The organism is Arthrobacter sp. 01L42 (assembly GCF_056400005.1).
Genome location: NZ_JBFTSL010000006.1, coordinates 112770 through 170072, shown reverse-complemented (window position 1 = coordinate 170072; position 57303 = coordinate 112770). Strand labels below are relative to the sequence as shown.

Annotated in this window: 48 protein-coding genes, 1 pseudogene and 2 riboswitches (2 of these 51 running past the window's edge); of the genes and pseudogenes, 18 read left to right on the top strand and 31 right to left on the bottom strand. The window is 66.8% G+C overall.

Annotation, left to right across the window (positions count from 1 at the left end; translation table 11 throughout):
• Nucleotides 1–551, top strand: the final stretch of a protein-coding gene (gene clpB / locus AC1DN2_RS07180; protein WP_476849779.1) for an ATP-dependent chaperone ClpB. 2107 nt of this gene lie to the left of the window's left edge; only the last 551 of its 2658 coding nucleotides appear in the window; its start codon lies off the left edge, out of view; it ends in the stop codon at nt 549–551.
• A gap of 123 nt (nt 552–674) precedes the next feature.
• Here the strand turns inward: clpB and AC1DN2_RS07175 are convergent, their stop codons facing one another.
• Nucleotides 675–1445 carry a septum formation family protein gene (locus AC1DN2_RS07175; protein WP_476849778.1) on the bottom strand — a complete coding sequence of 257 codons (771 nt, stop codon included), beginning with the start codon at nt 1443–1445 and terminating at the stop codon, nt 675–677.
• A gap of 293 nt (nt 1446–1738) precedes the next feature.
• On the opposite strand from AC1DN2_RS07175, the gene AC1DN2_RS07170 reads away from it, so the two are divergent.
• The gene (locus tag AC1DN2_RS07170; protein ID WP_018774150.1) at nt 1739–1972 is read left to right on the top strand and encodes a DUF3073 domain-containing protein; all 234 of its coding nucleotides are present in this window, start codon (nt 1739–1741) and stop codon (nt 1970–1972) included.
• Between the two features lie 263 nt (nt 1973–2235).
• Nucleotides 2236–3018, top strand: coding sequence for a VOC family protein (locus AC1DN2_RS07165; protein ID WP_476849777.1), 783 nt, complete (start codon nt 2236–2238; stop codon nt 3016–3018).
• Between the two features lie 144 nt (nt 3019–3162).
• Here the strand turns inward: AC1DN2_RS07165 and purM are convergent, their stop codons facing one another.
• The 3 genes from purM to AC1DN2_RS07150 all read right to left on the bottom strand — a co-directional run bounded on the left by purM (nt 3163) and on the right by AC1DN2_RS07150 (nt 6456).
• Nucleotides 3163–4335 carry a phosphoribosylformylglycinamidine cyclo-ligase gene (gene purM / locus AC1DN2_RS07160; protein WP_476849776.1) on the bottom strand — a complete coding sequence of 391 codons (1173 nt, stop codon included), beginning with the start codon at nt 4333–4335 and terminating at the stop codon, nt 3163–3165.
• Nucleotides 4332–6008 carry an amidophosphoribosyltransferase gene (gene purF, locus AC1DN2_RS07155; protein ID WP_476849775.1) on the bottom strand — a complete coding sequence of 559 codons (1677 nt, stop codon included), beginning with the start codon at nt 6006–6008 and terminating at the stop codon, nt 4332–4334. Before purF ends, purM begins: the two co-directional genes overlap by 4 nt.
• 64 nt (nt 6009–6072) lie before the next feature.
• Nucleotides 6073–6456, bottom strand: a complete 384-nt coding sequence (locus tag AC1DN2_RS07150; protein ID WP_476849774.1) for a hypothetical protein — start codon at nt 6454–6456, stop codon at nt 6073–6075.
• Nucleotides 6457–6545: 89 nt separating this feature from the next.
• Here AC1DN2_RS07150 and AC1DN2_RS07145 point away from each other — a divergent pair, with 89 nt between their 5' ends.
• Entirely contained in the window at nt 6546–7394 is an 849-nt protein-coding gene (locus AC1DN2_RS07145; protein ID WP_476849773.1) for a class I SAM-dependent methyltransferase, read from the top strand.
• Between the two features lie 126 nt (nt 7395–7520).
• Here AC1DN2_RS07145 and AC1DN2_RS07140 read toward each other — a convergent pair whose 3' ends face one another.
• On the bottom strand, nt 7521–8471 hold the full coding sequence (locus AC1DN2_RS07140; protein WP_476849772.1) for a hypothetical protein: 951 nt from the start codon (nt 8469–8471) through the stop codon (nt 7521–7523).
• A gap of 189 nt (nt 8472–8660) precedes the next feature.
• Nucleotides 8661–9140, bottom strand: a complete 480-nt coding sequence (gene bcp / locus AC1DN2_RS07135; protein ID WP_028275479.1) for a thioredoxin-dependent thiol peroxidase — start codon at nt 9138–9140, stop codon at nt 8661–8663.
• 172 nt (nt 9141–9312) lie between these two features.
• On the opposite strand from bcp, the gene AC1DN2_RS07130 reads away from it, so the two are divergent.
• Nucleotides 9313–10299, top strand: a complete 987-nt coding sequence (locus AC1DN2_RS07130) for a serine hydrolase (RefSeq protein ID WP_476849771.1) — start codon at nt 9313–9315, stop codon at nt 10297–10299.
• A 117-nt stretch (nt 10300–10416) separates the two neighbouring features.
• Here the strand turns inward: AC1DN2_RS07130 and allB are convergent, their stop codons facing one another.
• The 7 genes from allB to pucL form a co-directional block, all read right to left on the bottom strand.
• Nucleotides 10417–11757: an allantoinase AllB gene (gene allB / locus AC1DN2_RS07125; protein WP_476849770.1), complete on the bottom strand. Its 1341-nt coding sequence runs from the start codon at nt 11755–11757 to the stop codon at nt 10417–10419.
• Nucleotides 11750–12538 (bottom strand): hydroxypyruvate isomerase family protein, encoded by a 789-nt coding sequence (locus tag AC1DN2_RS07120; protein ID WP_223913424.1) that lies wholly within the window; start codon nt 12536–12538, stop codon nt 11750–11752. The genes allB and AC1DN2_RS07120 overlap by 8 nt, the downstream gene beginning before the upstream one ends.
• Before the next feature lie 79 nt (nt 12539–12617).
• The gene (locus tag AC1DN2_RS07115) at nt 12618–12779 is read right to left on the bottom strand and encodes a glycine zipper domain-containing protein (protein WP_179129057.1); all 162 of its coding nucleotides are present in this window, start codon (nt 12777–12779) and stop codon (nt 12618–12620) included.
• 52 nt (nt 12780–12831) lie between these two features.
• Nucleotides 12832–13644 carry a bifunctional allantoicase/(S)-ureidoglycine aminohydrolase gene (locus AC1DN2_RS07110; protein ID WP_476849769.1) on the bottom strand — a complete coding sequence of 271 codons (813 nt, stop codon included), beginning with the start codon at nt 13642–13644 and terminating at the stop codon, nt 12832–12834.
• Nucleotides 13641–14927: a DUF6986 family protein gene (locus AC1DN2_RS07105; RefSeq protein WP_476849768.1), complete on the bottom strand. Its 1287-nt coding sequence runs from the start codon at nt 14925–14927 to the stop codon at nt 13641–13643. Before AC1DN2_RS07105 ends, AC1DN2_RS07110 begins: the two co-directional genes overlap by 4 nt.
• Nucleotides 14928–15054: 127 nt before the next feature.
• Nucleotides 15055–16653, bottom strand: coding sequence for a malate synthase A (gene aceB, locus AC1DN2_RS07100; protein WP_476849767.1), 1599 nt, complete (start codon nt 16651–16653; stop codon nt 15055–15057).
• Nucleotides 16654–16747: 94 nt separating this feature from the next.
• Complete coding sequence (gene pucL / locus AC1DN2_RS07095) at nt 16748–17656, bottom strand: factor-independent urate hydroxylase (RefSeq protein WP_476849766.1); 909 nt, start codon at nt 17654–17656, stop codon at nt 16748–16750.
• Nucleotides 17657–18176: 520 nt separating this feature from the next.
• Between pucL and AC1DN2_RS07090 the strand changes: the two genes are divergently transcribed.
• From AC1DN2_RS07090 to AC1DN2_RS07070, 5 genes are read left to right on the top strand one after another with little or no spacing between them, the layout of a single operon-like run.
• The gene (locus tag AC1DN2_RS07090; RefSeq protein WP_476849765.1) at nt 18177–18671 is read left to right on the top strand and encodes a nucleoside deaminase; all 495 of its coding nucleotides are present in this window, start codon (nt 18177–18179) and stop codon (nt 18669–18671) included.
• A gap of 30 nt (nt 18672–18701) precedes the next feature.
• Nucleotides 18702–19670, top strand: coding sequence for an FAD binding domain-containing protein (locus tag AC1DN2_RS07085; protein WP_476849764.1), 969 nt, complete (start codon nt 18702–18704; stop codon nt 19668–19670).
• The gene (locus AC1DN2_RS07080) at nt 19667–22516 is read left to right on the top strand and encodes a molybdopterin-dependent oxidoreductase (protein WP_476849763.1); all 2850 of its coding nucleotides are present in this window, start codon (nt 19667–19669) and stop codon (nt 22514–22516) included. Before AC1DN2_RS07085 ends, AC1DN2_RS07080 begins: the two co-directional genes overlap by 4 nt.
• 26 nt (nt 22517–22542) lie before the next feature.
• Complete coding sequence (locus AC1DN2_RS07075) at nt 22543–23526, top strand: aldo/keto reductase (protein WP_476849762.1); 984 nt, start codon at nt 22543–22545, stop codon at nt 23524–23526.
• Nucleotides 23527–23563: 37 nt separating this feature from the next.
• Complete coding sequence (locus tag AC1DN2_RS07070) at nt 23564–24208, top strand: uracil-DNA glycosylase (RefSeq protein WP_476849761.1); 645 nt, start codon at nt 23564–23566, stop codon at nt 24206–24208.
• A 69-nt stretch (nt 24209–24277) separates the two neighbouring features.
• Here the strand turns inward: AC1DN2_RS07070 and nboR are convergent, their stop codons facing one another.
• The 14 genes from nboR to AC1DN2_RS07000 all read right to left on the bottom strand — a co-directional run bounded on the left by nboR (nt 24278) and on the right by AC1DN2_RS07000 (nt 39746).
• Complete coding sequence (nboR, locus tag AC1DN2_RS07065) at nt 24278–24886, bottom strand: nicotine blue oxidoreductase (RefSeq protein WP_476849760.1); 609 nt, start codon at nt 24884–24886, stop codon at nt 24278–24280.
• Nucleotides 24887–24892: 6 nt separating this feature from the next.
• The gene (gene uraH / locus AC1DN2_RS07060; protein WP_223913434.1) at nt 24893–25234 is read right to left on the bottom strand and encodes a hydroxyisourate hydrolase; all 342 of its coding nucleotides are present in this window, start codon (nt 25232–25234) and stop codon (nt 24893–24895) included.
• Complete coding sequence (gene uraD, locus AC1DN2_RS07055) at nt 25231–25728, bottom strand: 2-oxo-4-hydroxy-4-carboxy-5-ureidoimidazoline decarboxylase (RefSeq protein ID WP_476849759.1); 498 nt, start codon at nt 25726–25728, stop codon at nt 25231–25233. Before uraD ends, uraH begins: the two co-directional genes overlap by 4 nt.
• Nucleotides 25729–25756: 28 nt before the next feature.
• On the bottom strand, nt 25757–26593 hold the full coding sequence (locus AC1DN2_RS07050) for an alpha/beta fold hydrolase (RefSeq protein ID WP_476849758.1): 837 nt from the start codon (nt 26591–26593) through the stop codon (nt 25757–25759).
• Between the two features lie 93 nt (nt 26594–26686).
• Entirely contained in the window at nt 26687–27814 is a 1128-nt protein-coding gene (locus tag AC1DN2_RS07045; RefSeq protein WP_476849757.1) for a phosphotransferase, read from the bottom strand.
• Between the two features lie 5 nt (nt 27815–27819).
• The gene (locus AC1DN2_RS07040) at nt 27820–28950 is read right to left on the bottom strand and encodes a phosphotransferase (RefSeq protein ID WP_476849756.1); all 1131 of its coding nucleotides are present in this window, start codon (nt 28948–28950) and stop codon (nt 27820–27822) included.
• The gene (locus tag AC1DN2_RS07035; protein WP_476849755.1) at nt 28947–30293 is read right to left on the bottom strand and encodes a phosphotransferase family protein; all 1347 of its coding nucleotides are present in this window, start codon (nt 30291–30293) and stop codon (nt 28947–28949) included. The genes AC1DN2_RS07040 and AC1DN2_RS07035 overlap by 4 nt, the downstream gene beginning before the upstream one ends.
• The gene (locus tag AC1DN2_RS07030; protein ID WP_476849754.1) at nt 30290–32011 is read right to left on the bottom strand and encodes an ABC transporter ATP-binding protein; all 1722 of its coding nucleotides are present in this window, start codon (nt 32009–32011) and stop codon (nt 30290–30292) included. The genes AC1DN2_RS07035 and AC1DN2_RS07030 overlap by 4 nt, the downstream gene beginning before the upstream one ends.
• Nucleotides 32012–32172: 161 nt before the next feature.
• Nucleotides 32173–33348 carry a glycosyltransferase gene (locus AC1DN2_RS07025; RefSeq protein WP_476849753.1) on the bottom strand — a complete coding sequence of 392 codons (1176 nt, stop codon included), beginning with the start codon at nt 33346–33348 and terminating at the stop codon, nt 32173–32175.
• Nucleotides 33345–34565, bottom strand: coding sequence for a glycosyltransferase (locus AC1DN2_RS07020; protein ID WP_476849752.1), 1221 nt, complete (start codon nt 34563–34565; stop codon nt 33345–33347). The genes AC1DN2_RS07025 and AC1DN2_RS07020 overlap by 4 nt, the downstream gene beginning before the upstream one ends.
• On the bottom strand, nt 34552–35784 hold the full coding sequence (locus AC1DN2_RS07015; RefSeq protein ID WP_476849751.1) for a glycosyltransferase family protein: 1233 nt from the start codon (nt 35782–35784) through the stop codon (nt 34552–34554). Before AC1DN2_RS07015 ends, AC1DN2_RS07020 begins: the two co-directional genes overlap by 14 nt.
• Before the next feature lie 300 nt (nt 35785–36084).
• Nucleotides 36085–37617, bottom strand: a complete 1533-nt coding sequence (locus AC1DN2_RS07010; protein WP_476849750.1) for a sensor histidine kinase — start codon at nt 37615–37617, stop codon at nt 36085–36087.
• Between the two features lie 44 nt (nt 37618–37661).
• Nucleotides 37662–38327, bottom strand: coding sequence for a response regulator transcription factor (locus AC1DN2_RS07005; protein ID WP_223913445.1), 666 nt, complete (start codon nt 38325–38327; stop codon nt 37662–37664).
• Between the two features lie 483 nt (nt 38328–38810).
• Complete coding sequence (locus AC1DN2_RS07000; protein ID WP_476849749.1) at nt 38811–39746, bottom strand: serine hydrolase; 936 nt, start codon at nt 39744–39746, stop codon at nt 38811–38813.
• Between the two features lie 136 nt (nt 39747–39882).
• Here AC1DN2_RS07000 and AC1DN2_RS06995 point away from each other — a divergent pair, with 136 nt between their 5' ends.
• A complete protein-coding gene (locus AC1DN2_RS06995) occupies nt 39883–40803 on the top strand; it encodes a 2-hydroxyacid dehydrogenase (RefSeq protein ID WP_476849748.1) in 921 nt (306 codons plus the stop codon).
• A gap of 32 nt (nt 40804–40835) precedes the next feature.
• On the opposite strand, the gene AC1DN2_RS06990 is transcribed toward AC1DN2_RS06995, so the two are convergent.
• Nucleotides 40836–41459, bottom strand: a complete 624-nt coding sequence (locus AC1DN2_RS06990; protein WP_476849747.1) for a dihydrofolate reductase family protein — start codon at nt 41457–41459, stop codon at nt 40836–40838.
• Between the two features lie 88 nt (nt 41460–41547).
• Nucleotides 41548–41910: a VOC family protein gene (locus tag AC1DN2_RS06985; RefSeq protein ID WP_476849746.1), complete on the bottom strand. Its 363-nt coding sequence runs from the start codon at nt 41908–41910 to the stop codon at nt 41548–41550.
• Nucleotides 41911–42124: 214 nt separating this feature from the next.
• On the opposite strand from AC1DN2_RS06985, the gene AC1DN2_RS06980 reads away from it, so the two are divergent.
• The 5 genes from AC1DN2_RS06980 (at nt 42125) to AC1DN2_RS06960 (ending at nt 52938) form a co-directional block, all read left to right on the top strand.
• Nucleotides 42125–43867, top strand: a complete 1743-nt coding sequence (locus AC1DN2_RS06980) for an ABC transporter ATP-binding protein (RefSeq protein WP_476849745.1) — start codon at nt 42125–42127, stop codon at nt 43865–43867.
• Nucleotides 43864–45894 (top strand): ABC transporter ATP-binding protein, encoded by a 2031-nt coding sequence (locus tag AC1DN2_RS06975; protein ID WP_476849744.1) that lies wholly within the window; start codon nt 43864–43866, stop codon nt 45892–45894. Before AC1DN2_RS06980 ends, AC1DN2_RS06975 begins: the two co-directional genes overlap by 4 nt.
• A gap of 257 nt (nt 45895–46151) precedes the next feature.
• The gene (drt3a, locus tag AC1DN2_RS06970) at nt 46152–47516 is read left to right on the top strand and encodes an antiviral reverse transcriptase Drt3a (protein WP_476849743.1); all 1365 of its coding nucleotides are present in this window, start codon (nt 46152–46154) and stop codon (nt 47514–47516) included.
• Entirely contained in the window at nt 47509–49587 is a 2079-nt protein-coding gene (gene drt3b, locus AC1DN2_RS06965) for an antiviral reverse transcriptase Drt3b (RefSeq protein WP_476849742.1), read from the top strand. The genes drt3a and drt3b overlap by 8 nt, the downstream gene beginning before the upstream one ends.
• Before the next feature lie 1800 nt (nt 49588–51387).
• On the top strand, nt 51388–52938 hold the full coding sequence (locus AC1DN2_RS06960) for a hypothetical protein (RefSeq protein WP_476849741.1): 1551 nt from the start codon (nt 51388–51390) through the stop codon (nt 52936–52938).
• A 163-nt stretch (nt 52939–53101) separates the two neighbouring features.
• Here the strand turns inward: AC1DN2_RS06960 and AC1DN2_RS06955 are convergent, their stop codons facing one another.
• Nucleotides 53102–53458, bottom strand: a complete 357-nt coding sequence (locus AC1DN2_RS06955) for a hypothetical protein (protein ID WP_476849740.1) — start codon at nt 53456–53458, stop codon at nt 53102–53104.
• Nucleotides 53459–53482: 24 nt separating this feature from the next.
• On the opposite strand from AC1DN2_RS06955, the pseudogene AC1DN2_RS06950 reads away from it, so the two are divergent.
• Nucleotides 53483–54013 (top strand): annotated as a pseudogene (locus AC1DN2_RS06950) (SDR family oxidoreductase); the annotation flags it as partial.
• Between the two features lie 134 nt (nt 54014–54147).
• On the opposite strand, the gene AC1DN2_RS06945 reads toward AC1DN2_RS06950, so the two are convergent.
• Nucleotides 54148–54915: a hypothetical protein gene (locus AC1DN2_RS06945; protein ID WP_476849739.1), complete on the bottom strand. Its 768-nt coding sequence runs from the start codon at nt 54913–54915 to the stop codon at nt 54148–54150.
• Nucleotides 54916–55410: 495 nt separating this feature from the next.
• Nucleotides 55411–55508: riboswitch (glycine riboswitch) on the top strand.
• Between the two features lies 1 nt (nt 55509).
• A riboswitch (glycine riboswitch) is annotated at nt 55510–55617 on the top strand.
• A gap of 52 nt (nt 55618–55669) precedes the next feature.
• Here AC1DN2_RS06945 and gcvP point away from each other — a divergent pair.
• Nucleotides 55670–57303 carry the 5' portion of an aminomethyl-transferring glycine dehydrogenase gene (gene gcvP, locus AC1DN2_RS06940; protein WP_476849738.1) on the top strand. 1213 nt of this gene lie beyond the right edge of the window, so 1634 of the gene's 2847 nt are visible here — the first part of the coding sequence; its start codon is at nt 55670–55672; the stop codon falls past the right edge of the window.

Genomic DNA, 57303 nt, shown 5'->3' with positions numbered 1-57303 from the left:
GGCTCACCGACGGGCAGGGCCGCACCGTGGACTTCCGCAACGTGATCCTGGTGCTCACCTCGAACCTGGGCAGCCAGTTCCTCGTGGACCCCAACCTCGACGCCGCGGCCAAGAAGAACGCCGTCATGGCCACGGTGAACGCCTCCTTCAAGCCGGAGTTCCTTAACCGGCTCGATGAAGTGGTGCTGTTCGATCCGCTGAGCGTGGAGGAGCTCTCCCGGATCGTGGAACTGCAGGTCAAGGAGCTGGGCGAGCGGCTCAAGGGCCGCCGGCTGAACCTCGAAGTTACCGAGGGTGCCCGCGCCTGGCTGGCCGTGTCCGGCTTCGATCCCGCGTACGGCGCGCGGCCGCTGCGCCGCCTGGTGCAGCGCGAGATCGGCGACCGGCTGGCAAAGGCCATCCTGGCCGGCGAAATCGCCGACGGCGACACCGTCCTGGTGGACACCGCGCCGGACCTGATGGAACTCACCATGGGGGGCCCGGCGGCCGCGGACCGGCCCGACGGCGGCGCGTCCACGGGCAGCGGACTCTCGGTCCGGCGCAAGGAGTAGCCCCCGGCCCGGGTGCGCTCGGTGCCGCTGGCGGCCCGGTCCCGTCCCGGCCGCCAGTGGCGCTCAGCACCCTGCCGGTGGGCCAACACCGTGCGCCTTGCCAGCGCACTTGGCCGGGCAAGCCTAGGGCAGCAGGGACTCCTTGATGACGTTTCCGGCGTTCGTCGCGGCGTAGCAGTCGACCCGCCGGTCGCCCATCTCCCAGCTGCGCGGGCTCGGGTAGGCCAGCTTGTAGCTCAGGTCGTAGTCGCCGGCCTTTGCCGTGAGCGGAGCCGCCTTGCAGGCATCGCGTGCCTTCTGCTTGAGCTGGTCCCGGCCGGGGTACGAGTCATCTGGCCCGTATTTTTCCACGGCGACCAGCTGCGCCGAGTGGCCGGTGGCGCAGTCCACGACGGTGGACTGTTGCGCATCCGGGTCGAAGTCCTTGAAGCAGTCCCGCAGCTGGAAGTCCAGGGGGCTGACGCCCTCCAGCGGCAACGCCCCGCGGCTGGCGGGGGCGGACGCCGACGAAGCGGCGGGGGCCGGGCTGTCGTTTTCTGCGGAGGCCTGGTCGCTGCCGGCAAATGCGGCCACAGCCCACCAGACCAGAAGCGCAAGCACCACGAGGACGGCCGCGGCCGCGCCGAGCCGCTTTGGCCCCTGCCGGCGGATCCGGCGGACCAGGGGGCGTGCCCGCCGTGAGAGAGCCTTCTTGGTGCGTGAGAGCGCTTTCCTGGCGCCGGCGAAAGCGGTGCCGGCAAGGGCCGGGCGCGCGGGTTTCGCCGCTGCGGGTGCCGCCGCAGGATTCGTGGGCCGCGCACGGTCGGCTGTAATGACGGGCAGGGCGGACGTCGGCGGCCTCGAGGGCGGCGGCGGGATGGCCCCGGCGTCGTTCCTTGGATTCTCTTCGGTCACTGAGAAATTCACCACTTCCGTGCGTCTTTGCCGGGGCTGGAGGCCCGGCGTAGCGGCCCTTTTCTGGGCGCACATCACGAAACTCTATCGAAGATGCGCGGCACCGCGCATGCGCCGGTGGCTGCGGCCACCGTTGCGGGAGGCGCCACACTGTCCACAGGGGGCGGGCCGGCGAGCAGTTGGCGCCGAAAGCATGTAATCTAGGTGTACGACAAATTGACCAAACATTCCGGGGCCTCACCTATCGCCAAAAGGTGACCACCTCCGGTCCAAGTACAAAAGGGGGTCACGCCATGGGGCGCGGCCGTCAAAAGGCAAAAGCTACCAAGCAGGCTCGGGACATCAAGTACTACTCCCCGAACACTGACTATTCGGCCCTTCAGCGCGAGCTCACGGGCCCGGGAAGTCGTGCCACGAGCCACTTCGCGGATGACCCGGTTGAACCGGATTATTCAGCGTATGTGGATAAGTACGCGGACGATGTGGAAGACGACGACGACGAGGTTGATTCCCGTCGCATAGGTTAGTCGACGCTTCCTTCCGGCAGTTTTCTCCGGGGGATCCATCCGGCACCGCGGTGCCAGCCAAAGATTTTCGGGCCGCCGGCCACACCTGTAACAGGCGTGGCCGGCGGCCTTTCTTGTGCCCGCAGCCTTCCGTATCCGGGCCGGCCGGCTGGCCCGCGCTGCGCCGCGGATGAGCCGGCGCAGTTGTCACCGGCGGGGCACCGGGCTACGTTGTTCGTGCCGGATTTTCCCGGACGCCACACCGATGCCCCGGAAGGACTGCCATGACCATGCGCAAAGGATTCGCCGAGGGCGAGCTCTGCTGGACGGACCTCCAGACCCCCGACGTGGAGACGGCGAAGGTCTTTTACAGGGAGGTTTTCGGCTGGCGGTACGAAGACCTGCCCACTCCCGACGGACGCAGCTACGCGAAAGCCTTCCTGGGCGACGACCTGGTTACCGTGCTCGCTCCGCAGAACGCCCGGCAGGAAGCCGCGGCCGAACCGGGCCGGTGGAACGTGTATTTCGCGGTCGACGACGCCCGGGACCTGGCCGCCGAACTGGCGCATTCCCCCGGGCACCTTGAATTCGGCCCCGAGGAGATCGGTGACACCGGCGTCATGGTCTTCTTCGCCCCGCCCGGCGGCGGAACCACCGGGGCCTGGCAGGCCGGCAGCCACATCGGAGCCGGCCGGAGCCAGGAGACGGGCACCTTGGCCTGGGCTGAACTGCTCACGCCGGAACCGCAGGCCGCCGTCGGCTTCTTCCAACAGCTCTTCGGGCACGACGTCACCGAATACCCCCAGGACGACGGCGGCACCTACACCACGCTCATGGTGGGCGGCGCCGAGGTGGCCGGCATCGCCCGGGTCCCCGGCGACGCGCAGGACACCCTCGAGCCGGGGTGGCAGGTCTACTTCGGCGTCTCCGACGTCGCAGCGGCGGTGCAGGCTGCGGTGGCCGCCGGCGGCGTCGTGCTGATCGAACCGGACGAGGTCGAGGAAGCCGGAACCATCGCCACCCTCAAGGATCCGCAGGGCGGCGTCTTCAGCCTGCTGGAGGTTTAGGACCGCGGCTTAAACGGATCGAGTGCTCCCCACCGGCTCCCTCGCCTCGCAAACTCGGCCAGGGAACCCTGCCGGCGTTGGCCCGGCTGCCGTTTTGAGACCTCAAAACGGCAGCTGGGAGCACGCGACGTGGGTCGGGCCCGTTTAGGCGTAGGCGTTGACCAGCCGGACGGCGCCGCCGTCGACGCCCTTGGCGCCCTGGACGTAGTCCGGGCCGGTCTTGAGGACCGCATCCGAGTTCTGCTCGACGGTGCCCATGATCCAGGACGGCAGGCCGCGGTCGTTGAGCCGGTTCACGGCCGCGTCGGCCGCTTCCGGCGAAACAATGGCGACCATGCCCACGCCCAGGTTCAGGGTGCGCTCGAGGTCGGCCAGCGGGACGTTGCCGAGCTCGGAAACCAGCTTGAAGATGGCCGGGAGCTCCCAGGTGGAGCGGTCGACGGTGGCCAGCAGGCCCTGCGGGAGGACGCGGGCGAGGTTGGCTGCGAGGCCGCCGCCGGTCACGTGGCTGAAGCCGTGGACGGCTTTGCCGCCCGCGGAGCCGTTCACCGGGAAGGTGCGGGCGAGGTCCAGGCAGTCCGCGGCGTAGACGCGGGTGGGCTCGAGGAGCTCCTCGCCCAGGGTGCGGCCTAGCTCGGAGACCTGGCGGTCCAGGGCCCAGCCGGCGTGGTTGATGACGCGGCGGACCAGTGAGTAGCCGTTGGAGTGCAGGCCGGAGGAGGCCATGCCGATCACCACGTCGCCGGCGCGGACGCGGTCCGGGCCGAGCAGCTGGTCGGCCTCGACAACGCCGGTGGCGGCACCGGCGACGTCGTACTCGTGTTCCCCGAGCAGGCCGGGGTGTTCGGCGGTTTCGCCGCCCACCAGGGCGGTACCGGCGACCGAGCAGGCGGCCGCGATGCCGCGGACGATGTCGGCGATGCGCTCCGGGACCACCTTGCCGCAGGCGATGTAGTCGGTCATGTACAGCGGCTCGGCGCCCACGACGACGATGTCGTCCACCACCATGCCGACGAGGTCGTAGCCGATGGTGTCGTGGATGTCCATGGCCTGGGCGATTGCCACTTTGGTGCCGACACCGTCGGTGGAGGTGGCCAGCAGCGGGCGCCTGTAGGTCAGCAGCCGGGAGACGTCGTAGAGGCCAGCGAACCCGCCGACGCCGCCGATCACCGAGGCGTTGTGGGTGGCCTTGACGGCGTCCTTCATGAGTTCGACGGCGCGGTCTCCCGCTTCGACGTCGACGCCGGCGGAGGCGTAGGTGATGCCGGCGTTCTGGGCGGCGTTCATGTCAGCGGCGGCCGGGGAGGCGGAAGTCATACTGGCTCTTTCTTGTCGGCTGTGGTGACGCGGTCGGCATCGGTGAGCAGTTCTTCGAATTCGGAGTCCGGCCCCGGATCGCAACCGGTGGCGCCGGCCTTCTCGGCCGGATCGTCGGCGATGGAGGTGCCGGGTTCGGCGTCGGACGCGGCACCGGAGGGCGCCGCGGCGGAATCAGCCGCGCCGGCGGCGGTCGAGAGGCCGCCGAGGTCGGTGCGCTCGAGCAGGTTCTTGCCGAGCTTGTCAGCGCCGGGCAGCTCAATCGGGTACTTGCCGGTGAAGCAGGCGGTGCAGAGACGCTCGCGCGGCTGGCGGGTGGCGTCGATCATGCCGTCTTCGGAAATGTAGGCGAGCGAGTCGGCGCCGATGGCCTGGGTGATCTCGTCGATGGTGGCGCCGTTGGCGATCAGTTCCGCCCGGGAGGCGAAGTCGATGCCGTAGAAGCAGGGCCACTTGACCGGCGGGGAGGAAATCTTGATGTGGACGCTTGCGGCGCCCGCCTCCCGGAGCATCCGCACGATGGCGCGCTGGGTGTTGCCGCGGACGATCGAGTCGTCCACCACCACGACACGCTTGCCGCGGATCACGGATTCGAGGGCGTTGAGCTTGAGCCGGATGCCGAGCTGGCGCAGCGTCTGCGAGGGCTGGATGAACGTGCGGCCCACGTAGGAGTTCTTGACGAAGCCGTGCGCGAAGGGGATGCCGGATTCTTCGGCGTAGCCCACCGCCGCGGGGGTGCCGGATTCGGGCACGGGAATGACGATGTCCGCTTCCTGGGTGTTTTCGCGGGCCAGCTGGCGGCCCATTTCGACGCGGGATTCGTACACCGAGCGGCCCGCAATGGAGGCGTCCGGGCGGGCGAGGTAGACGTATTCGAAAACGCAGCCGGCCGGCGTCGCCTCGGCGAAGCGCTGCGAGCGGACGCCGTCCTCGTCGATCGCGATGAATTCGCCGGGTTCGATTTCGCGGATGAAGCTGGCACCGACGGTGGCGAGGGCGGACTGCTCGGAGGCAACCACCCAGCCGCGTTCAAGCCGGCCCAGGCACAGCGGGCGGATCCCGTAGGTGTCGCGGGCCGCGTAGAGGGTGCCCTCATCCATGAAGACGAAGCAGAAACCGCCCTTGATCATGGGCAGCAGCTCCATGGCCGTCTGCTCCAGGGACTTGCCCTCTTCGCCCTCCAGGAGCGCGGTCACCAGCGCGGTGTCCGAGGTGTTGCCCTGCTTCATCTCGCCGCTGAGGTTTCCGCCGTTGCGGTCCTCGATCATCGCCTTGAGCTCGGCGGTGTTGGTCAGGTTGCCGTTGTGGGCCAGGGCCACGGTGCCCGTGGACGTCGCGCCCAGGGTGGGCTGGGCGTTGGCCCAGTGGCTCGCACCGGTAGTGGAATAGCGGCAGTGGCCGACGGCCAGGTGCCCGGTCAGGGTGTTCAGCGTGGTCTCGTCGAAGACCTGGGAAACGAGGCCCATGTCCTTGTAGACGTTGATCCGCTTGCCGTCGCTGGTTGCTATTCCAGCCGACTCCTGACCGCGGTGCTGCAGTGCATACAGCCCGTAGTAGGTGAGTTTTGCTACTTCTTCACCGGGTGCCCAGACCCCAAAGACGCCGCATGCGTCCTGAGGGCCTTTTTCGCCTGGGAGAAGATCATGAGAAAGTTTTCCATCGCCGCGTGCCACTGGTCGATTATCTCACGATGTGCGCTAAGACTTTTCCGGCGGCCGGTTTATGACCTGACGCCTTTCAGCGGAGGTTCCCGTCGCGGCCCTCGTCGTCGTCGGCGTCCGGTGCGGATTCGACGACGGCGTGCTCGGCGCGGCGGACGCTCCGCCGGTCCAGGACCAGGGCGATCGCGGCACCCACGATGACGCCGCCGGCCGCGCAGAGGACCATGAAGAAGCCGAAGACCGAGGAACGGTCGAAGCTCGGGTCACCGGGCAGGGCGAAGGCGATGATGGCCGCGACGGCCACGCCCAGGAGCCCGCCCAGGACCAGGAAGGGCACATATTTCGGGGCCCGGCGGACGGTGACCTCGCGGCGCTCCGGAACGCCGCCCTGAACGTTGCCCTGTGCCGGTTCCCGCTGGGGGTCGTTGCCTGCTGTGCCGGGGGTTTCGTGGGGAGACATGCCGTTAAGCCTACTGCCCTTCGACTCATTGCCGCGGACCGCATCCCAGAGCAGACTAGGGCTAGGTACAGACGAGCTAAGGATCCGCCATGTTAGCCTCAGCCGACCGTGTTCGTGAGGAGCAGCGCTTGCTCTGGGATGAGTTCTCGGCGGGCTGGAAGAAATGGGACGCGGAACTGCTCGGCTGGCAGGCCCCGTTTGGCGACGCCCTCCGCCAGGAGCTCCGGCTCCGCCCCGACTCAGTCGTGCTGGACGTCGCGGCAGGCACGGGGGAGCCCGGCCTTAACGTGGCCGCCCAGGTGCCGGAAGGCCGTGTGGTCCTGACTGACATTTCGGCCGGAATGCTTCGGGTGGCCGAAGAGAAGGCATTGGCCCGGCGCCTGAACAACCTGGACTTTCAAGTGTGCGATTCGGCCGCCCTGCCGTTCCGCAACAACACGTTCGACGCCGTGTACAGCCACTTCGGTTTGATGTTCTTCCCGGTGATGTCCGCGGCCATGGCAGAGATGGCGCGCACCGCGAGGCCGGGCGCCCGGGTGGGCGCCGTCGTCTGGGGACGCGCGGCCGCAAACCCCTGGGCCAGCCTGATCCTGGGCACAATTGCCCGGCACCGGGAACTGCCCATTCCGCCCGCCGAGACTCCCGGGCTGTTCCGCTGCGCACCCGCTGGGTTCATGACCCGGATGTTCAAGGAGGCCGGGCTCGCCGAGGTGGCCGAGCACCAGGTCAGCACCGACCTGGTGCACGAATCCCCGGAGAGCTACTGGGAGTTCATGACCGACATCGCGACCACCGTGGCGATGGGCCTGGCCAAGGCGGACGCGGAGTCGCGGGCCCTGATCCGCTCGGATGTGTTCGCTCTGCTGGGCCGCTACGAGCACGACGGCGCGATCCGGCTCCGGTCCACCGCCACCGTGGTGGCGGGGACCAAGGTGTAGCCGGCTGGCGTCCCGGGCCCGTTTTCGCGGCGTTTTCGGACAGGGGCTGCGGTTTCGGACGGGCGCGCCGGGGATCCGCGCTGCACGGGTCCGATTTCGTAGCGAATTCCCGGGAACGTGGCGGGATCAGCGCCGGCAGGACGGGAGCGGCCGCCGGGGAACGCCAGCCGCCGCCAGAAATGTGCCGAATGTTCCGGGATTGGCCAGCTCCGACCATGTCCAACGGATCACCCGCCGGCCCGTGGCACGAATCCGGTCCTCCCGGCGTTTCTCGTCGGTGAGGGCCTCTGCTGGCGTCCGGCCCTGGAGATACTCCGCCTTGCGGTACTTCACGAGGCCGTCGAACTCTCCGCAAAGCTGATCATCGGGCCAGTCAAAGTCAGTGAACGCCACTAGCCCCCGGGCATCACGAATTTCGACCTGAAGGAGGGGGACCCGGAAGCCGAGCCGATGCATCAGGGCGCGGCTCACCGATTCTCCAGGGGAGCCGGACGCAGGATCAGCAAACTGCAGGGCGGTCCGGATCCGCCGGGCCGCGGCTGCCGTGTAGTTGCCGCCAATGCCGGCGTCGAGTTCCCCGCGGCTGAGCGGTGCCAGGTTGCCAGGCCGCGGCCCCAGGACATGGTCGAATACTGCGACGCCCTGCTCAAACGATTCGAAGGCGGCCAGGTCCAGTGCTGTCCGGACACGGTCTGTGACCAGGAGCCCGTGACGTTCCTCGATCTGCACCGAGCCCAAATCGACCAGATGCCGGCGGACCCCGGCGCGCGAGCGCCCGCCGCCGCCGTCGGACGTGCAGGCATGCACCAGATGGCTGTGGCCCAGAACCGGCATGTCCCACAGCACCGCGGAGGACTGGCGGCAGAAGACGGTCCGGCTCCGCAATGTGGAAGCAGCCGCCCGGATGAGGACCCGATTCCTGTCCCACGGCGGCAGCGCCTCCCACTCGTGGGCCCGGACGTACACGCCCTGCCTGATGCGCCGGAGCTGCCCGGCTTTCGCCTGCCGTGCAAGGCCCCGTGCGTCCTGGCCGAGGCGCGCGAGGTCGCTGCTGAGAATCAGTCGGGGTAGGTCCATGCCCCGATGCTGGCCCGCGCTGCGGGGCCGGACAACCACCGGCGGGGCGGATGTGGAAAACTACTCCGCTGCGGCTTCGGACCGGCGCGCAGCTATGGGAACCGCGCGCCGCGGATCCGCGCTGCATCTGTCCGATTCCGCCGCGGTGGTCCGAATCCGCCGCGAGAACGCCGCGGGGCGGTGCAAGCGTTAGACGCCCAGTGCTTCCTTCAGCGACGCCACGTGGCCCTGGGCCTTGACCTGGTACTGCGCCAGTTTGACCTTGCCCTCGGGGTCCAGCACCACGGTGGAGCGGACGATGCCCTCCGTGACCTCGCCGTGGACCAGCTTCTCGCCCCACGCGCCGTAGGCGAGGGCCACGGCGTGGTCCTCGTCGGCCAGGAGCGGGAAGGTCAGGGCGAAGTCGCCGGTGAAATGGGCCAGGGCCTCGGGGGCATCGGGGGAGATGCCCAGGACCTCGTAGCCGGAGCCCTGCAGGGACGCGAGGTTGTCGCGGAAGTCGCAGGCCTCGGTGGTGCAGCCGGGGGTTGCCGCCTGCGGGTAGAAGTACACAATGACGTTCTTGCCGCGGTAGTCGGCCAGGGCAACCGGCTTGCCTTCGGCGTCAGGCAGGGTAAAATCCGGGGCCGGGGTGCCTGGCTGAAGCTTGACGGTCATGTTTGCGCTCATGATGATCCTTCGGGGGTGGACAACGGGTCTGTGATGCACAACATCGTGGACCGAGGCTGTATTCCGCCGCCTGGGCCTGGCCGGGACCCGTCCGGGGCGGCTTTGGGGACCCGCCGGCCTGACAGCTATTTCATAGCTCGGGCATAGCTGCCGTGGCTAGCTTGGAGCCATTATGGAACAGCAGACTCCACGGCAGCGACGATTCGGATCCCGGCGCACGGCCACGGGACGGCAGCCGACGCCTGGCCGGGTCCGGGCCATGGCCCTGGCGGCCGGTGCCGCTGCGCTGGCGGTCGTGCTGGCCGCCGGCATCTATTCCTCCGCGGAAGCCCGTTCGACGGCGGTGAATCCCACGACGGCGTCTGCCACGCTGTCTGCCGCGCCGACGGCGGAGGCCAGCGCGTCGCCGTCGGCCAGCCCCGATGCGGTGGCCCAGGCATCCGGACCGGCTCCGGGAACGGTGGACGAGGCCCTGGATGCGCGCATCAAGGCCATTCTCGATGCCAACAGCCAGTTCCAGATCGGCGTGGCGCTGGTCGACCTCTCCAAGGACCCCGGCGCCGCGGACGTCCACGAATACGGGGTCCGGGAGGAGTTCGTGGCGGCGAGCACCGCCAAAGTGCTGGCCGCGGCGGCTTACTACCACCTGGTCGAAACCGGGGCGGCCAGCCTCGATGACCCTTTGGGGAGCTACACCGCCGGCTTCCAGCTCCGGGAGATGATCCAGCAGAGCGACAACGACTCGTGGTCGCTGATCATGGATGCCGTGGGCCACGAGGAGCTGACGGAGTACGCGGCATCGCTGGGCGTGAGCTATGACCCGGAAACCAACACGCTGACACCGGCGGAAATGGCGACGATCCTGGCGGGGGTCTATTCCGGGACGCTTCTGACGGCAGACCACACCGCCCAGCTGTTGTCCTATATGCAGGACACCAACTACGAAACGCTCATTCCCGCCGCCGTTCCGGAAGGGATCACGGTCTTCCACAAGTACGGGCTCCTGGACGACGAACTGCACGACGCCGCCGTCCTCGCGCAAGGCAACACCGCATACGCGCTGGTCATCTACACCAAGGGCCAGGACTTGAGCGACGTCCCGGAACGCACCGGGGTGATCCATCAGCTGACGCAGGCCGTGGCAGGCGCTCTCTTCTAGCGAGGCGTTATCGGAAGACTGCAGCGGAACCGGACCACCGCACCGCGGATCCGCGGCGCCTTCGTCCCGAAGCGGGGCAGAAAACCGAATGCGGCGCGGACCCGACGCGGATTTGGCTTAGCCGCCGCGGCGGATCAGCCTGCCGGTCGGAGTCCGGCCGTCGACCAGGGTGCCGCGGAGGTAGGTCTGCCGGACGACGCCGGAAAGGGCCTTCCCGTCGTAGGGGGTGATGGGGTTCTTGTGCCTGAGCCTGGAGGCGTCCACGACGTACCCCTCGTCCGGGGCAAACACGCAGAGATCGGCGTCGTACCCGAGCGCCAGCTGGCCCTTGTTGCGCAGGCCGGCGAACCGGGCCGGCTTGGCCGCCATCCACGAGAGAACGTGCTCCAGCGCGATGCCGCGGTGCCGGGCTTCGGTCCAGACCAGCGACAGGCCCAGCTGCAACGAGGACACGCCGCCCCAGGCCACGGCGAAGTCGCCGTTCGCCAGGTCCTTCAAATCCAGGGTGGACGGGGAGTGGTCCGAGACGATGCAGTCGATGGTGCCGTCCTGCAGGCCGGCCCACAGCAGTTCGCGGTTGGAGGCTTCGCGGATCGGCGGGCAGCACTTGTAGGCCGTGGCGCCGTCCGGGATTTCCTCGGCCGTCAGCGTCAGGTAGTGCGGGCACGTCTCGACGGTGAGGCGGACGCCATCGCGCTTGGCGGTGGCGATCATGGGGAGCGCATCGGAGGAGGACAGATGCACGATGTGGGCGCGGGCGCCGGTCCGGCGGGCCCGCTCGATGACCTCGGCGACGGCCGTGTTCTCGGCCGCGCGCGGGCGGGACGCCAGGAATGTGGCGTAGCGGCCGCCGCCCGGGCGGGGCGCGTGATCGATCGTGTGGGAGTCCTCGGCGTGGACGATCATGAGCGAGTCGAAGGACTTGAGAGCGGCCATGTCCTCTTCCATCTCGTCCGCTGCCAGATGCGGGAACTCTTCCACACCGGAGTGCAGCAGGAAGCATTTGAAGCCGAAGACGCCCTCGTCGTGCAGCGGCCGCAGCTCCTGCCTGTTGCCCGGGACGGCTCCGCCCCAGAACCCGACGTCCACGAACACCTGGCCCCCGGCCGCCTCGCGCTTGAGTTTAAGGCCGGCCACGGAGGTGGTGGGCGGGATGCTGTTCAACGGCATGTCGATGATGGTGGTGACGCCGCCGGCCGCCGCCGCCCGGGTGGCGGACGCGAAGCCCTCCCACTCGGTGCGGCCGGGCTCGTTGACGTGCACGTGGGTGTCCACGAGGCCCGGCAGGAGGATTTCGTCGCCGGCGAGTTCAATGACTTCACGGCCGGATAGGCCGGTGCCCAGCGGCTCGATCGCGGCAATCACGCCGTCGCGGATGCCGACTTCCCGCGCGGCGATGCCAGCGGTGGTCAGCACCTGCCGGCCGCGGAAGACGACGTCGTAGGTGTCTTCAGGCACGGAGGGCCCAGCTGAACGCCGTTTCCGCCGGTTCCTTGTATTCCAGGCCGATGTAGCCCTGGTAGCCGAGGGCGCGGCTGCGGGCGACCCATTCGCCGAGCGGAAGCTGCCCGGTTCCGGGAGCCCCGCGGCCGGGGTTGTCGGCGATCTGGATGTGGCCGAAGCCGCTGGCGTGTTTTTCGATGACGGCGGCGACGTCGTCACCGTTCACGGCCAGGTGGTAGAAGTCGGCGAGAAGCTTGATGTTCTCCGCACCGGATTCCCGCTTGACCCGGGCGATGACGTCGAGGGCGTCCTGGGCCTTGAGCAGCGGGTAGCGTGGTGCGCCGCTGACCGGTTCCAGGAGCACAGTGCCGCCGATGCCCGCGACGCCGGCAGCCGCCGTCGCGAGGTTCTCGGCGCCAATGGCGTCCTGCCTCTGCGCGGATGCGCCGTCAATGCGGTTGCCGTAGAGGGCGTTGAAGGCCTTGCAACCGAGGCGCTCACCGATGCCGGCGACAACGTCGATGTTGTCCTGGAACTCGGTGGAGCGTGCCGGCCAGGAGAGGAGGCCGCGGTCGCCGCCGGGCATGTCGCCCGCGTTGAAGTTCAGGCCCGTGAGCTGCACGCCGGCGTCGGCGATGGCGTTCTCAAACCGGGAAACCTCGGCGTCGGTGGGGACGGAGGTCCCGAAGGGCCACCAGAATTCGACGGCGTCAAAACCGGCGGCCTTCGCCGCGGCCGGGCGTTCCAGAAGGGGGAGCTCCGTCAGGAGGATGGAGCAGTTCACGGTGTACGTCATTGCGGGTTCTTCCGGTGAGGGTGGCAGGTCGTTGGACAGCCGCGGGGCGGGGCTGCGGGGCTCCCGGCGGCGGGCATCCCTACCGTTTCCTGGGGTCCTTCCGGGCCGCCAGGCCCACGAGGGCGCCGAGCGCCACGCCGATCAGCAAGCCCGTGAACGGCTTGTCGACGGTGGTGACCCCGATGGCGAAGCCGAGGGCCGCGCCAAGGAGCATTCCGATCCACAGGGATTCGTACCTCACAGCATCAGGCTAGCAAGGATCGCCCGTGCCACAAGTGCTCCCGGCTCCGGTCTCACGTCAGGCGGATCTGGCGGTTGACGTCCTTGTACAGCAGGTACCGGAAGTCGCCCGGACCGCCGGCGTAGCACGCCTGGGGGCAGAAGGCACGCAGCCACATGAAGTCGCCGGCCTCCACTTCCACCCAGTCGTCATTGAGCCGGTAGACGGCTTTGCCTTCCAGCACGAAGAGGCCGTGCTCCATGACGTGGGTTTCCGCGAAGGGGATGGAGGCGCCGGGCTTGAGGGTGACGATGTTGACGTGCATGTCGTGGGCGAGGTCCTCCGGGTCCACGAAACGCGTGGTGGCCCAGGCCCCGTCGGTGTCCGGCATCGCCCGCGGTGCGACGTCCTGGTCGCGGGTTACAAAGGATTTCGCCGTGTAGCCGTCCAGCGGCTCGTAGGCCTTCCGGATCCACTGGAAACTGGCGATCTCCCCGGACTCGTTCGCCACGGACCACCGGGCCCCCGCGGCGAGGTATGCGTAGCCGCCCTCTCCGAGTTTGTGGATTTCCCCCTCGAGGGTCAGTGCCAGGGCGCCCTTGGTCAGGAAGATGACGCCTTCGACGCCGGCCTCCGGCTCCGGCTTTTCCGCGCCGCCGCCCGGTCCCACCTCGACAATCAGCTGCGCGAACGTCGTAGCGAAACCGGCGATGGGCCGGGCAATGATCCAGGAGCGGGTGTTGGTCCAGCCGGGCAGCTTGCTCGTGACGATGTCCCGGAGGGCGCCCTTCGGGATGACCGTGTAGGCCTCCTTGACCACGGCCCGGTCGGTGAGGAGCTGGGTCTGCGGTGGAAGCCCGCCCTCAGGGTAAAAATAGTTGCTCATGGGTGCGTTCCTTCTGCTGAGGAGGCGGCGGTTGCGGCCAGCCGGGGATGGGCCAGCACGGTGAGTTGGGGGAGCCCGACGCCGGCCAGCGCCAGGACTTCGTCGGCGCCGACGGCGCCGCACTGGACGCCGCGGAGCACGAAGGCCGCCAGGGCGCGGGCGGTGGCGGGTTCATCCAGGACGCCGCGGGCGGTTTGTTCCACGTAATGGCGGAGCCGGGCAGCGGCGGCGGGGAGCCCTTGCCGGTAAAAGGCGTAGGTCGCGGCGAACCGGCTGGGCAGCTGCGCCGGGTGGAGGTCCCAGCCCTGGTAGTAGCCGCGTTCCAGCGAGCGGCGGACCAGCCGGCCGTGGAGCTGCCAGGCCTGCTCCACGTTCCCGCCCACCGGGATGATGTTGGTGGAGCCGTCGGAGAGCCGGATCCCGGTGCCTGCCGCGGCAAGCTGCATGACTTCTTTGGCGAAGTCCGCCACGGGATGTTCCATGGACTGGTATTCGGCGGAGATCTGCAGCGATGCCGAGTAGTCGTAGGTGCCGTAGTGCAGCCCGCTGATCCTGCCCGGCACTGCGTGCGGCAGGCGCGCCACCGGGGAGGTTCCGTCCGGGCCCAGGATCAGCTGCGGCGTTTCCACCTGCACCTCAAAGCGGAGCCGGCCCGGAGTGAGCGCGTGGACTTCCTCGAGGCGGGACACGGCGAAGGCCATGGCCTCCACCTGGGCCACCGTGGTGACCTTGGGCAGGGTGAGGATGAGCCCGTCCGGGAGTTCGCCGGCCGCGGCCAGCTGCGACACGAAAAGATCCAGGGTCCGCAGACCCCGCGCACGGGTGGCGGCCTCGAAGCACTTGAAGCGGATCCCGATGAACGGCGGCGCGGTACCGGCGGCGACGGCGGCGGCCACGGCGGACGCCGCGGCAACGGCAGCGGCGTCCTCGGCGTCGTCGCCCCGGTCCCCGAAGCCGTCCTCAAAGTCCAGCCGGAGGTCCTCGATCGGCTCACGTGTGAGCTTTTCCCGGACCCGCGCTGCGACGGCGGCGGCCAGTTCGGGGTCCTGGCCGAGCAGGGTGCCGAGCCGTTCCAGTCCGCCCCGGGCCTCGACCGCGGCCAACGCCTGGGCGCCCCAGTCCGCGGTGAAGTCCGGGCCGAAACGGTCGGCCGGAACGTAGACGGTGTGCACCGGCTGACGGGAGCCGTCGTCGCCCGGATAGCCACGCTCCAGCAGCCGGTCGGTGGCCGCGAGCCGCTCATCGATCCGGGCGAGGTCCGCCGCCGAGAGCGCCGGCCTCACCGGACCCTGGCTTGGTGAACGGCTCTTTGGTTGGTTCGATGAACGGCCAGGTGAATGGCCGGTTGAATGCCCCGAAGAACGGCTCCGTGGATGCTGCCCGGCGCTGGCCGAGGAGGCTGCCATGATTTCAGCCCACCAGCTCGTACGCCGGCGTGGTGAGGAAATCGGTGTAGTCCTCGGACAGGCAGAGTCCGCCGATGAGCTTGCTGGCGGGCAGGTAGTGCTTGGCGAACGCGTCCTCGCCCACTTCGGCCCGGAGTTTCCCGGTTTCCTCGGCCAGGAGGGCGGACACCAGCTCGCGGGTGACGGTCCGGCCGGTGTCGGCAAGCACCGAACGGTTGCGGATCTGCTGCCAGACCTGGGACCGCGAGATTTCCGCCGTCGCGGCGTCCTCCATCAGGTTGTGGATGGCCACGGCGCCGTTGCCGGAGATCCAGACGGCGGTGTATGCCACGGCGACGTAGAGGTTCAAACGCAGGCCGGCCTCAGTCACCTGGCCCTGGGCGGAACGGATGTCCAGGAGCTGTTCCGCGGTGACGCTGACCTCCGGGCGCTGTCGGTCCAGCTGGTTGGGCCGACCGCCCAGGACGGCGTCGAACACCTCGCGGCAGACCGGCACCAGGTCCGGGTGCGCCACCCAGGAGCCGTCAAAGCCGTCGTTCGCCTCGCGGGTCTTGTCCGCGCGTACCTTCTCGAACGCCTGGGCTGTCACGTCGGGTTCGCGCCGGTTGGGGATCACCGCTGCCATGCCGCCCATCGCGAAGGCGCCGCGCCGGTGGCAGGTCTTGACCAGGAGCTCGGTATAGGCCCGCATGAACGGCGCGGTCATGGCAATGGTGGCGCGGTCGGGCAGCACAAAGTCCGCACCGGCGTCGCGGAAGTACTTGATGATGCTGAACAGGTAGTCCCAGCGGCCGGCGTTCAGGCCGGAGGCGTGGTCGCGGAGTTCGAAGAGGATCTCGTCCATCTCGAACGCTGCCGGGATAGTCTCGATCAGGACGGTGGCGCGGACGGTGCCCCGCGGAATGCCGACGTAGTCCTGGGCGAAGACGAAGATCTTGTTCCACAGCCGGGCCTCGAGGTGGCTCTCCATCTTGGGCAGGTAGTAGTAGGGTCCGTGACCGTTTGCCACGAGCCGCTTGGCGGTGTGGAAGAAGTGCAGGCCGAAGTCCACCAGGGCGCCGATGGTGTGTTCCCCGCCGATCAGCAGGTGCCGTTCGCCCATGTGCCAGCCGCGTGGCCGGGTGACCACCACCGCGAGCGGGGCGTCGGTGCGCAGCGCGTATTCCTTACCTTCGGGCGAGGTGTATTTCAGGGTGCCGTCGGCGGCGTCCCGGAGATTGAGGATCGATTCGACCACGTTGGCCCAGGTGGGCGTGCTGGCGTCCTCGAGGTCGGCGAGCCACACCTTGGCGCCGGAGTTCAGCGCATTGATGGCCATTTTGGCCGGGGCGGCCGGCCCGGTCATTTCGACCCGGCGGTCCTGCAGGGCCGCGGGCGCTGCAGCCACGCTCCAGTCGGCGTCGCGGATCTCTGCGGTCTCCGGCAGGAAGTCCAGGCGGCCGGTCAGGGCCACGTGTTCCCTCTTGCGGGCGCGGGCCTTGAGTAGCTCGGCGCGGGTCCCGGCAAAGCGGACGTGGAGTTCTTCGACGAAGGCGAGAGCCTCCGGGGTCAGGATTTCTCCGGCCCGGTCGACGGGGTGGGGATCGGTGACGACGAGAGTCATATTCTGGTCCTTCCTGGGCCGCTCACACTTCTCTTTGGCCGCTCACACTACTCCTAGGCACCGCCAGCGGCGGCGGTCCCGGCGATCCGTGGCGTCAGCAGAAGCCGGCGATCCCGTGCCAGGCGATTTCGGCGGGGCTGGTGTCTTCACGCTGGACCGTTGCCTCAATCAGGCCGTAGGGGCGGTCGGCGGCAAAGAAGACCTCGTTGGGGTTGTCGAGGCCGAAGGGCGAGAGGTCAACGAGGAAGTGGTGCTTGTTGGGCATGGAGAATTTGATCTCGTCGATCTCGGGGTGCGCTGCCAGGACCTTGGCGCCCATGTCGAAGAGGGTCTGCTGCAGGGCGTGGGAGTACTTCTCGCTGAAAGCCTCCAGCAGCAGGGCCTTGACGTCCTCGTAGCTTTTGTTGAAGTCGAACGTGCCGAAGTCGGTGCCGGTCCTGAAGCGCCAGCGGGCCGAGACGTCCGTGGCGAGGATGCGGTCCGCCGTTTCCGGGAGGGTGGTGTATTTGTCCCGCGGGAAGCCGCTGAACCCGGACTGGGTCGACTTCAGCACGGTGAGGTCCTTCAGCCCGGCGATGAGGTGCTCTGCCCCGCCGTCGCGGACCAGGACCGCGGTGCGGACCTCCTGGCCGCTGCGGACGAAGGAGTGGTGGTGCCCGGAGCCGTGGGCCTGGATCCGGTCCCACTTGTAGGACTCGGCCGCCCAGCGGCCGCCTGTGACCCAGTCGAAGTTCGAGGTGAAGTGCTTGCCGAGCCGCAGTAGGAAGGTTTCCGGGGCGCCGATGCCGTCCCGGGCGAACGCGTAGATCGTGTTCTTTTGGGTGTCCGTGGCCACCACGTGGCTGTTGTCGCCGTCGAGGTGTGCCGCCGCGAAGTCCCCGCGCAGCTGCGAGGTGACGTTCAGGTCTTCGATCTCATGGCGGCGGGTATCCCGGGTGATCTTGACGACCCGGACTTCGGCTTTTCCGTACTGGTTCTGGCCGAGGACGATCTTGTTGCTCATGGTCTGATTCCCAACTTCAGGTATGCGGCACCACAGTCCCACATAGAAATTAAGCGCCGTTTCCCGCGCGTTTCTTGTTCCGTCCGTTCTTGTTCCGTCCGTCCACAAAAAAGAGCCGACATCAATTGATGCCAGCTCATTACGACCCTGCCTGCTGCTCCCAGGTTACGTGGCCGGGGCTCCGACTCCCGGGCCACGAAGTGGGCTCAAGCGTAGCCGGGCCCCGGCTTGGTGTACATCACTTTTCGGAAAAATCGAGTGTGGCCAGGATGGCCCGGGATTGGCGTGAAGACCCGGATAAGGAGATTTCACATAACTGAACCCGGGCTTCCACGAAATAGGCCGCGCTGTGCGCGGGCCCCGGTGCTACTCTCAATCTTGCCAACGGCGGGCAGCCCGGACCCGGGAAGCTATCTACCAGGCGCAACCTTCAAGGCACATGCTGAAGACTGTCACCGTCGCATCCGTCCGTTGCATTCCCGCTACGGTGTACCGGCTTCCGCAGGCAGGGAGTGGCAGCATGACGACGACCGATACGGCCCAGAAGTTCCTGGCGAGATCCATCGAGTTGGCCATGGCCAACGTCCTGAACGGCGGCGGCCCGTTCGGCGCAGTGGTGGTTACCGCCGACGGGCAGGTGTTCGAAGGCGCCAACCGCGTCACCGCCGCCAACGATCCCACGGCGCACGCCGAGGTCACGGCCATCCGGCGGGCGTGCAGCGAACTGGGCACGTTCGAGCTCAGCGGGGCGACGCTCTACTGCAGCTGCGAGCCGTGCCCCATGTGCCTGGCGTCCGCGCTGTGGGCGCGGGTGTCGCGCGTGGTGTTCGCCGCGGACAGGCACGATGCCGCGTCCGCGGGGTTCGATGACGCCGTCTTCTACGAATACTTCGAAAACGATCAGCGAGACGCGCTCATGCCGGTGGGCAGGCTGGAACTGACCGGCCCGCAAGCCCCCGCGGCCCTGGATCCCTTCACCGCCTGGAACTCGCTCGAGTCCCGGACCGAGTATTAGCGCCGGCATGTTGCAACCCCAGGAGGCCGCATGGACCTGAACACCGTCGAGGCCGTGGTCCGCACCGCGGATCCGGCGCAGTGGCGCGAGGGTGACGCCTGGCTCGCGGGCGGCACCGTGATCTTCTCCTCAGGGAGCCCCGGCAACGGACCGGAACCGCTCCGGCGTCTGCTGGACCTCGGCTCCACGGACTGGACACCCCTGGCCGTCTCGGCGGCCGGCATCGAGCTGGCGGCAACCTGCACCATCGCGCAGCTGGCTGCGTTCTCTGAATCGTTCCCCGATTCGGGCCCCGGCCGCGAACTGGCCGCGGTCTGGCCCGGAGTGGAGCTCATCCGGCCCTGCTGCGAGTCCTTTGTGGCCTCCTTCAAGGTCTGGACCATGTCCACGGTGGGCGGCAACCTGTGCACCTCCCTGCCGGCCGGGCCCATGATCTCGCTCTGCGCGGCGCTCGACGGCACGGCCACCATTCTGGGCCCTGGCGGCGCCCACCGCACGCTCCCCGTGCTGGAGCTCGTCACGGGCGACGGAACGAACTGCCTCGCTCCCGGCGAGCTCCTGCGCAGCGTGAGCCTGCCGGCGGCGGCACTGTCCTCCCGGGTGGCCTTCCGCCGGCTGTCGCTGAGCAACCTGGGCCGGTCCGCGGTGCTGCTGATCGGAAGGCTCGACGCCGACGGCGACCTGGTCCTGACCGTCACGGCAGCAACCAAACGCCCGGTGCAGCTGCGCCTGACGTCCTCGGCGGCGGCGCTCGCCGACGACCTCACTGATGCTCTCTCCGAGGCCCTGGATGCCGCGATCCCGGATGCGCTTTACCACGACGACGTCCACGGCCTGCCCGCCTGGCGCAAGGACATGACGTACCGCCTGGCCCACGAGATCCGGGCTGAACTCACCGCCCCGGCAGGCCGCGATCCGCTGCGCGTCTCCGGCGACTTCTGGCCGCCGCGGGGCGGGACCCTGAACGGTGGACCCCGGACGGAAGGTGCCTGGGCATGAGAATCGAGATCAACGGTGTCCCGGCGCAGGCCGAACCCCGCCCCGGCCAGTGCCTGCGCACGTTCCTTCGCGAACAGGGGAACCTGGGCGTGAAGAAGGGCTGCGACGCCGGCGACTGCGGCGCCTGCACGGTGCACGTGGACGGGGTCCCGGTGCACAGCTGCATTTATCCCGCCGTCCGCGCGGAAGGCCGGGCGGTCACCACGGTGGAAGGATTGGCCGCCGCCAGCGCCGCCRGCGCCGCCAGCGCCGCCAGCGCCGCCGGCGGACCCGGTGACCCCAACAGCACCGCGCTTCATCCGATGCAGCAGCAGTTCCTGGACCGGCAGGGCTTCCAATGCGGCTTTTGCACGGCCGGCATGGTGATGACGGCAGCGACGTTCGATGAGGAGCAGAGGGCGGACCTGCCGCGGAACCTGAAGGGCAACCTGTGCCGGTGCACCGGGTACACGGCCATCGAGGACGCCGTCTGCGGGAGGGGGAGCCGCCCGGTCACCTCTTCTGAGGGGCCCGGCCGGCCGGAGCCGCGCCAGGGACAACTGGGCGATGACGCTCCCGCGCCCGCCGGTCTCGCCATCGTCACGGGGCAGGCCCGCTACACCCTCGACGTCCCGGCCGAAGAACTGCCCGGGCTGCTTCACGCGAAACTGGTGCGCTCCCCGCATGCCCACGCCCGGATCCGCTCCATTGACGCAGCAGCCGCGCTGGCGATTCCCGGCGTAGCGGCCGTCTTCACCCACGAGGACTCCCCGGGGCAGCTGTTTTCGACCGCGCAGCACGAGCTCTACACCGACGACCCGGACGACACCCGCGTGTTTGACGACGTCGTGCGGTTCACCGGCCAGCGCGTCGCCGCCGTCGTCGCCGACACCGTGGCGGCAGCGGAGGCAGGCGTGCGGGCCCTGAAGGTCGACTACGAGGTGCTGGACGCGGTCTTCACCCCGGAGAACGCCATGCTCCCCGGCGCCCCCGCCCTCCACGGGGACAAGGACGCAACCACGGCCCGCATCAGCCGGCCGGAGCGGAACGTCGTCGCGGAAGTGCATTCCGAGCTCGGCGATATGGCGGCCGGGTTCGCCGCGGCGGACTTCATCCACGAACACACGTACCGGACTCAACGGGTGCAGCACATGGCGCTCGAAACCCATGCCTCCATCGCCTCGATCGGCGGTGACGGGCGGCTGCTGATCCGCACCTCCAGCCAGGTCCCGTTCCTGGTGCGGCGCACCCTGGGCCGGGTGTTCGGCCTGCCGGAAGAGCAGATCCGGGTGGTGGCCGGACGGGTGGGCGGCGGTTTTGGCGGCAAACAAGAGGTGCTCACCGAGGACGTCGTGGCGCTGGCCGCCCTGAAGCTCAACCGCCCCGTGCAGCTTGAATTCACCCGGACCGAACAGTTCACCGCCGCCACCACCAAGCATCCCTTCACCATCCATCTCAAGGCCGGCGCCAGCCGCGACGGGCGGCTGACCGCACTGAAGCTGGAGGTGCTCACCAACACGGGCGCCTATGGCAACCACGCGACCGGGGTCATGTTCCACGGCTGCGGTGAGTCGTTGGCGGTGTACAAATGCGCCAACAAGAAAGTGGACGCCCACGCCGTGTACACCAACACGGTGCCGTCCGGTGCCTTCCGCGGCTACGGGCTCAGCCAGATGATCTTCGCGATCGAATCCGGCATCGACGAGCTCGCGGCAGGGATCGGCATGGACCCCCTGGAGTTCCGCCGCCGGAACATGGTCCGGGAAGGCGACGACATGCTGTCCATCCGCGACGAGCCCCAGGAGGACGTCCGCTACGGCAGCTACGGCCTGGACCAGTGCACGAAGCTGGTGGAGGACGCCCTGGCCCGTGGACGGGAACGCTGGCGCGCGGCCGGCCTCGACAGCCCGGGACCGGACTGGGTGGTTGGGGAGGGGACTGCCCTGTCCATGATCGACACCGTCCCGCCACGCGGCCACTTTGCTCACTCCAGGCTCCGGCTCCTGCCCGACGGGACCTACGCCGCCGACGTCGGGACGGCAGAATTCGGCAACGGCACCACCACGGTCCACGCGCAGCTCGCGGCCACCGCGCTGTCCACCTCCGCCGCCCGCGTCACCCTCCGGCAGTCCGACACCGACCTCGTGGACCACGATTCCGGCGCGTTCGGATCTGCCGGCACCGTGGTGGCCGGCAAGGCGACGCTGGCCGCCGCTGAGGACCTTGCCCTCCGCATCCGCGCCTTCGCCGCCGGCCTCCGCCGCGTGCCGCCCTCCGGCTGCGTCCTGGACGGGGACGCTGTGGTCTGCGAGGGAACCCGGGTGCCCCTGACGGAAATTTACGGCGCCGCGGAGCAGGCCGGCGTCGAGCTCGCCGCCGAGGGGCGTTGGGGCGGGACGCCGCGTTCCGTGGCGTTCAATGTCCAGGGCTTCCGGGTGGCGGTGAACACCGGGACGGGGGAGCTGCGGATCCTGCAGAGCGTGCAGGCGGCCGACGCCGGCGTGGTGGTCAATCCGCGCCAGTGCCGCGGCCAGATCGAAGGCGGGATCGCGCAGGCCCTCGGCTCTGCGCTCTACGAGGAGGTCACAGTGGACGACGCCGGCCGCGTCACCACCGACGTCCTGCGGCAGTACCACGTCCCCTCCTTTGCCGACGTGCCGCGCAGCGAGGTGTACTTCGCCGACACCAGCGACAAGCTGGGCCCGCTGGGCGCGAAGTCGATGAGCGAGAGCCCGTTCAATCCGGTGGCGCCGGCGCTCGCGAACGCCATCCGGAACGCCACCGGCGTGAGGTTTTCCCAGCTGCCCATCTCCCGGGACAAGATCTATCTGGGCCTGAAGGAAGCAGGGCTGGTTCCTCCGCTTTGAGGCCGCCAACGGCCTATAGTCGGACGATGGAACAACGAATCTTGGGCAAAACCGGACGAAACGTCTCCACCGTCGGGTTGGGGACGTGGCAGCTTGGCGCGGACTGGGGCAACGTGGACCCCGCGCAGGCGCAGGCCATCCTGGCGGCCTCCGTCGAAGCGGGCGTCACGTTCTTCGACACCGCGGACGTCTATGGCGACGGCCGCAGTGAGCAGGCCATCGGCGCGTTCCTGGCCGGCAACCCCGGCCTGGACATCACGGTGGCCACCAAGATGGGCCGGCGGGTGGAGCAGCGGCCGGAGAGCTACAACCTCGCCAACTTCCGCGAATGGACCGACCGGTCGCGGCGCAACCTGGGCGTCGAGCAGCTGGATCTGGTCCAGCTGCACTGCCCGCCCACCGCGGTGTACAGCAACAACGAGGTCTACGACGCGCTGGACACGCTCGTGGCCGAGGGGGCCATCCGCAACTACGGCGTTAGCGTGGAGCGGACCGAGGAAGCCCTCGAAGCAATGCGCCACGACGGCACCGCCACCGTGCAGATCATCCTCAACGCCTTCCGGCTCAAGCCGCTGGATGAAGTGTTGCCCGCCGCCGAGGCCGCCGGGGTGGGCATCATCGCCCGTGTCCCGCTCGCCTCCGGGCTGCTCTCCGGCAAATACACCGCGGAGACGTCCTTCGCGGAGGACGATCACCGGAACTATAACCGCACCGGATCGGCGTTCGACGTCGGGGAAACCTTCTCCGGCGTGGACTTCGGGGAAGGCCTCAAAGCGGTGGCCGAGTTCGAGGAACTGGTGCCCGACGGCGTCAGCACCGCCCAGGCGGCCATCGCCTGGATCGCGGCGCAGGACGGCGTCAGCACGGTGATCCCGGGCGCGCGGAACGTGGACCAGGCGCGCTCCAATGCCGCCGCGGCGGGTGTCAGCGGCATTGACGCAACGTTCGACGTCGGCGTCCGCGAAATCTATGACCGCTACTTCCGCGAAACGATCCACCCCCGCTGGTAGGGCGCTTATTCTGCCGGGTGTCCCCAAGGGCCGACAAATGACTGTTTCCTCCATCGACGGCTTCGTTGACCGTCTCGCGGCCGTCGAAACGGGGCCGGGGTGCAACAACTTCTTTGATCACACCGTGCCTGGAAATGCGCAGCGCCGGCGGAACCTGGAGCTCTATCTGCGGGAGATGCAGGACCGCGCCCCAAAGGTCCTGCTGCTGGGCGAAGCCCCCGGGTACAGGGGCATGAGGATCACCGGGATTCCCTTCACGAACCGGTCCATGTTCGAAGGCCCTGCCAACGGGTTTGGGCTGTTTGGGCCCGGGAAGGGGTACGTGCTTCCGGCAGACGCCGAAGGCATAGCCGCCGAGCCGACGGCCACGGTGATGTGGCAGGTCCTGGCCGAGCTGGAGTTCCTGCCCCTGCTGTGGAGCGCCTGCCCGTGGCACACCCACGTGCCCGGGCGGCCGCTGTCCAACCGCACGCCGAGGGCGTCCGAGGCTGACCTTGGAACTCCGTTCTGGCAGGCGCTGATCGAGGCGTTTTCCATCGAAACTGTGGTGGCCGTGGGCAATGTGGCGCACCGCAGCCTGCAGCGCAGCGGCCTGGACGCCCCAAAAATCAGGCACCCGGCCCACGGCGGCCGGTCCGGTTTCAAGCGCGGCCTGCAGGAACTGTTAGCTCACTCGCGCTAAAACCAGCGCGGGGTCAGACACGGCCCATCGAGGGGGCCTTAATGGGCCGTATCTGACCCCGCGTTGTCTTTAGTCGAGAAGGTGCAGCTGTTCGGGGGAGTCGAGGTCCTCGCCGCCGGAGAGGTCGCTGCAGTCCACCAGATCAATCAGGTCCGGGTGCGCCCGCAGGAAGACGCGCGCTCCGGCGTCGCCCGTAGCGGTTTCCGCGGCTTCGGTGCGAAGCCCGGCATCGAGCAGCAGCGGATGTCCCCGCTGCAGTTTCCCGTCCGCGTCGCGGTAGGCGGCCGCCGTCACCCGGCCTGGCCGGTGCGACGTCAGCAGCCGGGTGACGGTCTCCCTGGTCAGGCCGGGCTGGTCCACCAGCGCAATGAGCACATGGGCCTCCAGGGCCGCCGCGGCGATACCGGCCCGGAACGAGCTGCCCATCCCGCTGGCCCAGTGCGGGTTGTCGATGACCCGGTGCCGGCCGAGGTCGGTGGCGGCGCGGACCCTTGCCGCATCCGCGCCAAGCACCACCACCACCTCCCGGCAGCCGCCCGCTAGCAGCACGTCAGCGAGCACTTCGACCAGCGTGCGCCCACGGAAGCGGAGCAGCGCCTTGGGCCCGCGCCCCAGCCGCGTCCCGGCGCCGGCGGCCAGCAGCACCGCCGTCGTGCCCGGCACTCCGCTAATGCCCATGTGCCACTAGCTGCCGCGGTAGGTGGAGTAGGCGAAGGGGCTGAGCAGCAGGGGGACGTGGTAGTGGGACTGCGATGGGGACACAGCGAAAACCAGGGTGACTTCGGGGAAGAACGTCTCGGTCCCGGCGGCGGCGTAATAGGCTCCGGTGTCGAAGCCCAGCCGGTACGTGCCGGAGCCCAGGCTGTCGGGGCCAAGCGACGTGACGCGCCCGTCCTCATCCGTGGCACCGGCCGCAATCCTGACCCAGCGCTCGCCGTCCAGCCTGTCCAGGGTGACGGCGACGCCCGCGGCGGGTTTGCCGGAGCCGGTGTCCAGGACGTGGGTGGTGATGTGGGAAGTGCTCATTCGCCGATCAGTCCTTCGAGTCGGAGTACTGCGATTTCGCGCAGCTGCAGGCCGATGACCGCCCGTTCCTCTTCGGGAGTGTGGGCGAGCCTGGTGTTGAGGGCGGCCAGGATCTCCTCCCGGCTGTGGCCGGCCGCACGGATCAGGAATACCTGGCCGAATTTTTGTTCATAGCTCCGGTTCCCCTCGGCGAGGGCTGCCGCGACGGCCGGATCCGGGGCGCCAAGAGTGGCCTGCTCCGCCTGCGAGAGCCGGGCCTCCGTGCTGTCTCCCGCGGCCCGTTCGCCGATCCGGGGATGGTGGGCCAGGGCGGCTTCCACCTCCGCGTCCGTAAAGGGTTCCGCGGCGCGGCGGGCGGCCTCGAGGAGGCTTCGGGTGCTGCCGAAGGGCCGGGAATAGACGATCTCCTCAATCCACCGCCCAACGTCCAGGCAGGGACGCAGGGCGGCCGCGGCCTCCTCGCGTCCGGCAGCGTTGAAGTCTTCCAGAAGCATGTGCCAGATCCTCGATGTAAATTCCCGGTCAGCTCGCCAGGAACCGCAGCAGAACCTCGTTGATCTCCGCGGCGTGGGTCCACAGCATGCCGTGCGGGGCGCCGTCGATCTCCACGTACTCGGCACTCGGCAGCGCCTTGGCGAACTGGCGGCCGGCGACGTCGATCGGCAGGATGTTGTCCGCCGTGCCGTGCACAATGAGGGCCGGGACATCGATCTTGGGGATGTCGGCTCGGAAGTCCGTGAGCCAGGTTGGCTGCGCCGCCGACGACGCCGTGGGCCCACCCCCGGTGGCGAGGTTCCAGCCCGCGTTCAGGACCTCCTGGCTGAGCCGGGGAGTGCCCAGGAAAGTGTCGCTGTTGTAGAAGTTCTTGAAGAATTCCGTGAAGAAGGCGTACCGGTCCGCCGTCACGGCCTCCATCAGCCCGTCGAACACCGACTGCGGGACACCATCGGGGTTGTCCTCGGCCTGCAGCACGTACGGCTCCAGCGAGGCCAGGAACACCGCTTTCGAGACCCGGGCGGACCCGTAGGTTCCGAGGTAGCGGCCCACTTCGCCGGTGCCCATGGAGAAGCCCACCAGCACGGCGTCGTTCAGGTCGAGGGTGGTCAGGAGGGTGTTGAGGTCCGCCGCGAACGTGTCGTAGTCGTAGCCCTCGGTGGGTTTGCTGGACTGTCCGAAGCCGCGCCGGTCGTAGGTGATCACACGGTAGCCCGCGCCGAGAAGCGCCGCGGTCTGCTTTTCCCACGACGAGCCGTCCAGCGGGTAGCCATGGATAAGGACCACGGCCTGGCCGGATCCGTGGTCCTCGTAGTAGAGCTCAACGTCTGTGCTGTTTTCGGTTCCAACCTTGATGTAAGCCATGCCAGCGGTCCTCCCGGTTCGGCGCAATGCGCGGTGGTTCGGTGGTTCGGTGTGGGGTGGTTCGGTGTGGGGTGGTTTCGATCTGGTGTGCAGTCAGTACGTGGGCTCCACTTTAGCGGCCGGAACTCCCGCCGCCAGGGCCTGTTCACCATCCGGAACGAGGAAGTCCTCCGCCAGGTCGGCCCACTGCGGCCGGAAGGAATACAGGCAGCCGAGCCGCAGGCGGGTCGCGGCGGCGTAGGCGTCGAAGCGCGCCGGGGTGACATGCAGTTCCTCGGCCGTGGCGATGACGTGGCGGCGGGCGGTTTGGTACCTTTCGGCGGTCAGGCGGTGTTGGTGCAGGCGCAGCTGAAGGTGCACGGCGATGTTGCCGAGGTCGGCGGCGGCCTCGGCGCGGCAGGCTTCATCGAAGTCCAGCAGGCCCAGGGGAGCGCCGGGATCCAGGGTGAAGATCTGCTTGTCGTGAAGGTCCCCGTGCGACCAAACCAGCGGATCCGGATCGGTCCGGAGCAGCTTTTGGGCGGCCTGCCCCGCGGCCCCGCGGACGGCCGCGCGCTCCGCTTGCGCCGCCGGAATGTCCCCGGCGTGCACCAGCCACAGGTGCACCGTGTGTTGCAGTCTCGCCAGTTCGACGGCGGCCGTCCGGACAGGGAGCGCCTCGAGAGTGGGGCGGTGCGCGGGCGCCAAGGCCAGGGAATGCTGCCGGACCCAGGCCCGGGACCATTTTTGCCAGGCATTTTCAAAGACCACATCGCTGACCGCGGGGTCGATTCCCAGCTCGAACAGGGAACGGCCGGGCAGCGTCATGAGGGTGAGGCAGCCAGGGGTGGAGGAAACAATTTCCGGTGTGAGGAAGTCCCCTGCGCCGAGGAGCTCGTTCATCCGTTCGTGCCTGCCCACCGCTTCGTCGGACTGGCGGGCCCGGAAGAGCTTGAGGTGGTGCTCCCCGGCTCTGACCACGGCACGCTTGTAGGCCCGGTGCACCACCACCACCCCCAGCGGCGACGCGCGCTTCAGGGCGGGGAGACGCCGGTCGCGGCCGTCCCGCAGGAGCTCCAGCTGGCCCGCCCGGAGGTGGGCTGCCCGGACCCCTGCCCGGCCGGGAACCCCCAACTCCAGGACATAGTCCTCCGCGGAGTCGTCGGGCCAGGAGCGGATGACCTGCCATTCGGTGTTGTCAGCATCCAGGATGGCGGCCGGGACGGGCGGGTGCCAGCCCATGGGGATCAGCTCCGGGATCCGAGGGGCCGGCTGCTGGCCAGGACGGTGGATCCGAAGGACTGACGATGCCTTACCCGGTCCTCGAGAACGCGGGTCGCCAGCGATGAGCCCGAAGGGAGCGAAGAACAGGCCAGCCGCAGCCAGCGTGCGTCCGAGTAGGCATCGAACCGATCCTGGCTGACCTGCAATTGCTCGGCCACGGCCAGCACCTTTGTGTGGGCCTTAAGGTATCGCGCCGGCGTCAGGTTACTGCGCCACATGCGCCGCTCCAGATGGAAATCCAGATAGGCGAGGTCGCGGGCGGCCTCGGCCCGGGCAGTATCGTCGAAGTCCAGCAGCCCGAACGGGGACCGGCCGTCGCCAGCGATGATCTGCCGGTCATGCAGGTCTCCGTGGGCCCATACCAGCGCATCCGGTACCGAGCCGAGCAGGTTCGCCGTGACGTAATCTGCCATGGCGATCAAGGTGCCGCGTTGGGTGGACAATTCCGGAACATTCTCTGTGTGGCGCAGCCATAGTTTCAACCAACGGGCCACGCCCCTCGCTTCCACCTCCGGTGAATGGACCGGCAGGGCGCCCAGAACGGTTTGTCTGCTGACGTCAGACGCCGCGCTCAGCTGGGCGAGCCAGGCGCTGGACCATTCTTCCCATGCGCCGGCAAACTCCTTGTCGCCGATCGTGACGTAGTCCTCGCCGATTTCGCCGAGCGTCGGTCCGGAGAGGGCGCTCAAAACGAGGGTGTCCGGGGAGCTCTGAAGCACCTCGGGCGCCGTAAAGGCGCCGGCGTCCAGCAGGAGGTCCATCTGGGCGTACCGTTCGGCAGGGACCGCGGCCCTGCCGGGCCGGAAGACCTTGATGTAGCATCCCTCCGCCCGGATGATCGCCCGCGTGTAGGGCCAGTGGGAAATGATTTCCCCGCGCTGTCTTTCGGTCCGAAGGGCCGGCAGTTCGGGATCGTCCTCCGGCAGGATCTCAAAGTGGCCATGGCTCAGATGTGCTCCCCGAACGCCGGGCCGTTCTGCAGCCCGGACCTCCAACAAGTATTCTCCGGGTTCTTTATCGGGCCACGCGTTGTGGACGCGCCACGCCGTGCCGGCGTCGTCGGTGTATTTCCAAAGCGGCGGGTGCCAGCTCATGCGATCAACTCCAGGGCCCGGCGGATATGCCAGCTCGTGTCGGCCGGCCAGTCGCTGGCCCGGTTCCTGAACGGGTCGACGCTGTTCAGGAACAACCGGAAGGCCGCCCAGGTCTCCACCCTGGCCTGCGATACGTGCCCGCCGGCCTCGCGGTAACCGTCGATCAGCTGGGCCGTCTTGCGGCCGCCGGCGACGGGCCCGACGCCGGCGGGGTCTGCGATGTCCTCCACCGCGGCAAAGGACCCAAGGTCCCTGGCCGGGTCGGAGGTCCTGACTCGGTCGAAATCGATGATGCGGACGGCCGGGCCGTCCACCAGTACTTGGTCCGCAGAAAAGTCACCATGGACCATCACCGGCTGTTGCCTTCGGGGGCCGGCGGCGCCGACAGCTGCCAGGAGCCGGCCGGTGAGCGCGTCCACCGGAGCCTCGAGCCCGGGGAGCAGGCAAGTGATCATGGACCGCGTGGCCATGAGCTGGCGTACAAGGTCCTCCATGTCCGCCATCGGGTCCGCTCCGGTTCCCGCGTCCATTCCATGGATCGCCGCCAGGGCTTGGCCGGCCCGGTAGGCGGCCGGATCGTTGTCGACGCCGCCCAGGTCTCCGTGGCCCCAGTCCGGGGAGGCGCTGATGCCGTGCGCGGCGCATTCCGGGTCGGCGAGTTCGGGCAGGACCGGGATGCCGTGGCTCTGAAGCCGCTGCCGCAGGCGGAGGCCTTCGGCAGCTTCGTCAGCTTGGACGGCGGTCTTGACGACGACGGGCAGTGTCGCCGATGGGATCCTGACAACGAGCCTGCGCTCCGGGTTGTATCTCAGCACGCTGAACGGGGGGTCCAGGAAGCGCCCTGCCGCGGGGAGCGCTCCGAGCCGTCCGAGTCCTTGGTCCCGGAGCCACCGCAGATTCGGGCGCAGCGGCCAGTCCTCTTCGATGGGGCCGACAGCCACGACGACGTCACCGTGCGGACGGTCGGGCTGGACAAGCCGGATGCCGCCGTCGCGCCGGATGCCGCCGTCGCGCTTTTGCGAACTGTCTGCCCGCTGCTGCAGTTTCCCGACGTGCTCCGGTGTTGTGGTCAATGCCCAGCCGTAGCTGCCGGCGCCGCTGCCGTAGCTGCCGTTGCCGCCGCTGCCGGCCCGGCGGAAGGCGACGAGGGCGGAGGTGTGCGGTTTGTAGCGGGTCCTGATGATCCGGACACTTTCGCCCAGTAGCTCGGAGAGCAGCTCGTCGTCGAGCACCCAGTTCAGGCCAGGGATCCGGGGGTCACGGGCCGCTAGGTCACGGTCAGCGTCGCGCCGCTGCGCCTGCAGCCACTGTTCCTGCAGTCTTTGTCCCTGCGGGGTGCTCATGTCGGCACCTTGAACAGTTCACCCGGCTCGGGGGTCTGCTGCCTGTGGACCCAGCCGGCAAAGCGGGAATCCGGATCGGCCAGCAATGACTGCGGCGGCCCGTCTTCCAGGATTTGGCCGTCTTCGAGCCAGATCACCCGGTCGCACGATTGGGCCGAGTTGACGTCGTGGGTGATCGTGATGGAGGTCCGGCCCTCGGTGAGTGTGTCCAGGGCGCTGAGGACCGAATCCCGGGATGCCGGATCGAGCCCGGCGGTCGCCTCGTCCAGGATCACGATCGGGGCCTTGCGGAGCATGGCACGGGCGACGGCCAGCCGTTGACGCTGGCCCCCGGAAAGATTGTTGGCCGCCTCGCCAAGGACGGTTTCGTAGCCCTGGGGCAGTGCGCGGATAAAACCGTCGGCCTGGGCGAGGGCCGCCACGGCTTCGATCTCCTCATCGGTGGCATCGAGGCGGCCGAACCTGATGTTCTCCCGGACGGAGGTTCCGAACAGCACGGAGTCCTGGAGCAGGATGGAGACGTGGGCGCGGACGGAAGCGATCTTGAGGTCCCGCAGGTCCTCGCCGCCGAGGCTGACATTCCCCTTCCACGGGTCCACCATCCGAAGGATCATGCTTGCCAGCGTGGACTTCCCGGCCCCGGAGGGCCCCAGCACGGCGCAGTGCTGACCCGCCGGTATGGTCAGGGTGATTCCCTTGAGCACCGCGGTTTCCTCGAAGTGGCCGGCCCAGACGTCCTCGAACACAATGTCCGGGTGCGGGTTCTTGAGGGCGACGGCGTGCGGTGACTCGGGCACGTCACTCTGGGCCTCAAGCAGGTCCGCAACCCGTTCCCCGGAGGCCGTCGCGCGGGCGATGCGGCTCGTGTACCTGGCCACATCCTTGAGTGGCCTCAGCCCAGTTTTCAGGTAGGTCAGGAAGACGACCAGATCACCCGGGGTCATCACGTGCTGCATCACCCTCCATCCGCCGGCGGCCAGGACCACCGCCGTCGCGATTCCCGTCAGGACGTCGGTCTTCCGTTGCAGGCTGGCGGCCAGCCGCAGCGTGACCACGCCGGAGCCAAGTGCCGACTGGTTGCTCTTGCTGAAGCCCGAGCTGAGGGTGTCTTCGAGTCCATACGCCTGGACTTCGCGCATTGCGCCCAACGTCTGGGCGGCGGTGGTGGCCAGGGCGCTTTCACCCTTGCGTGACTTGCGGGCCGCGGTAGTAATCGATCCCGAGTTCTTGCGGGACACCAACACGAATATCCCGATGGACACGAACGTCACCAGTGCGATCAAAGGATCGAGCCAGAGCATGATGAACATCATTGCTATCAGCGACACGAAATTGCCGATGAGGGGGAGCCCCGCCGTGACGGCCACATCCTGCAGCCGGGACACGTCTCCGACGAGCCGCTGGACAGTGTCGCCGGTGGAGGCGCGGCTGTGGTGGCGCATCGACAGGCCCTGGAGGTGGCGGAAGGTTCGGGCGCGCAATTCGGAGGAAATCCGGGTACCCACCAGGGCAAACGAAATCGCGGACACGTAGCCGGCCACGGCCCGGATCAGGCAGATGACAACCACCGCACCGGCGCAGAGGAGCAGCACCTCCGCGCTCGCCTCCACGCTGAGCGGGGACCTGCGCAGATTGGCGCCGAGTGAGTGTGAGACGGAGTCCAGGACGATTTTCACCGGCCACGGCTCAAGAAGCCGGAAGAGGATTTCCACGGCCATAGCAATGAATCCCCAAGTGATGAGCAGCCTGTGCCCGCGCAAATGCGGGCGGACGCACCGCAAGGTCCGCCGCAGCGGTGAGAGTTCAGCCGGTGCGCTGGTGCGGGTCCGTCGCCATAAGGTCCGCCAGCTGCGGGGGTGCGAATGCCTGGCAGTGGTGGTCATTGCCTGGCCAGTCTGCGTGCAGGCGGCAGCGCCTCGGTGATCCGGGACAGCACCCCGCTCCAGCTGAACCGCTGCACGGCGTCGTTGCGGGCCTCGAGCCCCAGCCTTTCCCGCAAATTCGGGTCTTGGCCGAGCCGGAGGAGGGCGTCCGCGAGCGCGGCGGGGTCCCCGGGCGGGACGAGGATCCCGGTGCGGCCGTCTTGGATGATGGACGGGATCTGGCCCACGGCGCTCGCGATTACAGGTAGCCCGGCCGCCATGTACTCAAAAACCTTCAGCGGCGAGAAGTAATCGTCCTGGCCAGGTCCGTCCGGGGGATAGGGTGCGGCGGCGGCGTCGAATTCTGCCAGGAGGCCGGGCACCGCAGCCGGCGCGACGGGGCCCGAGAAAACCGTCGGCACGCCGAGGGATTCGGCGAGGCGTTCGAGGTCCTGCCGGCCGGGGCCGTCACCCACCACATGGAGCTGCCAGCGCAGGCCCGGGTCGGCGGTCTGCTGGTTGGCCAGGGCGACACCGTGCAGCAGGCCGGGGACACCGTGCCAGGGCTTCAAGGTTCCGACGAACCCGACGGTGAGGTGGTCCGGATTCCGGCGGCCGGGGCGGCGGGCCGTGATCCGTTCGACGTTCACTCCGTTAGGCGCCAGCACGGTCCTGGCGGTCGGCACCCGCGCCCGCACCCAGCGGACCACGGGATCCGAGACGCAGGCCACGACGTCGGCCGTCGCGGCGTTGCGGCGGAACACCGTCTCAGCCTTCTTCACGTCGAGCAGCTGGCGGTACCGCTGCTGCTCCTCGATCAGCGGCGCATTGACCTCCAGCACGGACGGCACGTCCAGGATGCGGGCCACCACGGACAGCGCCGGGCTGAACAGCGAATAGCGCTCGTAGAACAGCCCGCAGCCGTTGCGCAGGACCTCGTCCGCCAGGCCCAGCGCGGCGTCCTGGACCGCCCGTTCCCGCGCGGAGGCGGGGACGGATTCCGGCTTGACTTCGACGACGTCGAGATCGGCAAGGTCGCTGGGCCGCTCGGTGCCGAGCAGGGTGCAGTAGACGGTGACGGCGGCGCCGGTCCCGCGCCACGCCCGGACGATTTCCTGGACATGGACGGAGGAGCCCTTGGTGCCGAAGACAGGAACGCCGGGGTCGGCGCAGAGATAGGCCACGCGGGTCATGCGACTCTCCTTTCAGAACGGGAGAGGGACCTCAGGAGCTCGGCCTGGCGGTGGACGTCGTAGTCCTCCTCGATCAGGGCGCGGGCGTTGCGGGACATGGCGAGCCTGTCCGTGGCCGGGGAGCCGAGCTGGCAGATGCCGCGGGCCAGGGCGTGCGGGTTGCCCGGCCGGACCAGGACCCCGGTGGAGCCGTTCCGGACTACTTCGGGGATCCCGGTGACGGACGTGCTGACGCAGGGGACGCCCGTGGCCATGGCCTCGAGCAGGACCGTGGGCATGCCGTCCGCGTTGCCGTCGGCGCCGACGACGCAGGGCGCCACGAAGACATCGGAGGAGTGGAGCAGCTCGTGGACCTGGTCCTGGGTCTGCGGGCCGAGGAGGCGGACATGGGCGCCGAGTCGGAGCTGGCCGATGCCGGCCTCCAGTTCTTCGGCCATGAGCCCGGTCCCGGCGATCCGGAGGTCCAGTTTGACCCCTTGGTCCAGCAGTTCGGCGGCCGCGGGCAGCAGATACTGGAAGCCTTTTTTCTCCACCAGGCGCCCGACGGCGGCGATGCGGAGGGTGGCTTCGAGCGGCCGGGGCTCCCGGTACGGGAAGCGCTCCAGCTCCAGGCCGTTGCGCACCAGATGGAGCCGGGCGGTCGAGGACGGGAAGCGGCGGCGCAGGTAGCGCATGTTGTACTGGCTGATGGTCACGGCGTGGTGGGCCTGCTCGAGCTTGAGCCGCAGGTCCTCGTCCTGGACCGATTCATGGAAGATATCCACCGCGTGCGCGGTGAACGAGAACGGGATGCCGGTGATGAGGGACGTCAGCCGGGCCACGGTGGTTGATCCCGAGGCGAAGTGGACGTGCATGTGCCGGATGTTGCGGTTCTGCAGCGCGGTGGCCAGGTTGATGGCCTGCACGGCGTCGTCTGCCGAGGCGGCGGCGAGTTCGCCCAAATTCCGGCCGACGGCGGCTGTGAGCCCGGCCGCGTCGGCCATCCGGAGGCTCTCCCACAGGGCCACAGTCTTGATGGGGCGGTCAATGTACGTCACCGGTGCCTGGACCCGGGCGAGCTCGGGGTGGAACCGGGGGTCGTCGGTGGGACGGAGCGAGAAGATTTCGATCCGGTCCCCGGCGGCCTCGCGGGCCAGGATCTCCGAAACGATGAACGTTTCGGAGAACCGCGGGTACATCTTCAGGACGTACGCCGTCCCGGGTTCAAACGGCGACACGGCTGGCACCTTTCACGCTCGCTGCGGCATCGCTTTCGTCCGCGCTGAATTGTTCGGCACTGGCCCGTTCGGCGGCGACCTGATCGGCACCGTCCCGGTCCGCTTGGGCCAGCACGGTAGTGGCCAGCGGCCGCAGCAGCTCGGCGGCCAGCTGCGGAACCCGGATCAGGCCGTCCAGCACCGCACGACGGCGGTCCACGGTGGTGCCGATCCGGGCGGCCAGCCAGGCCGCCAGGATCTCCGGCGTCAGCGTGCCAATCTCGTGTTGCTCCAGGTACCCGGCCGCGGCGAGGGACTCGGCCCGGATCCGCTGCTCGGCGCGCGACTGCGTGCGGGGCACGATCAGGGCCGGGACAGGGGTGCTCATGATTTCGCACACCGTGTTGTAGCCGCCCATGGCCACGACGGCGCCGGCGTGCCGGATGTGGAACACGATGTCATCGACTGCGGCGACCACTTTGACGCCGGGGCGGGCCCGCTGCCGGAGGTCATTGAGCTGCTCGGCGGGCATCTGCGGCCCGGCGACCACGAGGTGTCCCAGCCCGTCCGGGACCGGCGTGGCGACGGCGACGCGGGCCAGGGCATAGCCGTCCGAGCCGCCGCCGACCGTCGTCATGCAGTACCGCCCGGGCATGCAGCTGGTGCCGGAGGCCGGAGGGCGCCCAACGGCCAGGTAGCCCGTGTACCGGATGAGCTTTCGGAGGGCGAACGGTATTTCGCCGGCGGCTACGGGATCGTGGACGGCAGGATCGCCGTAGACCCAGATGGCATCGAACAGGTCCTTCACCACGCGGGGACCGCCCACTCTGGCCCATTCGGCGAGGGCGGCGGCGGGCGAGTCGAGGACCTCGCGGAGGCCCAGCACCACGCGCACGGGCCCGGCGGTGCGGGCGTGGCGCAAGGCTGTTTCGAGTTCGCCGTGAACGCCCGTGGCGTGCCGGTCCACCACCACGAGGTGGGGGGAAAAGCCGGCGAGTGTTGCCTGCAGCAGCCTGGCCCGCAATGGCACGAGCTCCCCCATGGGCAAGGTCAGGTTCCGCGGCAGGTAGCCCGCGGAACCCTTCGCCACACCGGGAAGGAGCACCCAGTCCCACCCCTCGGGCAACCCGAACGCCGGTGCGAGGGCTGTGCCCGTGATGAGGATTCCGGTGACCGGGCGGCCGATCAGCCCGGGAAGCTGATTGTTCAGCGCGTGGGCCAGTGCCAGATTCCGACGCACATGTCCCAGGCCCACTGAATCATGTGAGTACAGCACTATCCGCAGTGGCTCCACAACAATCCTCCCCCGCCCCCGGTGCCCCCGGACAAGGCCGCGATCGCGACTGTGTCCGGGCAGGTGCTGTCTGATGTTAAGCATCAGCGTGCGCCCCGAGAGTGAGGGTGGGATGAGGGGAAGATTAAGGATTCCTCATCCAAGGGCCCGCTTTTGCGGCGCCGCGCTTAGGCACGGGCACCAGCAGGTGCGGGCCAGAAGGGAGGTGGGGTCAGAGGGCGGCTGCGGGCCAGCCGGCGGACCAGGTCAGACGCGGACGCCGGAGGACTGCAGGGGGATCCGGATCAGGAACGTGGCCCCGTGGCCGTATTCGGATTCCACCGTGGCCACGCCCCCGTGTGCCTGGGCGATGGCCGCGACAATGGCAAGGCCCAGTCCCGAGCCCTCCACGCCGCGGCCCGTGTGCGCCCGGCCGAACCGTTCGAAGATCCGTTGCTGGTCCTCGGCGGCGATGCCGATCCCGTCATCGCGCACCCACAGCACGAGGGTGTCCTGCGGGGGCAGCGAGGTCCCGTCGTTCGACGTCGGGCGCTCAATCCGGGAACCGAGCGCGATTGTGGAGGACGGTCCGGTGTACTTGACGGCGTTCGCGGCGAGCTGGACCAGTGCCTGGGTGAGGCGCTGCGGATCCGCCTCCACCACGTAGTCGGCTCTTTCATCGATCTGCCAGTGCCGGTCGGCCAGGACGTGCACCTTCTCCATGACCTGATCCAGGAGCTCCGGGACCCGGACGGGTTCACGCTGGATGAAGCCGATCTCGCCGGAGTTGGCGAGCAGCAGGAGGTCGTCCACCAGGCGCTGCATCCGGTCCACCTCGTCCAGCAGCACGTCCCTGGTGGCTATAACATCGTCCGGGTCATCGACCGTCACGAGCTCGAGGTGCCCGCGGAGAATGGTCAGCGGGGTCCGCAGTTCATGGCCGGCGTCGTCCAGGAACTGCTGCTGTTGCTGGGCGCCCTCATCGAGTCTTTCCAGCATGGTGTTGAAGGTCTTGGCAAGCAGGGTGACGTCGTCCTCGCCCTTGCGCACCGTCACCCTTTGCGTGAGGTCCTCCGGGCCCACCGCCCGGGACGTCTCGCGCATACGGCGGAGCGGATCGAGCAGCCGGCCCGCAACCACGCTGCCGATCACCGCTGCAGCCAGGAGCATGCCGAGGGCCACCAGCGAATACGTCCGCACCGAGCTGGCGTTGTGCTCGCGTTGATCGCCGGCGTCCCGGCCGACCAGGAAGAATGTCCCGGGGGCGCCCTTCATGGGCACCACCACTGTCCTGAGTGGACGGCCGTCCGAGTTCAGCTCGCCGAAGGACGCGCCGGCCGGGTTGCTGAGCTGGGCAGCATCGGCCAACATGCTGTTGTTCAGGAGGTTGCTGTCTCCGTTGCCTTCAACGGTCCATGCCACATGCCCATCCACTATCCCTGCCATGACCTCGTTGCTGCGCGGCTCGATATCCTCCGCGGCCTCGTGAAGGGCGCTGACGTACGTCCTGTTGGCGTAGTCACCGGACGTTTTCTTCTTTGTCTGGACGACCTTGACCACGGCATTCGCCTTGTCGAGAACCGCCTGGTCGGTCCTGGCATCAGAGTCCTGGAACTGGACCACGAACGTGACCATCCCGGCTGTGACCACCCCGGCGAGCATCATGCCCAGCATGGCGGCCACCACCCGGAAACGCACCGAGTGGATCTTTGCGCCCCAGCCGGACGGGTCCTGGGTTTCCGCCTCAGGGAAGGCAACCGCCGGCGCGGCCTGGCCGTCTTCACTGGGATGTTCATCCAAGGTGGCCACTCTGTTCCCTTCCTGCGCGGATCAGCTTGCTGTACCTAGCTGAGGCGGTACCCGGCGCCGCGGGTGGTGAGGATCCGGTCCGCGCCGAGTTTCATCCGCAACTGGCGCACGTACACATCCACCACGTTGGACGTGCCGTCGAAGTCGTAGCCCCAGACATGGCTGAGCAGTTGCTGCCGGCTCAGGACCTGCCCGGGGTGGAGCAGGAACATTTCCACCAACGCGAATTCGCGGGCAGAGAGTTCCACCATCCTGCCGTCGACGCTGACCGAGTGGGTGAGCAGGTTCAGCTCCAGGTGCCCGTAGCGCATGACGCTTCCCGCCAGCACATCGCCGGTGTCCGACTTTCGGATCCGGGCCTTGATGCGGGCCACGAGTTCCTCGAAGTGGAAAGGCTTGACGATGTAGTCGTCGGCGCCGCCCTCCAGCGCTGCGACGGTGTCGCTGGATGATCCGCGGGCCGTGAGGAAGATGACCGGGATGCCCACCTGGCCGCGGCGCAGCGCCGCGAGGACGGCGTACCCGTCCAGGCGGGGGAGTCCGATGTCCAGGAGCAGGAGATCAAATTCGCCGCTGGAGGCGTAGTCCACGGCCGTGACGCCGTCGGCGACCACCGTGGGCACGTAGCCGGCCGCGCGCAGACCCTTTTCGATGAAGCGGGAGATGCGTTCTTCGTCTTCTGCAATGAGGATGCGGGTCAAGGTGACTCCCTGGACAGCCCGGCTCCGGAAGGCTCCCCTAGCCGCGCATCTGCACGGTCCTCTTCGCGGGATCCTAGGCCTGCTCCAATACTGCGGCGTCTCCTACATGTGACTGGGAGGAATTCCGGGGCCCCAGCAGCCTCGATCAGCCCGTAGTGCGGGCCGGACCCGTGCCCCGTTGTGTGGGGCCGGCGGTTGAGCTGGTGCGGACCCGTCAGGGCGGCGCGGCGGGACGTGCTGGACCGCGCGCTGGACAAGAGGCCCCTGCGTCGGGGCGACTGAACGTTCTTGATTCAGAAGGAATGGACATCTGGTGCTCCTCCAGAGGACGGCCCCACGGCGTGGGGTTCCATCGGGCAGCTGCGGCTGAGACTATTCCCGCTTCTTTCATCCTGCCCCCGTAATGGAGCCTGCGCCACCTCTGATCGGTTGATTTTCAGCCTGTTAACAGCTCACTCGCAGGAGCTGGCCCCTGCCGGCCCGTTATTGCCCAAAAAGCGCGCCTGTGAGCTGGTGAGTCAGGTCGTGGATGAGGTCCAGGCGGTCCGCACTGTCGGCGTCGTCCGGGCCCCACGTGTAGATGACCACCGCGTAGGAGCGGTCGGCGGCGCTGAGCAGGGCGGCGTCGTGGACGTAGCCCTGCACCACGCCGTACTTGTGGTGGACCGTGATGCCGGGGGCGACGGCGGCCGGGATGAGGTCCTCGTCATTGGTGTGCTGCATGTAGCCGAGCAGCTCCGCGGTGTGACCGGCGTTGAGCAGCTTGCCCGTGGTGAGCTGCGCCAGGAGCCGTGCCATGTCCGTCGGTGCCAGCAGGTTTTGTTCGGGATCGTAGGTGATGCCGAGGGTGGCGGCGTAGGCGGTGAGGTTGGGGTAGCCGATGTCCCGCATCAGCAGGAGCCATGAGTCGTCGCTGCTGGTGTTGATCATGGCTTTGAGCTGGAACGCGGCATTGAACGCGCCCAGGGGAGCATCGAGTGACTTATCGCCGGTTTCCACGAGGTGGTAGTAGGCGGCGGCCGTCAGGACCTTCGCGGTGCTCGCCGCCGTGTAGGGTGCCACGTCGCCGTAGCTCTGCAGCTGGCCGTCGCGGGTGTCCAGCACGGCGACGCCGATCCGGTGATCGGGGTGCGCGCCGATGATCCGCTGCATCTCGGCGGGAAGGTCGACGGCGGCGGCCGCCGGGGCTGCCGGTGCGGTCTCCGCCGGGCCCGGCTCCTGCTGCCAGGCGACGGTCAGGACGTCACCGGTCAGGAAGTCGCGGGTCAGGAAGTCACGGGTGTGGGAATCACTGCCGGGTGCGGTGCGGATCGCGCCGAGGACCACGACGGCGGCCAGCACCAGCACCGCGGCGGCCCAGACGAGCACCACGTTCCTGCGGTGGGTGGGAGCGGCCGGCCGGGGGCCCGGATTCGTCATGTACGTGGGCCTTTCCGGACTCGACTGGGTGGTGCCTCCGACGTTAGGCCGGGCCGGGGGCGAAGTCCACGGAGCGCGCGGGGCGCGGCCCAAGTGGGACAAAAATCCCAGATGCGGGTCCACTACGCTGGCATTCATGACCCGGAAAATTACTGTCAGCCTGCCGGACCCCACCTTGCGTGAGTACCTTAAGCCGCACCCGGACGTCACCGTCCTGGAGTGGGACCTCGCCGGTGAGCCGCCCCTGCCGCGGATCGACATCGTGGTCCCGCCGTACATGGGCGGCCCGGAGGTCCTGCGGAGCCTGGCAGCGGTGGACACGGCCCTGGTGCAGAGCCAGTCGATCGGGTACGACGGCGTGGCGGAGTTCCTGCCGGCCGGGCGGGTCTTCGCCAACGCGTCCGGCGTGCACGAGACCTCCACCGCGGAGCTGGCGCTCGCCCTGATCCTCGCCAGCCAGCGCGAACTGCCCCGCCTGATCCAGAACCAGCAGGAAGGACGGTGGGACGCCCGGCCCACGGCCAGCCTGGCCGACCGCCGCGTCCTGATCGTTGGCTACGGCGGGGTGGGCAAAGCGATCGAGGACCGGCTCCTGCCGTTCGAGACCACCGTGACCCGGGTGGCGAGCACCGAACGGACGGATGACCGCGGCCGGATCCACGGCATCGCGGAGCTGCACACGCTCCTGCCGGAGCACGACATCGTCGTGGTGGGGGTTCCGCTCAGCGACTCCACCCGGCACCTGATTGATGACGCCTTCCTCGCGGCCATGCCGGACGGCGCCCTGGTGGTAAACGTGGCCCGTGGCCCGGTAGCGGACACCGAGGCCCTGGTCCGGCACACCGCCTCCGGCCGGATCCGCGCCGCGCTGGACGTCACCGATCCCGAACCCCTGCCGCAGGACCACCCGCTCTGGCGGACCCCGGGCGTCATTATCAGCCCGCACGTGGGCGGCGCGAGCTCGGCGATGCGCCCGAGGATGGGCCGGCTGCTGCAGCGGCAGATCGAGATCATGCTGGCGGGCGAGCCGCCGGCGAACGTGGTGCTGAACGGCTAGTTGGGCGCGGGCAACGGCTGGGGCGTGTCGCTTTAGCCCTCCTGGGTTACGGCCGACATGTCGCCGACGCCAGGGGTGCCGTCGGCGAGCGCGTAGCGCTGCAGCACCGCGCCCTTCGGTGAGGCGACGACCGGCTCGATGAGCCTGAGGTTCGTCGGAACCACCCCGTCCGCGAAGACCTTCTTTCCGCCGCCGAGAAGGATCGGATACACCCAGAGCGTGAGTCGGTCGAAGAGCCGCTCGGCGAACAGGGTCTGCACGAAGTCGAGGCTGCCGATCACGTGGATGTTCTCGTGCCGGTCGCGCAGTTCGCGCACGGCGGCGACGATATCAGGACCGAGGAGCGTGGAGTCGGCCCACTCGAGGGCCGGCGTCCCGCGCGAGGCCACATATTTCGGGATGCGGTTGAACAGCCGCGCGATCTCACCGTTGGCGTGCGGCCAGTACCCGGCGAAAATGTCGTAGGTCCGGCGCCCGAGCAGCAGCGCGTCCATCCCCGTCATCCCGGAGGTGACCTGCCCGCCGACCACCTCGTCGATGAGCGGCGCCTGCCAGCCGCCAAACTCGAACCCGCTGTCGGTGTCCTCGTCCGGGCCGCCGGGGGCCTGCGCGACGCCGTCGAGGGTGGTGAACAGGTCGATATGGATCAGTCCCATGCCGTGCTCCTTCTCCGTCGCCCGTCGTCGCCGCGGCGACGGGATCACTTCGAGGCTGGCACACCGTTCCCCCGCGAAGCAACAGGTTTCAAGGGCTCCCGGCGGTGTCCACCACGCAGAACCTGTTGCCCTCCGGATCGGCCAGGATCACGTAGTCGGCGTCCGCGGGCCGCTTGCTCCATTCGATCCGGGTGGCGCCCAGGGCCAGGAGCCGCTGCACTTCGGCGTCCTGGGCGTCCGTGTAGAGGTCCAGGTGCAGGCGCGGCGGGACCTGGACGGCCGCGGGGACCCGGTCCAGGGAGATGCACGTGCCCACGCCGCCCGGCGGCTGGAGGATCACGAAGTCGCCGTCGGGCTCGTACCGCGGCTCGTAGCCCAGGGCGGCCTGCCAGAAACTCATCTGGCGTTCGAGGTTGTCCACCCGGATGACGATTGAGCCAATGCGCAGCATCCGGATCAAGCTACACCCGGGCCGCAGGCCCGGCAAGCAAACGCAGCCCGGCAAGCGGCCCGGGTCGGCAAGCAAACCGCGCATTTGAGCATCGCCGCAGGCCCGCCCCCGATTCGCCCTCAGAGGAACCCGGCCCACTCCCGGGTTCGGGACGTAAACTGACCCTCACATCGTTCTGTGTGACACAGTCTGTGACGCGTGAAGTGGAGACCGGATGCTCTGGAAACTGCTCGTCGAATACCTGAGGCCGCAGCGGCGGCTGCTGCTCGCCGTCGTCGTCTTCCAGCTGGCGGCGTCCATTGCCTCGCTGTACCTGCCCACCCTGAACGCGGACATCATCGATCAGGGCGTGGCGAAGGGCGACACCGAGTACATCCTGCGCATCGGCGGGCTCATGCTGGCGGTCACGCTGCTGCAGGTCATCTGCACCGTCGTGGCCGTGTACTTCGGGGCGAAGGCCGCGATGGCGCTGGGCCGGGACGTCCGGGGCGCCATCTTCAGCCGGGTCGCCGCGTTTTCCGAGCAGGAAGTCACGCGGTTCGGCCCGCCCAGCCTCATCACCCGCTCCACCAACGACGTCCAGCAGGTCCAGCAGCTGGTTCTGATGTCCGCCACGCTCATGGTTACGGCGCCCATGCTCTGCATCGGCGGGGTGATCATGGCCATCCGGCAGGACCTGCAGCTGTCCTGGCTGATCGCCGTCAGCGTCCCCGTGCTGCTGGCCGCGGTGGGTTCGATCATTTTCCGGATGGTGCCGCTGTTCCGGGTGATGCAGGCCCGGATCGACACCGTTAACCGGGTGCTGCGCGAACAGCTCACCGGCATCCGGGTGGTGCGGGCCTTCGTCCGGGAGGACGTGGAGACGGCCCGTTTTGCCCGCGCCAACGAGGACGTCACGGACACCGCGCTGCGCGCCGGCCGGCTCATGGCGCTCGCGTTCCCCACCGTGATGCTGGTGCTCAACGTCTCCAGCACGGCCGTGATCTGGTTCGGCGCGTTCCGGATCGAGGACGGTTCCATGCAGGTGGGGACCATGATCGCGTTCCTGAGCTACCTGATGCAGATCCTGATGTCCGTCATGATGGCCACATTCATGGCGATCATGATCCCGCGCGCCGCCGTCTCCGGGGACCGGATCGGCGAGGTCCTCGGGACCGAATCCAGCGTCCGGCCGCCGCTGCGCCCGGTTTCGCGCGCGGCCGGGCGGGCAGCCCGTGGCGAGCTGGAGATGCGCGACGTCGGGTTCGCCTACCCGGGTGCCGAGCAGCCGGTGCTGTCGGACGTGAACTTCACCGCCCGCGCGGGGCAGACGACGGCGATCATCGGCAGCACCGGCTCCGGCAAGACCACCCTGGTGAACCTGATGCCGCGGCTCTTCGACGCGACCTCCGGCTCGGTCCGGATTGACGGCGTGGACGTCCGCGAGCTCCACCCGGACCTGCTGTGGGGGCACATCGGCCTGGTCCCGCAAAAGCCCTACTTGTTCTCCGGGACGGTGCGCAGCAACCTGCTCTACGGCAAGCCGGACGCCACCGAGGACGAGCTCTGGCGGGCCCTGAGGATTGCGCAGGCGCAGGATTTTGTGGAGGAGCTGGAGGGCGGGCTGGATGCGCCGATCTCGCAGGGCGGCACCAACGTCTCCGGCGGCCAGCGGCAGCGGCTCGCGATCGCCCGGGCACTGGTGAAACAGCCCGAGCTCTACATCTTTGACGACTCCTTCTCCTCGCTGGACACCGCCACGGACGCCCGGCTGCGGCAGGCACTCAAGCAGCACACCGCCGGGGCCACCATGGTGATCATCGCCCAGCGGGTCTCCAGCATTGTGGACGCGGACCGGATCCTGGTGCTCGAGCGCGGCAGGATCGTCGCGCACGGCACGCACGAGGAACTGCTGGCGACCTCGGAGACGTACCAGGAGATTGTGAACTCCCAGCTCGCAGCGGAGGAGGCAGCATGAGCCGCACCGACAAGGCGCCGACGCCGGCTCCCTCAGCCGCTCCCGCTGCCGGGGCTCCAGCCCCCGCCACGCAGGCGCCGCTGCGGATTCCCCGCCCGGCGGGTGGCCCCGGCCGCGGCGGCCCGTTTGCCGGGATGAACATCCCGGCCGAGAAGGCCATGAACTTCGGCCCCTCCGCCCGGCGGCTGCTGGGGGAGCTGCGGCCCGAACGGCTGTGGCTGGTGCTGGTCCTGCTGCTCGCCGTCGTCGGCGTTACGTTCTCGGTGATCGGGCCCCGGCTGCTGGGCGAGGGCACCAACCTGATCTTCGCCGGCGTCGTGGCCAAGCAGCTGCCGGCCGGGGAGACCCAGGCCCAGGTGATCGCCCAGATGCGCGCCGCCGGGCAGAACCAGCAGGCGGACATGCTCAGCGCCATGACGCTGACCCCCGGCACCGGGATCGACTTCACCGCGCTGGCCACCGTGCTGCTGTGGGCGCTGGTCCTGTACGTGCTGGCCTCGGTGTTCGGCTGGATGCAGGCCTATATCCTCAACGGCGTGGTGCAGCGCACGATGTACCGGCTGCGCGAGCGGATCGAGGCGAAGATCAACCGACTGCCGCTGCGGTACTTCGACTCCGTGCAGCGCGGCGAGCTGCTCAGCCGGGTGACCAACGACGTCGACAACATCTCCCAAAGCCTGCAGCAGTCCATCAGCCAGGCCGTGACCTCGGTGCTGACCGTGGCCGGGGTGCTGGTGATGATGATCATCCTCTCGCCCACGCTGGCGCTGATTGCACTGGTGACCATTCCGCTGACCCTGGTGACGACGGCGGTGATCGCCAAGCGCTCCCAGAAGCTGTTCGTGGCCCAGTGGAGGCACACCGGCGAGCTGAACGGGCAGATCGAGGAGACGTACACCGGGCATGCCCTGGTGAAGGTGTTCGGCCGGCAGCGCGAGGTGGAGGAACGGTTCCGGCAGAAGAACGTGGAGCTGTACCAGGCGAGCTTCGGCGCGCAATTCATTTCCGGCCTGATCATGCCGGCCATGACGTTCATCGGGAACCTGGTCTACGTGGGGATCGCCGTGGTGGGCGGGCTGCAGGTGGCCTCCGGGGCGATGCAGCTGGGAGATGTGCAGGCGTTCATCCAGTACTCCCGGCAGTTCACCCAGCCGCTGGCCCAGCTGGGGTCCATGGCGAACCTGCTGCAGTCCGGCGTGGCCTCCGCGGAGCGCGTGTTCGAACTGCTTGACACGGACGAGCAGTCGCCCGATCCTTCGCCGTCTGAAGCTCCTTCCGGGGGCCGGGGGCGGCTGGTGTTCGAGGACGTGTCCTTCTCCTATTCGCCGGACAAGCCGCTGATTTCTTCGCTGAGCCTAGTGGCGGAGCCGGGGCAGACCGTGGCCATTGTGGGCCCGACCGGTGCCGGCAAGACCACCCTGGTTAACTTGATGATGCGCTTCTACGAGCTCGACTCCGGGCGGATCACGCTCGACGGCGTGGACGTCACCGCCATGACCCGCGACGGGCTGCGCTCTCGGATGGGCATGGTGCTGCAGGACACCTGGCTGTTCGGCGGGACCATCCGGGACAACATCGCCTACGGCCGGCCCGGCGCTACGGAGGACGAGATCCTGGAGGCCGCGAAGGCGACGTACGTGGACCGGTTCGTCCGGTCCCTCCCGGAGGGCTACGACACCGTGCTCGACGACGAAGGCGGCAACGTCTCCGCCGGCGAGAAGCAGCTGCTCACCATCGCCCGGGCGTTCCTGGCCCGCCCGTCCGTGCTGATCCTGGACGAGGCGACTTCTTCCGTGGATACGCGGACCGAGGTGCTGGTGCAGAAGGCGATGAGTGCTTTGCGGTCCGACCGGACCTCGTTTGTCATTGCCCACCGGCTGTCCACAATCCGCGACGCCGACCTCATCCTGGTGATGGAGGCCGGCCAGATCGTCGAGCAGGGGACGCACGCTTCATTGTTGGAGGCGGGCGGGGCGTATGCGGCGCTGTACGCGGCGCAGTTCGCGGCTCCTGTTGCGGAGGTTTAGAGGCGCAAGTTAGTTCGACACGTTGACACGTCGCAGCATTCCGGCAGTCAATCCTGGGTCAAATTGCCCTGGCGCGCTGCAGCCAGAGGGAAACACATCCTCGACTTCGGAATTGCCACGGCCGCTTGTGGAACGACGGCATCAGGTCGACCGACTATTCTGATATAGAGTCTTGTAGCGTGGTGGCCGATACTCGCCTCTACTAAGTTCAGACGTACGGTGCCGTCCAATGGAGACCGGATCGCCATTGGGGGAAAATGCCAGACCAAAGCTTCTCTGCCGAGAATTTCAAAAGAATATGGGACCTAAGAACCCGACGGGGTGAAGATCTCGGCTCATACTTTCCCAAAATTTCCGCTGCCTCTGACGAACTCCGGACGGCCAGCGCAGACCTAAAAGCGAGGCTGCGCCTCCTCAGACCAGAGGACGCTGAATTCGACGTTCAGGCTGCTCGCTACTCCAAACTGAAGGATTCGTCGAAACTTCACAGGGATCAGTTGGTCGCCGAGCACATGGTCGGAGTAGCTCTCGAGGCAAATCGCCGAATCGACTCCGGTGATTTGAAGATTGCGCTTCATCCAGGCCGAACAGTCGGTGGCAAAGTTACCTACCAGCTCGATCCTGGAGATGCAGCGTCATATTTCATCTGTCGTCAGCTCGAGATCAATTTGAGGTATGCGTTTGATCTCAAGCCACCGAATCGAAACCTCGCTGCTGAACAGCTCTTCCTGGCTCTGAATGACGAAACCGAAAAAATCGTCGTGCGGACTGACATTCGCTCCTTCTACGAGAGTATTCCGCATGACAGGCTCCTCGACATCCTCCGTCGTTCGCCAGTTCTCTCACGAACGACGTGTCGTTTCGTAGACGCCCTACTGAACGACTATGCCGCGCGGACAGGGGCGACTTGGGGACTGCCGCGGGGAGTTGGGGTGAGCGCTGCACTTGCAGAAGCCTACCTGTCGCAACTGGACGAGGAGTTCTGGGGGCTGCCCGACATCCTCTTCTACGTTAGATACGTAGATGATATCGTCGTCATCTTCGGAGGCAGTCAGCATCATCCACCGATGCATGAACGTAAGCGCGAAGTACGCGAGAGAGTAGCCAGAACTGGTCTCTCCATGAATGCTGGGAAGACCAAATACTTGGCAGTATCCAAAGCGAATGGGACCCCCGATGCATTTAATTATTTGGGCTATGAATTTACCATAAATAATGCAACTGTAACCGTCGATATATCAAGACAGCGCGAAAAGCGGTATCGACAGCGCATCAAGCTAGCCTTTGAAGCCTATCTCAGATCTAGCGGCACCGGTTCATCGCAACAAACGTTGTTGGATCGCATTAAATTCCTTTCGGGAAATACTCGCTTGTCTAATAACAAGAGGCATGCTCTCGTCGGTATCTATTACTCAAACAGTCTTCTCAAATCAGTTACTCCGAAGATCCAGCGTCTCGATGCGCATCTCGTCCGCCAATGCAAACTCGCAAAGTTGCCGCCGGCAACTCAAAGTCGATTGGTGGGACTGGGCTTTGGGTCAGGCTTTACCAACCGCACCTTCCACAGTTTCTCCCCCCGAAAGATGCAGCAGTTGGTGAAGATTTGGAAACATCATGACTAAACGCAGAATAAATGTTCGCCATAAGCGCTCACGCGTTGTTCTCTCTGAGTTATTACCTTATGAGGTTCCTGTTACCTTCAGCAATGCGAACCTCTATAAGTTTCTTAATGCCACGAATGTTCGATTCACCAAGACCGAGGTGCTGTTCGATGCCGTCGACCCTAGCGTCAAAACAGTTCTCAAGATAATTTTTGGGAAAAAAGTTCAAATTTCTGACAAAGTAGAAGCAGGGACCAGGTCCTTTGCCATCCCGAGGAAGCAACTTGAGCGACCGACAGTTCCCTTTCAGTACGAGATTAGGCACAAGGAAAAACAGTCGAGAAGACTGTCGGTTGCGCACCCCATGTCGCAGATTTCATTCATCGATCTCTATGAAAGGTATAAGAGCTCGCTTTTGTACCACACAAGTAGGAGCCCTTTTTCCGTTCGGCATCCGGAGCGTGTTACGCGCTATACTGTTATTCGAGACGGCGTTTTCGATGAGCTATTGGCAATTCAACCAGGGCCGATTGAAACAAGCACCCAGGAATACGATCGAATCCGCTCATTCTTTGTTTACAAGCAATATGATAACGTGCATAAATTCTATGAGTCCACTGGATATCGAGATAGCGAGAAGCAATTCGGTCATTTGCTGCGCCTGGACATCGCCAAGTGTTTCGACAGTATATATACGCATTCTATCGCTTGGGCAATATTTGATAAAGAATCTGTTAAGCGCGATAAATCGGCACATGAAACGACTTTCGCCGATCAGTTCGATCGCGCTATTCGTCGGCTAAACGACAATGAAACCCATGGAATATTGATCGGGCCGGAGATTTCTCGTATTTTTGCCGAAATCGTTCTTCAGAGGGTGGATCGAGAAGTCGAGTTTCGGCTCCGGGAAAAAGGGTTTATTCACGGTATCGATTATCGTGTAATGAGATATGTCGATGATTATTTCGTATTCCTCAGGGATCCAAGTTCCAGGGACAAAATCGTTGACGAACTTGAAGCACAGTTGCGTCCCTACCGGTTTCACCTCAATGATTCAAAGGAAGCTGTTCACAGCACGCCCTTTATCTCTGATATGTCGATCGCGAAGGACCGTTTGAGGCGCGGACTTAGCAAGAATCTCAGGCTTGACGTCGTAGACGAAGGCTCGGATCCGGAGGGGGTCCGGATTGACTTCGCTTCCACTGCGGCTCACATGATCGCGCTCTACAAGACCGTACTGCGTGAAACCAACCTTGGGCCGTTGGATGTTGTGAACTTCACTCTGGCTGACGTTGAAATCCAGCTTGAGTCCCTCATGAAAGCCTATGTGACGTGCCGTGAGAGTACGAACCAGATCCTCGATCAGACCCGCCGTGCCGAGTACCGAATTGGCAACCAACGCCAAATAATGAAGGCGCTAATCGCTGCCGTGGAGCTGACATTTTTTGTGTATGGGGGGTCGCCCAGAGTCGCGCCCGCCATCAAGCTTGCACGCATCGTAGCTCTCAGCCGAAAGTTTGTGAAAGAAATAGAGGTCTCGAAGGATGCAGGGGACACTCTAGATGACCTTATCTTTCGCGAAACAATTGTGCAGCTCAGGAGAAACCCTCTGACTCAGTACGCATCAGTTGAGAACCTTTACCTACTGACGATCTTGAGTGAGTTGGGCGAACACTATCTGGTGGAAGTAGACGAGCTCTGTCAGTTTCTAGGCATTAGTAGCCCGAAGCGGGGCTTTTTCGATGTGCCAGATTGGTTCAATGTTTTCATCACGTTCGAGTTGTTTCGCTTTATGACCGATCATGCCATCTACGGCGGCTTGAAGTTGGCCCTAGAACGGTGGGTAGTAGCTCGGATTGAAGCACTTGACGCCAGTGAGCGGCAGACTGCGGAACAGCCGATCTATGTGCTGAATGCAATCGTTTCCCCATACCTCTCGCGCGCTTCGAAAGATTCGATTCTCGCGATTTATGAGGTTGTCGGCAAACCGGCTACTGCTGCGATCGAGTACCAGGACGAATGGTTTTCTGGCTGGAAAGGTCTCGATTTGCACTCTGAATTATTGATGAAGCGCGTTCAAGAGGTATATTGAACCTGCGCCTCGCACGGTCACCGAGGTTACACCTAGATGACCACACACCAGCGCTGGGTGGTATCGAGTACCCCACCCGCCACTAACTTGAGTCAGAATTAGAACGAGCAGGGGTTGTGCCGCAGCAGCTCTCCACATTGAAAAGCACCTTGAGGCCGAGGGCGAACGGGAACAGCTGAAAACGAAGCAGCAGAAGCAGCTTGGCCATTTTGTAAAAGCGATTATCTAAATACGGTCCGCAGACGATCTTGAACGTTTGTAGCGTGTCCGGGGCCTTCTTCCGGGGGTCGAGGCCAAGCACGACAACGCCGAGGACCACGACCTAAGTGCCGTGCCTGCGACGTTCACGTGATCCCCGGCATCCGGGCGTCCGGGCTCGCCCAGCCAGAAGTCAGATGCTGTCGCCGGCGACCTTGTTCTCCGCGTATTTAGCCCCTCTGAGTTCAAGCCTGAAGTATCGTGTGTGCCGTGCGGCCAACGCGCTGCATCGACGGGCATCATGGATGCGCCGCCCAGGACTATCAAGCCCTAGGCTGAGGTAGGGAAATCTCGTGCCGAACACGGGACAGATCGACATCTGGAGGGCCAAACGTGGTGGAAGTGGTTGCACCATATGCCGAGAAGATCTTGGCTCCGCATGCGAAGTTGCTCGCCAAGAAATTATGCGGGTGGCTTGGATTCACGAGATGGCAAATCGAGCGGGACGTGAAATCAAAAAGTGGGCTCGATTTTGACGGTCCGGCCTACCGGTCGTGGTTGAAGTCGCTCGACGCAAGTGTCTGGGAACGTCCCGTTGAACAGGCCGGACCCGAGCTCGCCCTGGACCTAGATGACAGGCTAGAGGCGGCCAGCAGGGACTGGCGCGATCGGCGGCATAATGCCTCCACCGCGATGAAGTTGGTGCAGGAAACGTATCTGTCGGCTCTGGCCCAATGTTCTCAGGCGGACTCAATCCGCTTTGGCGAGCTCTGGAGTCGGGAGCGCATGCAAGCCACTACTCAGCAACTCGCAAATCTAGCCAGTACCAGAGGCGGCTTGGGCCGCCTGGACGGGGCTGACCTCGTTGCCTATCTGGGGAAGCGATCGCGGGCACGACGGAGCAATCGACTCGCGGCATTGGGGGTCGAAGACAGCGCCATCTCCGTCGTTATGGATGCAGCGAGTATTCCCACAGTTGACGTCCCTCGGGGGAAGATCCGTTGCATCGTTGGTCCATTCGGCATTGGGAAGTCAGAGGCGGCTGAGCAGTGGCATAGAACTCGATTCGAGGACTGCCTCCATAACCCGGACGCTCCGATCCCGGTGTGGCTCCACGTTCGCGACATCAACGGCAATCTCACTGCGGTCTTCGACAGAGAAGCGGGTAGTCAGACAGTGGCCGGCGCCCGAGGATTAGCGGTTGTTATCGATGGATTGGATGAGACAGATAGTTCGGCCGCCGAGAACATTTTGAACGATTCTCGCGTATTTCTTGCTAGCAGCCCACGTTCATCAGTCCTGCTAACTACACGTCCGGGTGTGGTCGGTATGCGCGATGGCGAGGAAGTTCCTGTCCCACCTCTGACGAACGAGGATGCAGCCAGCCTCGTTGACGCCGCATCTGGGGAATCACGCAATAGCTACTACCGGCTTCCGGGGCCCCTCAGGGAGAGTGTACGCCGACCGCTATTTGCCATCGCCGCGGGAAGGGCGCTAGCGGGCGGCGATGCGCCTCTTAGCGCTGCCGGCCTGTTGAGCCAGATAGTTGAGAAGGCCCTTCGGAGGGGGCAGGAGCGGACGCGAATTGAATCGCAGCATATAGTGGCCAATCTGACTGAGTTGGCCGTCCGGCTGACAAACGATCCGTCTGAAAGCCGCGTTCTCGATTACTCGACACGTGCAGTCGCGGAGGCATCACGCCTTGTTTCGGCGGACTCTGAAGGAGGGTGCCAGTTCAGTCTTGCCATTATCCAACAATGGTTCGCAGCTCAGGCCCTTATCAGCGATCCTGCTAGGGCAGAAGATGCTTTCCGCGACCAGGTGGCCTTTGGCCGATGGCGGTGGGCCATCGCGATCGTTATTGCCGCCGGATCGAATTCGAACGTGGACAGATTTCTAAGCCGTGCCATGATGTGCAATCCAGGCGCTGCTTCGTGGCTCCTGGATCAAGCAAGCGTCTCCTCTATTAGCCGTCCCGCCGCCGCGCCGCCGCCATTGATCGAAGTACAGTCTCGCCTTCTCAAATCCGGCCGCTCCTGGGCGGATGCGTTGGGACCGCTGGCTTCAAAGGTGCTCCCAGTTAACCCGCCAGAGCATGGTGGCCTCAGGCTGGGCGTTCGACTCGAGGCGGACGGCATCGCCTATTCATGGTCCAGGGAACCACAAGAATCGGATTCAACCACTACCTTGCCCACTTCGGTGCAACTCTTCGGGGCGGACGATGACAGTTGGTCGGGCATGACCTGGAAGAGATTCGGACACGACGCAGCTTGGCCTTGGAACTTCGTGCGATCCGACATCAACGAGAAATTAGAGACCACAATGCGCACGTCCGCGCTCCTCGGCGGTACATCCGGGGTGTGGGCGGACGAAGCCGCCTACAAGTTCTGCCGCGCTTGGGCTGATCAGCGCACGGTTTTCCACAAACCGATAGAGTGCGGCGGACTGATCCAGCTCCTCGACGGGCTATTGAAGGACGACCCGGATATCGTCATACAGGCACCCCGAGCCCCAGCCCTGGAGGCTAGGTGGTTGCGCGACTACCTAGGACAACAGCCGGGCGGCGTTCTGCATAGGCCCCTCCCAACACCGGATGTGCAGGCGCCAGACAGCGGATGGGTGTGGGGTGTCTATAGCCAAGAGCGCCTTCTAGAATACGCCGTGGAGCTGTATGGCAGAGCATGCCTAGCCTACGAAGAATTGTGTTCTCACACATTTCGGAAGTTCGATTGGGCCTTGTCACTACTTTCCCAGCGACCAATAAGTGTGGTCGGGGTGCTCAGAATTGGCCACAGGACCGGCTGGGACGGGGCGCCCGCCGTTAGCTTCCGGGTGCTTCCCACGAAACTCATGAAACAGGCCACTACGGATTCCCCGCATGACTGGATGATGTCGAGGACAGGACGCTGTGCCCTGAGGTTCGAGATCGAACAAGAGGAGTGGGGCTTCGAGCCAGAGATTGGAATCAGCAACGAGGCGCTCAACGAGTGGATGCAGACCGCCCGAGCATCGTCGCCATTCGTGCGTTTCTCCAGCGTTGGCTCTTTGCTAGAAACCAACCACGATAGAGCGTCGAGTGAAATCGCCCTGAATTGGCTTGCCGATGACCTGAAAGCAATTGGTATGTTCTCCGGCAACGCACGCATTGACTAACCCAGGTCCGCTGAGAGTTAGAGCGCCTTCCTATAGTGGGCGCCAGATTTCCTGCTCAGCAACATGAATGTCCTGCTGCGAAATTACGCCGGGTCCATCATCGGCGGTTGCAAAGACTTCTTGGATGCTTGCCCTGGTCGAACCGGCTGCACCGATTCGCCGTCTACGCCTCCCGCAGCACACCAACCGCGGCCACCAAATACGGCACCGGATCCGGGTCCGTCCCCGCGGCCCACTGCATCCAGGCCTCGAACGTCGCGCCGATCAGCGCTGCGCACAGATACCCCGCGATATCCTCGCGCACCCCGGCCGAAACCAGGTACGTCCGCGTCCTCTCCCGCTGCGGCACAAGGGACTCGTAGCTCCGGCTCGCCAGCTCGGGGTGTTCGGGGATCAGCCGGAGCCGGCCCCGCGTGACCGCCAGGTCCGGCAGAACAGAAACCTCGGCGACCGCAGCCTCGCGCAGGCCCGCCAGGACGTCGCTGTCGGCCCCGCCGGCAGCGCGGGCTGACTCCAGCACCCGGCCGGAGGCCTCGTCTACGGGCTTGCGGCCGCCGGCGGACGCATCGACGCCTTGGCGAACGTGGCCGGCATCATGGACAACTTCGCCCCGATCTACGAAGTGGACGACGACACCTGGGACCGCGTCTTCCGGATCAACGTCACCGCCCTCATGCGCCTGACCCGCGCGGTGGTGCCGCTGATGCTGGACGCCGGGACCGGCTCCGTGGTCAACGTCGCCTCCGAGGCCGGCCTGCGCGGGTCCGCCGCCGGCGCCGCCTACACCGCGTCCAAGCACGCCGTCGTGGGCCTGACCAAGAACTCGGCCGCGATGTACGGGCCGAAGGGCCTGCGCTTCAACGCCGTGGCCCCCGGCCCCACCATCACCAACATCGTGGCCACCTGGGGATCCCAGCTCGCGGCCGAACGCCTCGGCCCGCTGATGCAGGCCACCGTCCCCACCCCCGCCACCGCCGCGCAGCTCGCCGCGTCCATCACCTTCCTGCTCAGCGACGACGGCACCAACATCAACGGCGCCATCCTCGCCTCCGACGGCGGCTGGTCCGCGCTGTAGGGGAGCGGCACCCCACGCAAGCGGACGACGGCGGGAAGTCCCGCCGTCGTCCGCTGGATCGGGATCAAATCCGTGATTGCACCATCGGATCCGCTGGTGCAATCACGTCCACACATCGCGGGTGAGCCCGGATTTTACGTGGACGGGAAGGTGGGCACGTCCGGCCACCGGCGGGCGGCAATGGATTTGGCACCCAGCCCTGCCAACGCGATGACCAGAGCCAGCAAGATTTTGGGAGGTGCTCCGCCCGCGGGTCCAAGCGTTACCGCCAGGATTTGCCGACTCATCAACAGCATCTCCTGCAGGTCGCCAGCCAGGATACGAGTCCCCAGGACGTAGTTGACCGAGATGAACAGGGCGGGAACAAACCACAACAGGGCAAGGTTCACGGCCCACACCGCGGTCCGCCGCGCAGGACGAAGGCCGCACCATGCCAGGGCGCCACCAACGAGGACGGCGGGAATCCAGAGAGCGATTGACGGCACTGCGACGGGGACGTTGATGTGCCCAACGAAGCCGACAACCCACTCCACCGTCCACGAAGCGAACGGCACCGCCACGAGTCCGGCGCCCAATGCCGCCAGGCTCCGGGTCCTTGAACAGAGCAGCAGGTGCGCCACGAGGGCAGCAGCGAGGGATGCGGTCACGCCCGCGAGCAGCCCGGCGAAGTACAGGCTCGCCATTGTTCCGCCCGCCAAGCCGCCGTCGAGCACTGTGAAGGACTGGACGGCAGCCGTGAACTGGACCACAAGAACGCCGGCTGCCGCGCACCACGTCACCAGTCGCCGTCGGGCGGGGGACCAGATGCGCACCGCGAGTCCGGCCGCTGCACCTCCTACGGTGAGGAGGGCTACGATCGTGGTGAGTTCGTACTGGCTTAGCGGCAGTAACGACACAGGCATCTGGTCTGGAACGACCTCTGCGCCCCACAAGTTCTGCAACGGGAGCTGTGCGCCGGATACCAGCCATGGGCCCAAGCCGAGCAATCCTGCGAGGATCCCGATCAGCCACCCCCAAGCGGCATCCCCGGCGGGAGTCCTGCTTGGTGGTCTGCTGGGAGCTGCCTGTTCCATCGCTTGATCCGGAAGGCTCACGGAGGCTCCTTGCGTATGAGCGCTCTGGGAGGGACGCGCATGAAAATGTAAAGTATCCCGTTTAGAATAATGCACCGAATGGACTAACCCCCTGGGTCCGATCCACGAGGTGGACGACGACCTCTGGGACCGCGTGTTCCGGATCAACGACACGGCCCTCATGCGCCTCACCCACGCAAGCGGACGACGGCGAAGAGCTCCCGCCGTCGTCCGCGGGACAGCGACTCAATTGAAATAAATTTTGCATCCTGCCCGGGAACCGGATAAATTGTGAGCTGTGTCACCGACCAGTGGCACAGCTTATGATCTGCGGCGGGAGAGTCCTGCCGGTACGTTCAGCAGGCGCCGTAGGAGCAAATCCTCCCCAGGAATCTCTCAGGCCCACGTACCGCCGCGGCAAGGCAACTCTGGAAAGCAGTCCGGGCAACCGGGCTCACCGACGGTGCAAGTGGCGCGCTGCTATCAGCAGGGCAAAACGGAAACTCTCAGGTCCAATACAGAGCGGGGAGGAACCCGAATCATCGTGGCGTCTTGATGCCACCTGAATTATGGAGTTCCTCTCATGACGGTTCAATCGTCCCCGTCCACCTTCGCAGACCGCCACATCGGCGCCCGCCGCCAGGCCGACATCGACACCATGCTCAAGGCCGTCGGCTACGACAGCGTTGATGGCCTCGTTGACAACGCGGTCCCCGATTCCATCCGCCAGGAAAAGCCCCTCACCCTGGACAGCGCCCTCAGCGAAGTCCAGGTGCTGGCCGAACTGCGCAAGCTCGCCTACAAGAACAAGACGGCCGTGCAGATGATCGGCCAGGGCTACTACGACACCGTCACCCCGCCGGTGATCCGCCGCAACATCCTCGAAGCCCCCGCCTGGTACACCGCCTACACCCCGTACCAGCCGGAGATCTCCCAGGGCCGGCTCGAGGCGCTGCTGAACTTCCAGACCATGGTCCAGGACCTCACCGCGCTCCCGGTCGCCAATGCGTCCCTCCTGGACGAGGCCACCGCGGTTGCCGAGGCCGTGCTTCTCATGCGCCGCGCCAACAAAAACAAGTCCGCTGCCGGGGCCAAGACCGTCCTCGACGCCGACTGCCTCCCGCAGACCATTGCCATCGTCAGGGGCCGAGCGGAGGCGCTGGGCTTCGAGGTGCAGGTCGCTGACCTCTCCGCCGGTCTGCCCGACGGCGACATCAACGGTCTCGTCCTCCAGCAGCCGGGCGTCTCCGGCCGGGTGTGGGACCAGTCCGGCGTGATCGCGGAGGCCAAAGAACGCGGCGCACTGGTCACCGTGGCGGCGGATCTGCTTGCCCTGACCCTGATCACCCCTCCGGGCGAGCAGGGCGCGGACATCGCCGTCGGATCCACCCAGCGCCTGGGCGTGCCGCTGTTCTTCGGCGGCCCGCACGCCGCGTACATGGCGGTGCGCGAGGGCATGGAACGCACGCTCCCCGGCCGCATCGTCGGCGTCTCCAAGGACAACGCCGGTGTCCCGGCCTACCGCCTGGCCCTGCAGACCCGCGAGCAGCACATCCGCCGTGAGAAGGCCACGTCCAACATCTGCACCGCCCAGGCGCTGCTGGCCATCGTGTCCTCGTTTTACGCCGTTTACCACGGCCCCGACGGGCTGAAGGCGATCGCCCAGACCGTCCACAACAACACCCGCGCCCTTGCCGCCACGCTGAAGATCGTCGGCCGGGAACTGGTGAGCGACTCCTTCTTCGACACCCTCACGGTCCGCGTGCCCGGCAAGGCCGCCAAGGTCATCGCCGCCGCCGAGGCCCGGGGCATCAACCTGCGGCTCATCGACGCGGACACAGTTGGCGTGTCCGTCGATGAAACCACGACGCCGGAGGTCCTCTCCGCGGTCGTCGTCGCCTTTGGCGCCGGCCCGGTGGTGGAGGCCAAGGGCTTCGAACTGCCCGAGACGGTGCTGCGCACCTCCGACTTCCTGCAGCACCCGGTGTTCAACACGCACCGCTCCGAAACCCAGCTGCTGCGCTACATCCGCAAGCTCTCGGACCGCGACCTCGCCCTGGACCGCACCATGATCCCGCTGGGCTCCTGCACCATGAAGCTGAACGCCACGGCCGAGATGGAAGCCATCTCCTGGCCGGAGTTCGCCTCCATCCACCCGTTCGCGCCGGACTCCCAGACCGAGGGCTGGCGGGAACTCATCAGCGGCCTCGAAGCTGA

Bases quoted from the DNA above. Each gene is read 5' to 3' on its own strand.
- AC1DN2_RS07170 (WP_018774150.1), top strand. From the start codon at position 1,739: ATGGGGCGCGGCCGTCAAAAGGCAAAAGCTACCAAGCAGGCTCGGGAC.
- AC1DN2_RS07035 (WP_476849755.1), bottom strand. From the start codon at position 30,293: ATGAGCACCCCGCAGGGACAAAGACTGCAGGAACAGTGGCTGCAGGCG.
- uraH (WP_223913434.1), bottom strand. From the start codon at position 25,234: ATGAGCACTTCCCACATCACCACCCACGTCCTGGACACCGGCTCCGGC.
- uraD (WP_476849759.1), bottom strand. From the start codon at position 25,728: ATGCTTCTGGAAGACTTCAACGCTGCCGGACGCGAGGAGGCCGCGGCC.
- aceB (WP_476849767.1), bottom strand. From the start codon at position 16,653: ATGACTCTCGTCGTCACCGATCCCCACCCCGTCGACCGGGCCGGAGAA.
- AC1DN2_RS07000 (WP_476849749.1), bottom strand. From the start codon at position 39,746: ATGACGAATCCGGGCCCCCGGCCGGCCGCTCCCACCCACCGCAGGAAC.
- AC1DN2_RS07130 (WP_476849771.1), top strand. From the start codon at position 9,313: ATGGAACAGCAGACTCCACGGCAGCGACGATTCGGATCCCGGCGCACG.
- AC1DN2_RS07050 (WP_476849758.1), bottom strand. From the start codon at position 26,593: ATGGCTTACATCAAGGTTGGAACCGAAAACAGCACAGACGTTGAGCTC.
- drt3a (WP_476849743.1), top strand. From the start codon at position 46,152: ATGCCAGACCAAAGCTTCTCTGCCGAGAATTTCAAAAGAATATGGGAC.
- AC1DN2_RS06995 (WP_476849748.1), top strand. From the start codon at position 39,883: ATGACCCGGAAAATTACTGTCAGCCTGCCGGACCCCACCTTGCGTGAG.
- nboR (WP_476849760.1), bottom strand. From the start codon at position 24,886: ATGGGCATTAGCGGAGTGCCGGGCACGACGGCGGTGCTGCTGGCCGCC.
- AC1DN2_RS07030 (WP_476849754.1), bottom strand. From the start codon at position 32,011: ATGGCCGTGGAAATCCTCTTCCGGCTTCTTGAGCCGTGGCCGGTGAAA.
- AC1DN2_RS06990 (WP_476849747.1), bottom strand. From the start codon at position 41,459: ATGGGACTGATCCATATCGACCTGTTCACCACCCTCGACGGCGTCGCG.
- AC1DN2_RS06975 (WP_476849744.1), top strand. From the start codon at position 43,864: ATGAGCCGCACCGACAAGGCGCCGACGCCGGCTCCCTCAGCCGCTCCC.
- AC1DN2_RS06985 (WP_476849746.1), bottom strand. From the start codon at position 41,910: ATGCTGCGCATTGGCTCAATCGTCATCCGGGTGGACAACCTCGAACGC.
- AC1DN2_RS07120 (WP_223913424.1), bottom strand. From the start codon at position 12,538: ATGACGTACACCGTGAACTGCTCCATCCTCCTGACGGAGCTCCCCCTT.
- AC1DN2_RS07075 (WP_476849762.1), top strand. From the start codon at position 22,543: ATGGAACAACGAATCTTGGGCAAAACCGGACGAAACGTCTCCACCGTC.
- AC1DN2_RS07140 (WP_476849772.1), bottom strand. From the start codon at position 8,471: ATGGACCTACCCCGACTGATTCTCAGCAGCGACCTCGCGCGCCTCGGC.
- AC1DN2_RS07070 (WP_476849761.1), top strand. From the start codon at position 23,564: ATGACTGTTTCCTCCATCGACGGCTTCGTTGACCGTCTCGCGGCCGTC.
- AC1DN2_RS07145 (WP_476849773.1), top strand. From the start codon at position 6,546: ATGTTAGCCTCAGCCGACCGTGTTCGTGAGGAGCAGCGCTTGCTCTGG.
- AC1DN2_RS07110 (WP_476849769.1), bottom strand. From the start codon at position 13,644: ATGAGCAACTATTTTTACCCTGAGGGCGGGCTTCCACCGCAGACCCAG.
- AC1DN2_RS07150 (WP_476849774.1), bottom strand. From the start codon at position 6,456: ATGTCTCCCCACGAAACCCCCGGCACAGCAGGCAACGACCCCCAGCGG.
- drt3b (WP_476849742.1), top strand. From the start codon at position 47,509: ATGACTAAACGCAGAATAAATGTTCGCCATAAGCGCTCACGCGTTGTT.
- pucL (WP_476849766.1), bottom strand. From the start codon at position 17,656: ATGAGCAACAAGATCGTCCTCGGCCAGAACCAGTACGGAAAAGCCGAA.
- AC1DN2_RS06980 (WP_476849745.1), top strand. From the start codon at position 42,125: ATGCTCTGGAAACTGCTCGTCGAATACCTGAGGCCGCAGCGGCGGCTG.
- bcp (WP_028275479.1), bottom strand. From the start codon at position 9,140: ATGAGCGCAAACATGACCGTCAAGCTTCAGCCAGGCACCCCGGCCCCG.
- purM (WP_476849776.1), bottom strand. From the start codon at position 4,335: ATGACTTCCGCCTCCCCGGCCGCCGCTGACATGAACGCCGCCCAGAAC.
- AC1DN2_RS07025 (WP_476849753.1), bottom strand. From the start codon at position 33,348: ATGACCCGCGTGGCCTATCTCTGCGCCGACCCCGGCGTTCCTGTCTTC.
- AC1DN2_RS07090 (WP_476849765.1), top strand. From the start codon at position 18,177: ATGACGACGACCGATACGGCCCAGAAGTTCCTGGCGAGATCCATCGAG.
- AC1DN2_RS07165 (WP_476849777.1), top strand. From the start codon at position 2,236: ATGACCATGCGCAAAGGATTCGCCGAGGGCGAGCTCTGCTGGACGGAC.
- AC1DN2_RS07045 (WP_476849757.1), bottom strand. From the start codon at position 27,814: ATGGGCTGGCACCCGCCCGTCCCGGCCGCCATCCTGGATGCTGACAAC.
- AC1DN2_RS07085 (WP_476849764.1), top strand. From the start codon at position 18,702: ATGGACCTGAACACCGTCGAGGCCGTGGTCCGCACCGCGGATCCGGCG.
- AC1DN2_RS07040 (WP_476849756.1), bottom strand. From the start codon at position 28,950: ATGAGCTGGCACCCGCCGCTTTGGAAATACACCGACGACGCCGGCACG.
- AC1DN2_RS06945 (WP_476849739.1), bottom strand. From the start codon at position 54,915: ATGCCTGTGTCGTTACTGCCGCTAAGCCAGTACGAACTCACCACGATC.